50 protein-coding genes and 3 pseudogenes (1 of these 53 running past the window's edge) are annotated in these 57,671 nt (G+C 41.0%); 12 read left to right on the top strand and 41 right to left on the bottom strand.

The window, feature by feature from the left end:
• The 3 genes in view from PL9214_RS32035 to PL9214_RS26950 are tightly spaced (at most 16 nt apart) and all read right to left on the bottom strand, a layout consistent with a single transcriptional unit that may run on beyond the window.
• Positions 1 to 119, bottom strand: the 5' end (the start) of a protein-coding gene (locus tag PL9214_RS32035) for an AAA family ATPase (protein WP_222425302.1). Its footprint begins 322 nt before the window's first position; only the first 119 of its 441 coding nucleotides appear in the window; its start codon is at positions 117 to 119; the stop codon falls past the left edge of the window.
• A 4-nt stretch (positions 120 to 123) separates the two neighbouring features.
• The gene (locus tag PL9214_RS26955) at positions 124 to 1,758 is read right to left on the bottom strand and encodes a DDE-type integrase/transposase/recombinase (RefSeq protein WP_139295188.1); all 1,635 of its coding nucleotides are present in this window, start codon (positions 1,756 to 1,758) and stop codon (positions 124 to 126) included.
• 16 nt (positions 1,759 to 1,774) lie between these two features.
• A complete protein-coding gene (locus PL9214_RS26950) occupies positions 1,775 to 2,410 on the bottom strand; it encodes a recombinase family protein (protein ID WP_072722398.1) in 636 nt (211 codons plus the stop codon).
• 1,745 nt (positions 2,411 to 4,155) lie between these two features.
• On the opposite strand from PL9214_RS26950, the pseudogene PL9214_RS33135 reads away from it, so the two are divergent.
• The 3 genes and pseudogenes from PL9214_RS33135 to PL9214_RS32845 all read left to right on the top strand — a co-directional run bounded on the left by PL9214_RS33135 (position 4,156) and on the right by PL9214_RS32845 (position 7,161).
• Positions 4,156 to 5,340: pseudogene (locus PL9214_RS33135) on the top strand (hydroxymethylglutaryl-CoA lyase-like TIM-barrel protein).
• Complete coding sequence (locus PL9214_RS26940; RefSeq protein ID WP_072722397.1) at positions 5,333 to 6,391, top strand: isocitrate/isopropylmalate dehydrogenase family protein; 1,059 nt, start codon at positions 5,333 to 5,335, stop codon at positions 6,389 to 6,391. The pseudogene PL9214_RS33135 and the gene PL9214_RS26940 overlap by 8 nt, the downstream one beginning before the upstream one ends.
• A gap of 8 nt (positions 6,392 to 6,399) precedes the next feature.
• Positions 6,400 to 7,161: a hypothetical protein gene (locus PL9214_RS32845; RefSeq protein WP_281250375.1), complete on the top strand. Its 762-nt coding sequence runs from the start codon at positions 6,400 to 6,402 to the stop codon at positions 7,159 to 7,161.
• On the opposite strand, the gene PL9214_RS26930 is transcribed toward PL9214_RS32845, so the two are convergent.
• From PL9214_RS26930 to PL9214_RS26910, 5 genes are all read right to left on the bottom strand, one after another.
• Entirely contained in the window at positions 7,123 to 8,214 is a 1,092-nt protein-coding gene (locus PL9214_RS26930) for a TrpB-like pyridoxal phosphate-dependent enzyme (protein ID WP_439331545.1), read from the bottom strand. The two genes, PL9214_RS32845 and PL9214_RS26930, sit on opposite strands and share 39 nt — an antisense overlap.
• Before the next feature lie 305 nt (positions 8,215 to 8,519).
• Complete coding sequence (locus PL9214_RS26925) at positions 8,520 to 9,122, bottom strand: hypothetical protein (protein ID WP_072722396.1); 603 nt, start codon at positions 9,120 to 9,122, stop codon at positions 8,520 to 8,522.
• A gap of 149 nt (positions 9,123 to 9,271) precedes the next feature.
• The gene (locus PL9214_RS26920) at positions 9,272 to 9,607 is read right to left on the bottom strand and encodes a XisI protein (RefSeq protein WP_072722395.1); all 336 of its coding nucleotides are present in this window, start codon (positions 9,605 to 9,607) and stop codon (positions 9,272 to 9,274) included.
• A gap of 34 nt (positions 9,608 to 9,641) precedes the next feature.
• Positions 9,642 to 10,058 (bottom strand): HNH endonuclease, encoded by a 417-nt coding sequence (locus PL9214_RS26915; protein ID WP_072722394.1) that lies wholly within the window; start codon positions 10,056 to 10,058, stop codon positions 9,642 to 9,644.
• Positions 10,055 to 10,408 (bottom strand): hypothetical protein, encoded by a 354-nt coding sequence (locus PL9214_RS26910; protein ID WP_072722393.1) that lies wholly within the window; start codon positions 10,406 to 10,408, stop codon positions 10,055 to 10,057. The genes PL9214_RS26915 and PL9214_RS26910 overlap by 4 nt, the downstream gene beginning before the upstream one ends.
• A gap of 129 nt (positions 10,409 to 10,537) precedes the next feature.
• On the opposite strand from PL9214_RS26910, the gene PL9214_RS26905 reads away from it, so the two are divergent.
• Positions 10,538 to 10,915, top strand: a complete 378-nt coding sequence (locus tag PL9214_RS26905) for a hypothetical protein (protein WP_072722392.1) — start codon at positions 10,538 to 10,540, stop codon at positions 10,913 to 10,915.
• Between the two features lie 101 nt (positions 10,916 to 11,016).
• Here PL9214_RS26905 and PL9214_RS26900 read toward each other — a convergent pair whose 3' ends face one another.
• The 10 genes from PL9214_RS26900 to PL9214_RS31640 all read right to left on the bottom strand — a co-directional run bounded on the left by PL9214_RS26900 (position 11,017) and on the right by PL9214_RS31640 (position 16,482).
• Entirely contained in the window at positions 11,017 to 11,334 is a 318-nt protein-coding gene (locus PL9214_RS26900; protein WP_072722391.1) for a hypothetical protein, read from the bottom strand.
• A gap of 184 nt (positions 11,335 to 11,518) precedes the next feature.
• A complete protein-coding gene (locus PL9214_RS26895) occupies positions 11,519 to 11,866 on the bottom strand; it encodes a XisI protein (protein WP_072722390.1) in 348 nt (115 codons plus the stop codon).
• A complete protein-coding gene (locus PL9214_RS26890; protein WP_083580218.1) occupies positions 11,854 to 12,270 on the bottom strand; it encodes an element excision factor XisH family protein in 417 nt (138 codons plus the stop codon). Before PL9214_RS26890 ends, PL9214_RS26895 begins: the two co-directional genes overlap by 13 nt.
• A 56-nt stretch (positions 12,271 to 12,326) precedes the next feature.
• Entirely contained in the window at positions 12,327 to 12,590 is a 264-nt protein-coding gene (locus PL9214_RS26885; RefSeq protein WP_367400255.1) for a hypothetical protein, read from the bottom strand.
• Positions 12,591 to 12,861: 271 nt separating this feature from the next.
• Positions 12,862 to 12,975: a BsuBI/PstI family type II restriction endonuclease gene (locus PL9214_RS32840; protein WP_222425301.1), complete on the bottom strand. Its 114-nt coding sequence runs from the start codon at positions 12,973 to 12,975 to the stop codon at positions 12,862 to 12,864.
• A 4-nt stretch (positions 12,976 to 12,979) separates the two neighbouring features.
• The gene (locus tag PL9214_RS32025; RefSeq protein ID WP_222425300.1) at positions 12,980 to 13,354 is read right to left on the bottom strand and encodes a BsuBI/PstI family type II restriction endonuclease; all 375 of its coding nucleotides are present in this window, start codon (positions 13,352 to 13,354) and stop codon (positions 12,980 to 12,982) included.
• On the bottom strand, positions 13,333 to 14,994 hold the full coding sequence (locus PL9214_RS26880) for an Eco57I restriction-modification methylase domain-containing protein (protein ID WP_083580217.1): 1,662 nt from the start codon (positions 14,992 to 14,994) through the stop codon (positions 13,333 to 13,335). Before PL9214_RS26880 ends, PL9214_RS32025 begins: the two co-directional genes overlap by 22 nt.
• A gap of 125 nt (positions 14,995 to 15,119) precedes the next feature.
• A complete protein-coding gene (locus tag PL9214_RS26875; RefSeq protein WP_072722388.1) occupies positions 15,120 to 16,124 on the bottom strand; it encodes a ParA family protein in 1,005 nt (334 codons plus the stop codon).
• Positions 16,121 to 16,345 (bottom strand): hypothetical protein, encoded by a 225-nt coding sequence (locus PL9214_RS26870; RefSeq protein ID WP_072722387.1) that lies wholly within the window; start codon positions 16,343 to 16,345, stop codon positions 16,121 to 16,123. The genes PL9214_RS26875 and PL9214_RS26870 overlap by 4 nt, the downstream gene beginning before the upstream one ends.
• Positions 16,327 to 16,482 (bottom strand): hypothetical protein, encoded by a 156-nt coding sequence (locus PL9214_RS31640; RefSeq protein WP_186440476.1) that lies wholly within the window; start codon positions 16,480 to 16,482, stop codon positions 16,327 to 16,329. The genes PL9214_RS26870 and PL9214_RS31640 overlap by 19 nt, the downstream gene beginning before the upstream one ends.
• A 176-nt stretch (positions 16,483 to 16,658) precedes the next feature.
• Here PL9214_RS31640 and PL9214_RS26865 point away from each other — a divergent pair, with 176 nt between their 5' ends.
• Entirely contained in the window at positions 16,659 to 16,901 is a 243-nt protein-coding gene (locus PL9214_RS26865) for a hypothetical protein (protein ID WP_245824380.1), read from the top strand.
• A gap of 107 nt (positions 16,902 to 17,008) precedes the next feature.
• Here PL9214_RS26865 and PL9214_RS26860 read toward each other — a convergent pair whose 3' ends face one another.
• Positions 17,009 to 17,476, bottom strand: a complete 468-nt coding sequence (locus tag PL9214_RS26860; protein ID WP_072722385.1) for a helix-turn-helix domain-containing protein — start codon at positions 17,474 to 17,476, stop codon at positions 17,009 to 17,011.
• Positions 17,477 to 17,536: 60 nt separating this feature from the next.
• On the opposite strand from PL9214_RS26860, the gene PL9214_RS26855 reads away from it, so the two are divergent.
• The 3 genes from PL9214_RS26855 (at position 17,537) to PL9214_RS26845 (ending at position 24,984) form a co-directional block, all read left to right on the top strand.
• The gene (locus PL9214_RS26855) at positions 17,537 to 18,430 is read left to right on the top strand and encodes a tyrosine-type recombinase/integrase (RefSeq protein WP_072722384.1); all 894 of its coding nucleotides are present in this window, start codon (positions 17,537 to 17,539) and stop codon (positions 18,428 to 18,430) included.
• Between the two features lie 294 nt (positions 18,431 to 18,724).
• A complete protein-coding gene (locus tag PL9214_RS26850; protein WP_072722383.1) occupies positions 18,725 to 22,510 on the top strand; it encodes a CHAT domain-containing protein in 3,786 nt (1,261 codons plus the stop codon).
• 80 nt (positions 22,511 to 22,590) lie between these two features.
• Complete coding sequence (locus PL9214_RS26845) at positions 22,591 to 24,984, top strand: CHAT domain-containing protein (protein ID WP_072722382.1); 2,394 nt, start codon at positions 22,591 to 22,593, stop codon at positions 24,982 to 24,984.
• 62 nt (positions 24,985 to 25,046) lie between these two features.
• Here the strand turns inward: PL9214_RS26845 and PL9214_RS26840 are convergent, their stop codons facing one another.
• From PL9214_RS26840 to PL9214_RS26765, 14 genes are all read right to left on the bottom strand, one after another.
• Complete coding sequence (locus tag PL9214_RS26840) at positions 25,047 to 28,910, bottom strand: tetratricopeptide repeat protein (RefSeq protein ID WP_072722381.1); 3,864 nt, start codon at positions 28,908 to 28,910, stop codon at positions 25,047 to 25,049.
• A gap of 100 nt (positions 28,911 to 29,010) precedes the next feature.
• Entirely contained in the window at positions 29,011 to 30,285 is a 1,275-nt protein-coding gene (locus tag PL9214_RS26835) for a hypothetical protein (RefSeq protein ID WP_072722380.1), read from the bottom strand.
• On the bottom strand, positions 30,278 to 31,249 hold the full coding sequence (locus tag PL9214_RS26830) for a hypothetical protein (RefSeq protein ID WP_072722379.1): 972 nt from the start codon (positions 31,247 to 31,249) through the stop codon (positions 30,278 to 30,280). The genes PL9214_RS26835 and PL9214_RS26830 overlap by 8 nt, the downstream gene beginning before the upstream one ends.
• 19 nt (positions 31,250 to 31,268) lie before the next feature.
• Complete coding sequence (locus tag PL9214_RS26825) at positions 31,269 to 32,285, bottom strand: TRAFAC clade GTPase domain-containing protein (protein ID WP_072722378.1); 1,017 nt, start codon at positions 32,283 to 32,285, stop codon at positions 31,269 to 31,271.
• 77 nt (positions 32,286 to 32,362) lie between these two features.
• On the bottom strand, positions 32,363 to 33,535 hold the full coding sequence (locus PL9214_RS26820) for a hypothetical protein (protein ID WP_072722377.1): 1,173 nt from the start codon (positions 33,533 to 33,535) through the stop codon (positions 32,363 to 32,365).
• Between the two features lie 53 nt (positions 33,536 to 33,588).
• On the bottom strand, positions 33,589 to 34,476 hold the full coding sequence (locus PL9214_RS26815; RefSeq protein WP_072722376.1) for a TRAFAC clade GTPase domain-containing protein: 888 nt from the start codon (positions 34,474 to 34,476) through the stop codon (positions 33,589 to 33,591).
• A 12-nt stretch (positions 34,477 to 34,488) separates the two neighbouring features.
• Positions 34,489 to 35,556, bottom strand: a complete 1,068-nt coding sequence (locus tag PL9214_RS26810) for a serine/threonine-protein kinase (RefSeq protein WP_083580233.1) — start codon at positions 35,554 to 35,556, stop codon at positions 34,489 to 34,491.
• Positions 35,557 to 35,595: 39 nt separating this feature from the next.
• A complete protein-coding gene (locus PL9214_RS30275; protein WP_139295174.1) occupies positions 35,596 to 37,788 on the bottom strand; it encodes a CHAT domain-containing protein in 2,193 nt (730 codons plus the stop codon).
• 78 nt (positions 37,789 to 37,866) lie between these two features.
• On the bottom strand, positions 37,867 to 40,065 hold the full coding sequence (locus tag PL9214_RS31635) for a serine/threonine-protein kinase (protein ID WP_072722375.1): 2,199 nt from the start codon (positions 40,063 to 40,065) through the stop codon (positions 37,867 to 37,869).
• Between the two features lie 172 nt (positions 40,066 to 40,237).
• Positions 40,238 to 41,641, bottom strand: a complete 1,404-nt coding sequence (locus PL9214_RS26785; RefSeq protein WP_072722374.1) for a vWA domain-containing protein — start codon at positions 41,639 to 41,641, stop codon at positions 40,238 to 40,240.
• Positions 41,642 to 41,644: 3 nt separating this feature from the next.
• Positions 41,645 to 43,372, bottom strand: coding sequence for a protein phosphatase 2C domain-containing protein (locus PL9214_RS26780; RefSeq protein WP_072722373.1), 1,728 nt, complete (start codon positions 43,370 to 43,372; stop codon positions 41,645 to 41,647).
• A 35-nt stretch (positions 43,373 to 43,407) separates the two neighbouring features.
• Positions 43,408 to 43,971, bottom strand: a complete 564-nt coding sequence (locus tag PL9214_RS26775; RefSeq protein ID WP_072722372.1) for an FHA domain-containing protein — start codon at positions 43,969 to 43,971, stop codon at positions 43,408 to 43,410.
• Positions 43,972 to 44,452: 481 nt separating this feature from the next.
• A complete protein-coding gene (locus PL9214_RS26770) occupies positions 44,453 to 46,363 on the bottom strand; it encodes a ThiF family adenylyltransferase (protein WP_072722371.1) in 1,911 nt (636 codons plus the stop codon).
• A gap of 99 nt (positions 46,364 to 46,462) precedes the next feature.
• A complete protein-coding gene (locus tag PL9214_RS26765) occupies positions 46,463 to 47,002 on the bottom strand; it encodes a hypothetical protein (RefSeq protein WP_072722370.1) in 540 nt (179 codons plus the stop codon).
• Positions 47,003 to 47,226: 224 nt separating this feature from the next.
• Between PL9214_RS26765 and PL9214_RS33130 the strand changes: the two genes are divergently transcribed.
• Entirely contained in the window at positions 47,227 to 47,391 is a 165-nt protein-coding gene (locus PL9214_RS33130) for an element excision factor XisH family protein (RefSeq protein ID WP_367400254.1), read from the top strand.
• Positions 47,392 to 47,393: 2 nt separating this feature from the next.
• On the opposite strand, the pseudogene PL9214_RS26755 reads toward PL9214_RS33130, so the two are convergent.
• A pseudogene (locus PL9214_RS26755) lies at positions 47,394 to 48,327 on the bottom strand (transposase).
• Positions 48,328 to 48,409: 82 nt separating this feature from the next.
• Between PL9214_RS26755 and PL9214_RS32835 the strand changes: the two are divergent.
• The gene (locus PL9214_RS32835) at positions 48,410 to 48,556 is read left to right on the top strand and encodes a helix-turn-helix domain-containing protein (protein WP_186440475.1); all 147 of its coding nucleotides are present in this window, start codon (positions 48,410 to 48,412) and stop codon (positions 48,554 to 48,556) included.
• 118 nt (positions 48,557 to 48,674) lie between these two features.
• Positions 48,675 to 49,090, top strand: a pseudogene (locus tag PL9214_RS33125) (transposase family protein).
• Between the two features lie 261 nt (positions 49,091 to 49,351).
• On the opposite strand, the gene PL9214_RS32820 reads toward PL9214_RS33125, so the two are convergent.
• Positions 49,352 to 49,480 carry a hypothetical protein gene (locus PL9214_RS32820; protein WP_281250374.1) on the bottom strand — a complete coding sequence of 43 codons (129 nt, stop codon included), beginning with the start codon at positions 49,478 to 49,480 and terminating at the stop codon, positions 49,352 to 49,354.
• Between the two features lie 53 nt (positions 49,481 to 49,533).
• The gene (locus tag PL9214_RS26730; protein ID WP_083580212.1) at positions 49,534 to 50,139 is read right to left on the bottom strand and encodes a GNAT family N-acetyltransferase; all 606 of its coding nucleotides are present in this window, start codon (positions 50,137 to 50,139) and stop codon (positions 49,534 to 49,536) included.
• 312 nt (positions 50,140 to 50,451) lie between these two features.
• On the opposite strand from PL9214_RS26730, the gene PL9214_RS26725 reads away from it, so the two are divergent.
• Complete coding sequence (locus PL9214_RS26725) at positions 50,452 to 51,393, top strand: S8 family peptidase (RefSeq protein ID WP_072722367.1); 942 nt, start codon at positions 50,452 to 50,454, stop codon at positions 51,391 to 51,393.
• Here the strand turns inward: PL9214_RS26725 and PL9214_RS26720 are convergent.
• The 5 genes from PL9214_RS26720 to PL9214_RS26700 all read right to left on the bottom strand — a co-directional run bounded on the left by PL9214_RS26720 (position 51,383) and on the right by PL9214_RS26700 (position 57,214).
• The gene (locus PL9214_RS26720; protein WP_186440474.1) at positions 51,383 to 52,510 is read right to left on the bottom strand and encodes a CHAT domain-containing protein; all 1,128 of its coding nucleotides are present in this window, start codon (positions 52,508 to 52,510) and stop codon (positions 51,383 to 51,385) included. The two genes, PL9214_RS26725 and PL9214_RS26720, sit on opposite strands and share 11 nt — an antisense overlap.
• A 291-nt stretch (positions 52,511 to 52,801) precedes the next feature.
• Entirely contained in the window at positions 52,802 to 54,130 is a 1,329-nt protein-coding gene (locus PL9214_RS26715) for a DUF1822 family protein (RefSeq protein WP_072722365.1), read from the bottom strand.
• 25 nt (positions 54,131 to 54,155) lie between these two features.
• On the bottom strand, positions 54,156 to 54,860 hold the full coding sequence (locus tag PL9214_RS26710; protein ID WP_072722364.1) for an RNA polymerase sigma factor: 705 nt from the start codon (positions 54,858 to 54,860) through the stop codon (positions 54,156 to 54,158).
• Between the two features lie 180 nt (positions 54,861 to 55,040).
• On the bottom strand, positions 55,041 to 56,339 hold the full coding sequence (locus tag PL9214_RS26705) for a hypothetical protein (protein WP_072722363.1): 1,299 nt from the start codon (positions 56,337 to 56,339) through the stop codon (positions 55,041 to 55,043).
• Between the two features lie 158 nt (positions 56,340 to 56,497).
• Positions 56,498 to 57,214 carry a hypothetical protein gene (locus tag PL9214_RS26700; RefSeq protein ID WP_072722362.1) on the bottom strand — a complete coding sequence of 239 codons (717 nt, stop codon included), beginning with the start codon at positions 57,212 to 57,214 and terminating at the stop codon, positions 56,498 to 56,500.
• Positions 57,215 to 57,671 lie beyond the last annotated feature (457 nt).

The raw sequence follows: 57,671 nt of genomic DNA, 5'->3' as shown, positions 1-57,671 counted from the left end.
ATCGCAATCAAACGACCTTGCCTAATTTGGGGTTTCAGTTCTTTGAATAGATTGGTCTGCTCAGTTGTCTCAAAATATCCCACATGATCTAAGGTACGTTTGAGACCAAAATAAGTCATGACATCACTCAACATGGCTTGTACCTGTAATGGGGTTAAAAAAATCTCGAATTTGTTTCATGACCTCCTGCTTATTGAGAGTAGCGAGGAGAACCGCATCAATATAAGCCATCTGTTCAGGAGTGAGTTTGGCTAATGGACGGGCCAAATAATCAGCGATGGCTAATTTGGCTGCAATTACCGTGCTGAATGTCAGTTCTTGAAATGGGTTAGGGTCAACAAAAGGCTGCACTTTCAATTCGGTTGTACTACCCACCAAATCAGACGGGTTGTCTTTACCAATGACAGAGTTTGGTAAAGATAACTGTTTAGCTAAAGATTCAATCCGCTCCGCCCGTTTCTGTGTTCGTGTTTTCTTGAAACTACGGTAGCGATGTAGGGGAATTGGGCCATCTACGGGGAGAAACGGCCCATAGCGACGTTCACCATGTTCTACGTACAGTTCGTTATCGAACAAGCCCCACCACAGAACAACAGTTTCTCCAGCCAAATCAGGCTCTACCTCATAAGCCACCCCCTCAACCGTAACGCGAGCATCGATGCCGACTTTGCGACGTTCGGGTGAACGTGCGAATGTACAAAAACGCTCCCAATTACACATTTGACGGATGCCGAACTCAGGTAAATGGCTCACCCAGTCTTCCATCCGGGAATGAGGTTCGCTGCGATGAGGTCGGCTATTGTAATGGAGCAAAAACTTCATCAACCAAGCATTGGCTTCAGCTTCGGTCTCCGGTTCATGTAGGTGGTAGAGAGTTTCGTGCATTTCTTTCACAGTGCGAAACGGTCGTTCCACCTTCCCTTTAGAACGAGCCGTTACCCGTCGTCCATCCTTGCCATTCGGTAAATGGGTACGGACTTCAATCCCCAAATAACCCATAACTTTTTGAAACACCAAGCTCTTAGCAATGGGGCCATTGTCCATGTACAGCATTTGGGGAATGCCTTGAAAGGGAAAGTCTGTCTCTTTTTTAGGTGACATGGCAGCAAACATAAACCGCAGTGCTGCTTCCACATCCTCACCGTAAACAGCGTGATATTCTTGGTATGCCACACCACTTCGGTCATCCACGACACTATAAAGCATTAACAAGGGATGCCCCCGCCCCGGTTCTATAAAGGCTGGTGCTTTTACGTGCTTGAGGTCGGATGGACTCAGGTCAAAATGCCAACATTGATTGCTCTGTTCTGCCTGAAAGCGAACAGCAGGTGGTTGTCGCAGCAGGGTATTGCGGTCGTAGCCCCATTTGTTGAGATAACGATTGACGGTGGTGGGTTTGAGCAAACCGACTGGGACGGTGACATGACCATCTGGTGTGTTGATGCCATCTTCTTCCAATAAGCGAATGGCTTGCACGGTCGATAAATGGCGACCTTTACGGTTAGATGTGCGTATTTTAAGGGCAGCAATGATTTCGCAATATCGCTCCAGAGTGGCTTTGGGAATTACACGCGGGACATCACAATCAGCGCGACGTACTGGGCGAATTCCATTGCCTTCTCGCAGTGTTCGATACACTGTATCTTCGGAAATGCCATACAGTTGCGCTATTTCTTGGACTAATACCCGACGGGATGGACTGCGCGGTGGGAGTTGGTCTAAGCGACGACGCAGGTCTACGATGGCATCAATTGGTATTTGTTTCTTGGGCATCCTATGATTTCTCCACTAATTTATCGGGGCGTGGGTGGAGATGTTTACGTGACAACCAATCGTAGAGAGTCGAAGGTGAACAATCGACCAGTTTGGCAATTGAGCGTTTGCTAATCCCTTTGGCTAGATAACTGCGAATTTCTGCTTCCCTTGTGTCCAGTTTTAAATGTGCAGATTGTCGTCCTTTAGGTCGTCCCAACGTTTTTCCTTCAGCTTTCCGTTTGGCTAGAGCTTCGGTTGTTCTCAGTACAATCAATTCCCGTTCGATTTCTGCTGCCAAGCCTAAAACCGTTGCTGTAATTCGACTTTGCATTGAGTCATCCAGTACCATCCCTTGTTTGGCGATATGGACGTTGATTCCTCGACGCGCGCAACACTCCAGCATTTCTAATACTTGTAGGGTAGAGCGTGCCATCCGACTCACTTCTGAAAAAATGACGACATCGGATTCTTGTGCTGTTTGATTGAGTAGTTGTCCTACACCTCGCTCTAACCATTTCTCCCGTCCAGAAATTGTGTCCTCTATAAACTGGATGGGACTCAAGGCATGGGTGTTGGCATATTCTAGAATGCCATGTCGTTGGTTGTGTACATCTTGTTTGTCACTGGAGACTCTCAGATAAGCATAAATAGCCATATCTCTACTTGCTGTCGGTAAAAACCGCTTTATAGATTTAATTGAACGGTATTAGTCCAAATTAAACCACGAAAAGCGTACATATATGTCCAGTCTAAAAGTTCGTATAAATTGGACACTCTTGAGGTAATAAATGCTGTATCCCAACCATTGCAAGGGTTACGGCTTATTTGCAGATAATGTGGTTTCATTTGCAATTATTGTGGTTTGTTTGCAGTTAATGTGGTTTCATTTGCAAATAATGTGGTTTCGAGACCCCTCTTATTTGCAGTTAATGTGGTTTGAAAATTGCCTTGTTTGCGGTTTGAAACGTTTATGTTTGCAGTTCGCTACAGGTAAAGGTTTCTCAGTTCTTGTTCTTCACTGCTTGATATGAAGTCCCCTACGCCGTTAATGAAGTCACCAGTAATTTCTTCGGCTTCCGAAACAATTTGGCCAATAACCTGAACAATTTGAAATTGGTTCATGTATTCAAAGGAAACATATTTACTTCTTTACGGGATTAAATTCCGCTACATCCAATAGTGAAGGAAGACGGATCGGGCATTTCATAGAGTGTCTTGTCCCCATCAGCCGCGACCCGTCGTTCGTAAATTGTCCTAGTTTTTTAGAGGCATTTTATTAGTAGAAATGACCTCGCCGTTTCCTCCGAAGGAGCAATAGTTATGTTTGAAAAGAAATGGATTATTTTTAGAAACTATATCCAGCCAACGAATTGCCGATTTTTTTCCGACGGTCAAGCCTAATGATCGAGCTGAATCAAACCCCATTTGACTTGACCTCCCGCTGGTGGGCAGGCAATGTTAGATTGCTCATCCAACTTTATGCAGCAACGATTTTTTTTTCAAGTTCGATATTTATTCCTCCTTTAGTGACTCTGGGGTTTCTAGATGATAGACGCTAAATCCTGAACTGGTAGTGAACCTAATTGATGCAAGATAAAACTCAAAGAAAACCGCCCACTCCTCGTACCCAATCGCATCATGATGCCAGCAGAAACCTTGCAAGCGTGTAGAAAATATCGCCTGAGCAAGATCGACTTGACAAACACTATTGCCTGTCCTACAAGAGGAATAAATTGGAAATGAGATAATCCCTTACTCCAGCTTCAATTTGTCTGCGCTCCCACGCTTCCACCCACCAGGGATAAAGAAGGTGAATCAAAAGCTTGTAGGATGCACATGAATTCAGCTTACAAGGGAAAAGATTATAAACAAGACAAAGCCTTGTTTATAGACTTTTGCTCTCCTCAGTAACTGTCACTCCCTCAAGAGAAAGTGTGTTTGAGTATGGGATGTAATATGAAAGTCGAACTATCACTAGGTAACTTTTGCAATCAGTCTAGCCTCTACCCTACGGGGGATGTCAAGAGTAATGCGCTAGAAATTGGGAACTTTTCAGTTTGGGCTTCGTCTGACAACCCTCCAGCTAAGACACTGCCTAGACTCTAGAGAGCACGAGAGGGACAGAAACTGTTGGTAAAGATTTATGAAGGAGTCAATTTAAACTTGGGGAGTTGTGGGCTGTATCCACCAAGTGACGTTTCAAGCGATCGCTTCATCATAAGTGCTATTGTGGAGAGTGGATAAACTCCAAATGTGACAGTCCAAGGGCGGACTGTGGGAACTAAATATTATTACTCAGTTTTCTCGGAAACTGAAGTATTTGTGATCGCTCAAGCTTTAACAAGTTTTTATAAGACAAAGTTACAGTCATAAAAAAAAGAAAATACTTGGACAAACAAGATGTCAACACTTCCCTTAATCATTTCTGACGAAACACTCCGAGATGGCGAACAGCAAGCAGGGCTTTTCTTCCCCTACGAAACTAAAAAAACTTTAGCTAAACTCATCAGCCAAACCGGAGTCCACCAAATAGACATAATGCCAGCCGTTCATGAAACAGAAGAACATTTACTAAAAACCTTAGTGGCAGAAGGTAATAGGAGCATTATGATGGCTGCCACAATGGTCGGCAAACAATTTATCGACCAGGCTATTGCCTGCGGAGTAGAACGAATAATTCTCTTCTATGCTGTTTCAGACCGTCTTTTACTTTTAAGAGATACAGAAGTTCGCAATTTAATAGCACCCCCAGAAAAAATAAAAGATAAAAATCTCCCTAATGAACTTGTCCGCCGCGTCCGCGAAAATATGATTAACAAAGTTTTGGAAAATCTGCGCTAAGCAACAAGTCCAGAAATTGGTTTAAAAGTAGAGTTTGCCGCCGAAGATGCCAGCCGCGCCGACTTTAACTTTTTAGTAGAGTGCATTCGCTCATTCCAACCCTACATCGAACACTTCGTCCTCTGCGACACAATGGGTATCCTCACTCCAGAAAAAACTTATATATGGGTGAGCGACCTCTTAGAATTAAGCGATAATACAGCGTTGGGAGTGCATTTCCATAATGACTTAGGCATGGCTCTCGAAAATACCCTGCAAGCTGTCATCGCGGGAGCTTCAATGATTTCAGGTACATTTCTAGGTATCGGCGAACGCGCCGGAAATATCCCATTAGAACAAGTTTTAAATGGACTCAGATGGCGCTTTGGAATAGAAGTAGAAGGGATTAATTATCAAGCACTCTCCCAAGTAACAAACTATCTCGATTCTCTAGGAGTTCGTCCCGCTCCTCCTTACTCTCAAGCAGCCCTTCGTCACGAAAGCGGCATTCATGTAAATGGCTTTTTACGGGACCCCGACAGCTACCACATTTTTCCTCACGCTTTACCTGAAATTTGGTTTGGCAAATGCAGTGGAGCCAGCAATTTTCAATACTTGTTTGAAAAACAATTAAACCAACCTCTCTCCCCTCAAGAATATAACCAAATGCGAGATAAAATTAAATTCTTTTCCATTCAAGAGCAACGGTGTTTCTCACCTGAAGAGATAGTCTCGCTATTCAAACAAGGATTTTTCAATGACTGAGCCGTATCGCGTGGTAGCACTACCCGGCGAAGGAATCGGGCCAGAAGTAGTAGAAGCTTCCTTAAAAGTTCTCCAACATTTAGCCCAAATAGAAGGTTTTTCTTTAGTTATAAATTATGGCTTAATCGGACAACCCGCCTTCGAGAAATTTGGCAACTTTTTCCCCCCACAAACAGCACAAATATGCGAAGGTTCTGATGGAATTCTATTCGGAGCAGTGACAAAAGGTGGTATTCTCGAACTCCGCCAACACTTCGACTTCTTTATCAACCTTCGCCCCGTGCGTCCCTTTGAAACTTTATTGAATAAATCTAGCCTCCAGCCCCAAAAGATTCAAGGACTCGATATCTTATTCGTGCGGGAACTGGTAAGCGGAATATATTTTGGCCCATCAGGACGAGAGCGAGACGAAAATGGGTCTTATGGCTATCACACCATGAAATACTACGATTGGCAAATCAGCCGCATTGCTAGAGTCGCTCTCCAAAAGGCTAAAGAACGCCGAGGTTTACTCACCCTCGCTCACAAGGAAAACGCTCTCCCACAAATACCTTGGAGCCGTTTAGTGCAGGAGGAAGCCAAGCATTTCCCAGATATTGTAGTGGAACCGATGTTAGTCGATAACTTAGCCATGCAACTGGTACGGGAGCCAAAGCGATTTGATGTGATTCTAGCCGGAAATCTATTTGGAGATATCCTGAGCGATATCGGAGGGGCATTGGTAGGTTCCATTGGGCTATTACCCTCTGCTAGTATTAACGAGCGAGGATTCGGTCTTTATGAGGCTATACACGGTACAGCACCAGATATTGCTGGGAAAGGTATTGCCAATCCTTTAGGAACGATGGGAGCAGTTGTATTGATGCTCCAACAGTGGGGAGAAACCAATGCTGCTACTCGTCTAATTCAAGCTATAGAAAGAGTTCTAGCTTTGGGCTACCGCACGGCTGACTTAACTCCCCAAGGTGAAGAAATCTTAGTGAATACAGCAACTTTAACTGAACTGATAATTCAACAACTATCTGAATTAGCTTTGACAAATAAAGAGTAAGAAAATTTATGAAAAACGAACCGAAAGTGTTAATTCTTGCAGATGATATTAATACCGATGATATTATACCAGCAAAACGGTGTACGACTGCCGAGCCAGAGTATTTAAAACAGTATGCTTTTGAACATTTGATTGGTGAAGGTAATCTTCTGGGCTATGACGAAATTGTAGCAGGACGCAATTTCGGCTGCGGTTCTAGTCGAGAAAATGCGCCCATTGCTATTAAAGCTGCGGGTATTAAAAAAGTCCGCGCTCACTCTTTTGCAGAAATATTCTACCGCAATAGTATCAATATTGGTCTAACACTAGAAATTGACTCCCAAAATCAAGATAATCCAGTCGTTGAAGCGATTGTGAATGCAGGTGGTTTAATTCCTTTTAACCAAAAGCGCCAAAAAGGTGGAATTTCTCTTCCTAAAAGTGCCACTTCTGCTAGAGCAATGACTATGGCAGAAAAACTTTTAGCACGCGCTTCTGGAAACAATTACGTACAGCCGGGAGAAACGGTTTTTGTTAAGGTCGATTTAGCGATGTCTCATGATGCTGTAGCTGCGCCTGTTGCTAAGGTTTTTTACGAACAATTTGGGGAAGATGCTAAACTTTGGAATGCGAATCGGGTTGTTTTAGTAGCGGATCACTTTATTCAAGTTAACGATCTGCGGGTAGACCCGAAAGCTACTTTACAATATTCGGAAATGGTGCAGTTTGCGCGAACGCAAGGTTGTCATTTATTAGATATTGTTTCGCNATCCCGCCGCGAAACAACCTAACTGATATTCTGCACGCGGTTTCGCTAATCCCAAATTCACGATATGACTAACCAAGGGAGCCATCCCATGATAACGCAAGCCACCTGCATGAATGCCTTCCGGTACAAACGTGCTACCCAAAGTGTGCATTTTTACTAATGGCGTTAAGTGAGCCGTATCGCCAAAATCATAAGCGTATTTGCCACGAGTCAGAGTAGGGCAAGCCGCAGGTTCTACAGCAATAATCTCCACATCTCTTTCACCTCGTAGCTTTGCACCCAGAAACGGAAAAGCAATCCCAGCGAAATTACTCCCCCCACCCGTACAGCCGACTACAATATCTGGATAGTCACCTGCCATTTCCAGTTGTGCTAAAGCTTCCAAGCCAATTACGGTTTGGTGCAGTAAAACGTGGTTAAGAACACTACCCAAAGCATACTTAGCCCCGTCATCTTGGGCGGCAATTTCCACCGCTTCACTAATCGCAATTCCCAAACTCCCCGTGCTATTTGGGTGTGATGCTAAGATTGAGCGCCCAGCCTGCGTTTCTTCGCTGGGACTAGCCACAACTCTTGCTCCGTAAGTTTCCATCAACGCACGACGATAGGGCTTTTGCTGATAGCTGACTTTCACCATATAAACTAACACTTCCAGCCCAAACAATGCCCCCGCAAATGCCAGGGAAGAACCCCACTGTCCGGCTCCGGTTTCCGTTGTTAATCGTTGTACCCCTGCTTGTTTGTTATAGTAAGCTTGTGCAACAGCAGTATTCGGTTTATGACTTCCGGCTGGGCTAACACCTTCGTATTTATAGTAAATTTTGGCGGGAGTATCGAGGGCTTTTTCCAATCTGCGAGCGCGATACAGTGGAGTAGGCCGCCATTGACGATAAATGGATTGTACTTCGTCTGGTATTTCAATCCACCGTTCCTGAGTAACTTCCTGTTCAATTAAACTGGGTGGAAATAGGGGAGCCAAGTCATCGGGAGTAATAGGTTGACCTGTACCGGGATGAAGGACAGGGGGTAGAGGTGTGGATAAATCTGCCTGAATGTTATACCAAGCAGTAGGCATTCGATCTTCTGACAGCAGGTATTTGATAGTGTCCATTCTAGTTTGGAAAATTTTTTGAGTTCAGCTTTTTATTGTCGCTGATCGTTTCCCCAATACCAATCCTTGTTCAATTTTAGAAATGCTGTCTGATTAACCGCTCATAATCGCTCATAACCGCTCATAACCGCTCATATATAGCACTACGCGCAAGGGAACAGGGAACACTTCGACAAGCGAGCGTGCTTCGCAGTAAGAAGTGAAAGGGTTTGAGAATTCAGAAATGTCAAACACCGTAATGGGTAGTGCTATATACCAAATCGCAATCCTCAGCCATTTTGCACCATCCAAACCAGAAAACCCAAAATTTGCTCAACTGGTGGTAGTGGATAATCAGTCAAATCAATCGTCACAGTTTGCTCTTCTAGTTTGAGAAACCGCCAAACTGTACCGCTCGTCACTGTTCCGTAAATCGTTGAAATCGGCTGCTGTTTCTGTTGATTAAACCGTTGGGAAGCCACCATTTCTGCTAAACATTGTCCCAGTCCGGGTTTCAAATCTTCCTTCTTCGCTTCCACCAAAACCACCGCAGGCGCTTTAATAAACAACTGTTCTGGAGAGCGACTAATTAGAAAATCCACATAACCCGTCAAATCAACCTCGGGCTGCACGTTGAATTCTTCACCCGAAAAAACACTAACTTGTCCCTTAAGCTGACGTTTGACTTCTAACAAAACGGGATTGATAATCGCTTCAGAACGAGCTTTTTCACTCCCCACTGCGATCGCCCAAGGTAACGATTCTTTCAACGTATCTTTGAGCAAAGCAGTTGGATTGACTGGGGAAATCTCAGGCAGAAAGCGATCGCCTTCAACAATCGTGAGTTGAAAATCATCTACCGCTTTACTCAGTGTAAATTTACTATAAGGCATAAAAGTTTTCCCAATCTGTTTATAAATTTAAAAGACCTCGAATTTGACACTCTCCTAACAGATTTTTGATGCCCTAAATTATACAATTCCTTGACAAGCTAATCGAGTATTATTTTTAGGCTTATTCCTTTCCAACTCATATTGAAATTTTAAGCAATAGCGTATCCAGTGTGTTGTCGCACATCAGGTGAATGAAACGCCAGAACAATTTTATCTTTGGGAACTCCAGCAGCAACCAGTTCGCCAGTAATACCGTCTTCTATGCCGTCTCTTTGAATCCAGATTTTGCCATCAATTATTTCGACGTGAACAACACAACCGTGAATTCTGCGCTTGCCATCCCAACCTGAATTCATCAGTAAGAAGTTGTTGCGCTCTCGATCAATAATCAACTTACTTTCGATCTGTCCATGACTGTAAGGAATGCGATGGTGCGTTTCGAGAATACGTTCAATAATATCTCGATATTCATCTACTCTATCCATTTTACAACCTCCACTTTTAAATTTAGAATTTGTACTAGATAAAATTTGAACCGGAATTTGCTTGATGAATGCGACGACGTTCGATGATACGTTCTTCACTATTTAATTGTAATAAAGCAACCGTTGTGCGACCGAATGGGGTTAATCCAATCAAGCGATGATCTTCAAGCCGAAAATGCTCAGTCCAAGATTGGGTACGGGGGTGAAATAGAAAGCTGAATTGTCCGGTTTGCGGATCAAATGACCCCAAATCACTACCTTTATAACGGTTACATCGCCAACAGGAATAGGCTAAATTTTCAGCCTCCGTTGCTCCACCATGTTTTTCAGCGATGACGTGATCTACTTCATGGGGGAAGAAACTTAAATCGGCTGGGAGCTGACAGTATTCACAACAAAAACTAGCCCGTTCTTCTACAAGGCGACGCAGTTGGGCTGGAATATAAGTCATGGATGAGATTGACCCGTTAGAAAAGGTAAATTGCCTGCTTTTAACAAAATCATCAAATGTTCAATGCGTTCATATTCATCGAGTTCCTGTTGTTCGGCGGGAGTTAAATCACCCCCTTGACGACGACTTAACAGGGTCAGTAACCGAGACTGCATTTCCGGTGTAGGACGAAATTCAGCAACTTGGGTGGGGGTAGGTTGACTACTAAGGAAATTGAGAATATAGCGATAAACTTGAGCCGGAAGAGGCGGTTGCACCAAACATTGACGCAACAGTTCAGGAAGTTGGTCTCCCAGTTGCATCAGTTGGGTGGAGAGATCGTCGGGAACTTCAATGGTAATTTGAGCCATTATTTTAGTCAAACAGTTTTGATAGAGAGACTTGAGTTAGTCGTTATTAATTATAGTGGACTTGAATTACAATAAAATAGGTTTCACACTCAACCAAACCTAACTTAGCCTTAACTTTTGCGTAGCTTTATGGTTCAGCGGATAGAGGAAATATTGGGTACGACAATTACTGAGTATACTCCCAATGCTATTAAATTTCAAGGCTTGTCCTTAGAGACATTACAACAGATTCTTGAAGAGAGATACACCACACCCTCGGCAAATTTTAATGCGGCTCCATCTGTGAGTTCATGTATTAAATTTGGACAGCGATGTCAAAAACAAGGAGTCATACCAACTTTTGATGGCATAGCATTTCCTGACGAAGCAGCGCTAGATTTAGTGATTGATGCAATAACAGTTGTTGGTGTAAAAGACTTAGATTTCGCAGGTGAATTTGTGCGATTTGTTTGGGGTTGCGATGAAATTGAAATCAATTCTCAAAAATTGTATGCTTGGTGGGATTAACTTCAAACTTAGTCAAGCCATATGAAATTCAAAAAAAATACGATATATTCTTTGGGATGGAGGAGGTTTTTAGGCGATCGCATTCTGTCAAAGCAATACAATTAGGGTTGGCTTTTATCTCGTTGAATAAACTCATCCAAAAGTTGAAAGAAATAATCAAATCCTGCTTTTTCATCAATACAGGTGAGCAAAATAATTTTGTCCCAAGCATTTACTGTACGAATTGATAAGCGATTTTGTAGCCAGGGTTGGAAGTTTTTGTAAAAGTCACTTTCGGCTTCTGTATTGACGATACCTACTTCTGAGCGTGCAAAGCGATAGCCTTGAATAAACATCTGCAAATTTGTAATAGAGGATGATCCCAGGTATAATCCGGGTTTGCTTTTAATTTTTTCTAGTAGCTCAAATAATGTACTCATTCTGAATTAGCTCCATTGAATTGCACTTCTAAAACTCTTCAATCACTTCCGCTTCAAATTCATTAGATAGAGACGTAAAATCGTTTACCCAGTTTTCCGGTGAAAGTCCAAATCTAGAAAGGTTGTCAAAAATTTTTCCATAGACTTCAACACCATAGCGATCGCCTTTTTAATCCTTCTGCTTTTAGCCCACAGCATAGTCGCTCATTTCCCGCATGAAAGGAGGATAAAAACCTAACACAATATCTTGTTTTGGTACACCCAAATCAACTAAATCTGCCCCAATATCATGTTCCGTTGAATTGTAAAAAATCCAGATTTTCTCGTTCCGAATATCCAGATGTATTATACAATCATGTACCCACCGCTTATGCTGCCAACCTAGATGCACAATTTGATAATGATTTCGCTGGGTATCAAAAATAGTCTCCACCTCAAAATCGCCATAAGCCGGTTTAACTTCTGCATAACCTATCAACAATTGCTGCACAATTTGCTGATAGTTCGTTAATTTATCTGTTATTTCTTCCATCGTGAAATTTGCTCCAATTCAATATTATAAACCATTATTTTTACGGAATTTTCTTGCAGCATTGAGGCGGGAAAATCAAGTTGAAAGAAGCTGTTATAGACTAGCTCAGGTACGGCTAGATAGAGAATGCGCTCCGGCTCTTCGCGACGCAATGCAGCCCGATAGTTAATATACTGCCCCAGCGCTGTATGAAACTCGGAAATTGCCGATGTATTAGCTAAAAAACTTTTAACTTCCACTGCAATTTTCTCCTCTCCTCGCTCCGCAGCTAGTAATCTTTCAGCCCCTAAATCAATTTCCATATCTACACCACCTACTTTAATCTGAAACGGATCGCGAGTCACATTCCACCCCTCCTTAGCCAGAGCCTTCTTAACAACTTGATGAAAACGATCCTTAGCCACAATAGATAATCTGATTTAGAGGTGTAGTTCCAAGCTATTATACCAAATCGCCATCCTCAGCCATTTTGCACCATCCAAACCAGAAAACCCAAAATTTGCTCAACCGGAGGGAGTGGATAATCATTCAAGTCAATGGTTACAGTTTGCTCTTCTAGTTTGAGAAACCGCCAAACTGTACCGCTCGTCACTGTTCCATAAATCGTTGAAATCGGTTGCTGCTTCTGTTGATTAAACCGTTGTGCGGCTACCATCTCTGCTAAACATTGTCCCAGTCCGGGTTTCAAATCTTCCTTCTTCGCTGTAAATTTACTATAAAGCATAAAGGTTTACGCAATTTATTTATCAATTTAAAAGACGTAGAATTTAACATTCTCCTAACAGATTGTTGATGCCCTAAATTATACAACTCCTTGACAAGCTAATCGAGTATTTTTTTTAGGCTTATTCCTTTCCACATTGGAACTTCAATGGTAATTTGAGCCATTGTTTAGTCAAACAGTTTTGATAGAGAGACTTGAGTTAGTCCTTATTAATTATACCTGAGTGATATTTAAATTTAGCCGAATGTTCCAAGAATTAACCCTAATTTTTTTACTTTGTATAAAGTTGTAAAAGGTGCTGACCGTTAAAATGAATTAAATGTGTAGCATCTTCCGCAACCCAAACATCTGTTTCCCAAGCAATTTCTGTCAGAAATCCCACCATCGCTTTATTTCAAAAATGCTGTTACCATAACGAGAGGAATTGTTGAATTTTTGAATAAATTTTCAAGCTCATTCTTCCGTTTTGCATTAATAGGGCCATGAGAAGTCACAGCTTCTATCAAAATCAGCCAATTTGTCTCTATGAAATGAATGATTACATCTGGCATTTTACCATGAGAATCTATTTGGATACCTAACTCAGCGATTGCATCTTCATTGAAGTAGGCAAATTTCTCATCTGTATCTCCGACATAAAGTAATTTGCCTTCCGGTGTAAATCTAGGCGCAAATTCATGAATAATTTTTTCAATTAAAACATTTTGTCCTCCCGGTGAAAGAGTTTTTACTTCTCCTTCAATTACAATTGGAATTCGAGCCATTTGTCGTTCATTAGCATAGCAATGTGGGATTTAATGCCAATAGAATTACTTTCTCTGGAATTCGTCATTTTTAAAATATCTTGCTGAATGAGTTCATCAATACTTTGTTGAGATGGAAATGAATTGCCGATTTTTTCTCCCCATTCTAAGAGTTGTTCTAAGGTAGGATATTTGAGATTTCGCAAGTCAGTTGCATTAACTTGAGTATTCCCATTAAATAAGCGAAAGAATGAATCGACTAAAGTTGAATTTAAGTAAGCCGTTAGTCCTCTTGCTAAAGAAAGGGGTAATCCTTTACCCTGGTGATGAAAATAGTTTAGATGGTTTTCAAAACCCACCCATTGACTATTGAGAGAATTAGCATCATAAACAACAGCAACAACTCGCTTCTTTTCCTCTTTAGCAGAAAACCTCCTCGTCAAAACATAATGTTCATTCGGAACCAACAAATTAGCCGTCTGTTCAGTCTGAACTAAAGCTTGATGTTTTTGGGTTGATGTTGGATATTCAAGATACCCCTTAGAACAATGAACTGGATAAATCAAAGGAACAGTTCCAGCTTCGGGTAAAAGTCGCAAGTATTCTTTAGCTCGAAAATCTACAACTCGTCCTGTTGAAACACACAGCCCTAAATCTAATAAGGTACACTGAAAAGAAGCCATAAGTTCTAGGATTTCTTGACTGTAGGCATCTGGTACAATACGAATAAACTGTTCAGGATCATCAGGATGAACAACTGTTGTATAAGGTACAGTATGAGTTCTAATCAAATCATCATCTGCACTACAACTGCTATTAATCAACACTGTAGATTCTTTTTCTACCTGTTTAATCGCATAAAAAATCATCGTCTCTTGAAGAACAGCTTGGTCATTAAAAGGCAAGAGTCGAGAATCAAAGAGATGAACTTGGCGTAATGCCATATCCCTTAAAAACCGCTTCCGAAACTCCCGAAAATATAAACCATTACAAAAACTTCTAGGGGTAATTGCAACAAGTTCTCCCCCATCACTCAAAAGTTGGGTTGCAACTTGAATAAAACCGGGATAAATATTACTGGTTTCTAAATTAATTGAACGGAGTAAAGAGCGATATTTTGAATGAGCATTAATTTTAAAATAAGGAGGGTTAATAATAGCGTGCGTAAAGCAGAGTTTTTCTGAAACACTAAATAAATTAGGTTGTAATTGATTAACACCTTCTTCGATAAAATCGAGCGTCTGAATTTCCCAATGCAATGAAATCTTGTAAGATTCACATTGCTGGGTGCATAACTCCAAGGTTTGCTTTAAATAGTCCTTGAGAGAGGGGTCAATTTCATAAGCAATAATTCGCAGAGAATCAGGAGGTTTAGGTTGTTGGCAAACCGTTGAAACAAAAGCAGCAGATAAAGAACCAATTCCCGCACCCGCATCCAATAAAGAAATCTCAGGTGAATTTAAGTTTTGAAACATTCGAGCCATCAGGTCGGCTACTGGAAAAGGTGTAAAAAACTGACCCCATTTCTGTTGCTTGACCTTATCGATTTTTTGAGTAATTTTCAAACGCAATAAATCAACTTCATTAAGGAAGGCGGTATTAGAAGAATATTGAATCGGTTTGGAGGTTTGAATTTGACTTAACGTTAAGTTTAAACTCATTTTAAATTAGATTATATCAGAATTGAGTAGCCAGGTTGAGAATTTCTTCTCGTTTTTGTTGTAATAAGTTTCTTAAATTCATCATTTAAACTGTTGATAATTTTTTTCAATTTTAGCATATTTTCTTAGGTTAAATAGTTTATTGGAGTTTGTACTAATACAGCAATTTTTCGAGCGAGTTGATTAAAGTCTCGGTAAGCACTTTGTACAACTTGAAGATGAGCACCCATCGCTCCATCTGCGGGTTTAAGATGAAACATTGGTTTGCGAGCTTCTTGAGCCAGAGGCATGAGACTTTGATAGTGTTTTAGTAAGGCTAAACAGTAGGGATCTTCTGATAGCAATAGGTTACTATTTCCTTCCTCCATTAATACGGCTTCCCGATAAACATGAGGAATTCCAGCCATCCATCGTTGATAAGCTTTAACTGGACGGTCTAGCCTTACAGAATGTTGCAGAACAATATACCCAAGCGGTTGCATTTGACCCGTTGGAAGTCCTAAATCAGAGACAGGATTCTTTGCTAATTGTTCGTTCCATTCTTCTCGCCAGCGTCTAAGAGTTGGGCCGAGATTTTTCCATCCTTGCAGTGAGAATAAATCAGGGGATAGAGGAACAATTACATAATCAGATGCAATTAAAGCAGCCCGGTTAATCGCTCCTAAATTGGGGCCAAGGTCTGCCAAAATAATATCAGCTTGATGGGTTTCACCAGCAGCCTGTAACAGTCGCCAAAAAGCAGAAATGACCCGAAAAGAACGTTCTTTTCTATCCATACATCCTGACCATTCTGCGGAAAAATCATCTTCAAATCCAGAAAGTAATAAATCTCCCACCAGTAAAGCTAAATTTTCTTCAATTAGCTCTAATTGTGGAGTGGCAATATCGCCAATTCCTCTAATTAAAGGTTGCACACAACGAAATATAGTGTTGGGTTGTTGGCTTTCTTCCCAAATTTCTTCTAATCGGTTTTCATCTACAAATGCGGCAGTAAGATTAGCTTGGGGGTCTAAATCTGCTGCTACAACCCGCAGTCCTAAATCAGAATACATCCAGGCTAAATGGTAAACTAACGAAGTTGTTCCAACCCCGCCTTTATTATTAAAAAAAGTAATGATGGGAACCGTCATGGATGCCTCCTGATAATCACTAATTGAATATAAGCACCAGGAACGAATTGTCTGGGCTCTTTACCGATTACTAAAGCACCTAAGTTAGTTGGAAAAATAGGAGTCTGGATACGGGTTGTAAACCGAACTGATGCTAATTGTTGTTCAACAGTTCTTTGATTTTGTTCTAAGATATCAGATTCTAAATCTTGTAATAAACTCTCTAATTGCGAATTATCCATAAATCGATATCAAGCCAATAGCGATCGCGCAAGTTACAAGCACTCACCCACTCGTTTACTGTAGCACCGTTAGCTTGTTCGTAGGCGATTAGTAGCCGCCGTCTGGGACGGCATCGCAACTCTATAGAGCTACGCATTACAGTTAGAACAATTCTAAATCCTGAAACCCTTTCATTACTTACTGTTCCCTGTTCCCTAGAGGTTTTATCTTGGTATAATCAACAAGGCGTTCGCTATTTAACGCCAGAAGAACAGTTAGCGTTGTATCGAGAACGGTTTGGAGAATTATAAATTTGTTCAATTTTAGGAGTAAATGATGACTTCTACAATAGCTCTACAAAATATCGCAGTTTCTTTACCTGTTTTTACTGAATTGGAACAGAAAGAACGATTTTTATTTGTTTTGGGTGCGTTAACCGTTAGAGTGATAAGTTTGAGGAAAGCTGCGGAAGTGATGAATTTAGATGAAGCGGGATTATTGCAAATTTTAGATTTATTAGGAATCGAATTTTCCTATTTAGAGGATGAAGATATTCAACGGGAAAAGGACTGGTAAACGCTGTGAAAATTGTGATTAACTCATCCCCGTTAATTTTTCTCGGTAAATTAGAGTTTTTTGAATTAACTCCCTAACCTCAACAACCGCGAATCACCAACCCTTACTCAAGCTTTGTGCTTTCCATCCCGATAAGACTGACCACACATCGGACAAAAGCGATATTGCTCAGACGTGATGGGATGAGAACACTTAGGACAGCGATCGCACAGACCCTCCCCACACAAAAAACAAAACTTAGCCCTAGGGTCAGTCCACCCCAACTCCGGTACCGTCCCCGGTGTCCAACAGTGCAGACACAGTTTCAGGGAATGAGACACCTCCACCCCCGTCCCTCGCACCGCCGCCTCCAAATACGCCACCGGAACCCCCAAAACCTGAGCCAGACCCTGTTTTGCCTTCTGACTCAGACGAGTCGTTAACCCTCGCTCAATCTTGCCAATACTTTGCAAATGCAACCCACACCCTTGCGCCAACTGTTCTTGACTCAGACGCTTCAGTCCTCGCAGCCGTCGCACGTATTCACCCAGCGTTTCCTCGGGTTGGGGCAGAAATTCCGATGTTAAAGTGTGCATTAAAATATGCTAAAAACAGTAAGTATTAACCTCTCCTTATTTCAGCATAATTTCCTTTTTATGACAACCACAATTGCTACAATTGCCAGTCAATTTTTACAGCGTCCTGAACTCTCCCCCGCGACTAAAAAGTCTTATGAACTCACCCTAATTTCCTTTCTGCAACAGTATGGATATCGGGAGATTAAAACGCTAGATCGTCAACAAGTGCGCGACTACCTCGACTCCTTAACCCACCTGAGTTACACCACCCACCGTCGCCATCAACGTATCCTCATCGCCCTCATGAACTTTGCCGTCGATGAAGGCTATATCCCCCTCAACCCCATCGCCCGCCTCAAACCGAGAAAACCTGATGCTGAACAAGGAGAACACCACGAAGACAGCACGATCCGTTACCTCAAACCCGAACAACTCAACGCCCTGTATCAAGCCATCCGCCACCTCTGCAACTGGCGACTGATGGCCTTAGTGCGTTTGCTGCACCGCAGTGGGGCAAGAGTCAGTGAAGTTCTCGCCTTAGATCTCGATCAAATCAACTTCTCCGACCGCAAATTTCAAGTCATCGGTAAAGGCAATAAACGACGCTGGTGCTTCTACAGCCTTGATGCCGCCGCAGCCTTAGACCGTTACCTTCAAGGCCCTCGTTGCCCTCATCCCCAAGCATTATTTGTCGCCCAGCACCCCAAAACCCTCCACCTCACCCGCCTCAGCTACAGCCAAGCTTATCAAGACTGGAAAGAGGCGATCGCCCTTGTCCCTACACTTCAAGAGGCCAGATTGCATGATTTAAGACATACTTTTGCCACCGAGCGAGTTGGGCTAATGGGTTTAGAAGAATTACGGGCGTTGATGGGACATAGTAGTATCCAGACGACGTTACAGTATCAACAAGTGACTTCAGAGAAAGCGGAATTAATTGCTCAAACGGCTTTAGAAAAGTTGCTCGACTAATTGAACTAAAAAGCTGTAACTTTATCTTAAACCCAAGAGTATTAATACTACTCTTGGGGAAGGGGGTGATGAGAGATGTTGATAGAAAAGTCATAACAGTGCTGCAAAGGGATAGGCAGCACTGTTATAGTCGATGTCTTTCACTTAGAGCTAATTTTCTTGCTCACTTTGCATAAAACGAAGGGGTAGTCACGATAAACTTCTAGTTAAGTCGCACCAATAGTAAGAAGAGCAGAAACTCTTGTTATTCTACTAAGAGTAGTTAAAAGCCTTACAATTAAATTCAGTGAAACTATGAATAATTTTATTTCTCCCAACTCTTTTGAAACTAATAATTTTCTGCATAAGCTATTTGAGGTTGTCTCCGACAGCAATGCTAATCCTGAAGTTGTTTATCCATTCCTCGAAGCAAATCTTAATAAGTTGGATGATACCTTACCTCAAGTTCTATTAAACTGGGCTACTGCTACTTTACCTCAATTAGATTTAATAGGCAGAGAGAAGATTGCTAATACTATAAATGCTCTAAGTAATTTGATGCGACTATTTCCTCAAGGAGACAGAAGTAGAAGGTTGGAAATTGCTCTGGCTGGGTATAAAATTGTGCTCGGTGTCTACACCTTCGTTAATAATCCTGAGATTTGGGCTGCAACAGAACACAATAGGGGTCAAATTTATCTTTATCGAGTGCAGGGAAAGCGAATTGATAACTTGGAAGAAGCCATCCGTTGTTTCCAGTATGCTTTATCTGTTTATACCAAAGAAAATTTTTCCGAGCAATGGGCAAGGATTAAAACTGATTTAGGGCTTGCTTATCGTGATCGCATCCAAGGAATTCCATCCGAAAATTTGCAAGAAGCTATTCAGTATTTTAAGAGTACTTTACAAATCTATACCTATGAGAACCATCCTATACAATGGGCTGTGGTACAAAATCATCTCGGATTGACTTATCTTAATTACACTTCAGGAAATCAGACTGAGAATTTGCAGCAAGCAATTGAATGTTTTCGCTCGGCTTTACAAGTTTATACCTTAGAACGGTTCCCACAGCAATCAACTAAGATTCAAGCCAATCTGAATCAAGCATCTCATCAAATGCAAGAGTTAGCTAATGCTAGTCAACAGCAGCCCAACACAGATACTTCAGCACTGTCAATTTCAGAATCAGAAGCAGGACGACTAGAAATCTACCAACAGTTTATCCAAGAAAGAGAGGAACGACAAAAAGCTTATGAAAAGTTGATTAAATCGCTGGTTGATTTCTCCAGTGACGTGGAAAAAGCTTTTGATGCAGTAGTTGATGTATTTTTTAATATTATTATAGTCAGACCTGATCTGTTTGACAAGGGATTAGCAAATCAGATGGAACGGGTAGCTGATAATCTGGCAAAAACAGGTAATCAAAACGCTGCTAAATTTCTAGGATCTTTCGCTTCCATCCTTCCTGCTGGTATTGATGCTGCTTGGTTCCAAGCAAGGGAACAGATAATAAATTGGATAGAATTTTTAGCAGAGCTAGGGATAAAAGATTATTCTAGAGTCTCGAGCAAAATGATTAAATCCCTTTTTTTTGCAGCAATGCGAAATCAGTCACTTGCTGCGAATTTTCAAGAGTATTTTGCTTTTGTAAATGAGGTTTTAGATACAACTAAACAAAGCCAGGGAGAAACGCGAATATTGTACCCACTGCTAGAAAATAATTTAGACAAACTGGATGAAAATTTTTCTGAGGTTTTACGGAGCTTTGCCACAGCAATTTTACCAACAAGCCCAGAGGTAATGGCAGATGGAGTTAAACCAGAACTAGCTCAAGAATTAGCAGAGGTTATTGGAACTTTCAGTAGCTTGATTCTTAGTTTTGATAAGGGCGATCGCGCCAGCAATATAGAAATTGCAATTACTGGTTGCGAAGTTGCTGCCAATGTTTTTACCCGTGAAGCTAACTTTCTAGAACAACGAGGAGCAACTCTATTTATTTTGGGCTGTGCTTATTATGAACGATTCAGAGGAAATAAAGAAGATAATTTGTCTATGGCTATTCGTTACTTCTCAGCTGCTTCAGAAGCGTACAATCCTGAAAATTTTCCTCAACAATGGGTTTCTACTAAAAATAATTTGGGGGTTGTTTACCGCGAGCTTAGTATCTATGAGCCGACTTCAAAAAATTTATTACAAGCAATTGATTGCTTATTACAGGCTTTGGATATACACAATCGTCAAGCCAATCCTTCTGAATGGGCAAAAATGAAAATTAATTTAGGGATTGTTTATGGAATGCGAAATCAAGAAGGAGATTTAGCCGCAGCAATTAATTGCTTTTTAGATTCTTTAAATATATATAAACGCTCAACTTTTCCACAAGAACACGCAATAACTCAAGCTTTACTCGGTTTGGCATATCAAGCAGATGGACAACTATACAATGCTAAAGTTGCTTATGGAAGTGCTATTGAAACAGTAGAATCTTTGCGAGATGAAATAGTCAAAGGTTCGGGAACGGATGCAGACAAGCAAAAATTGGCTGAACAATGGAACCAGTTTTATCAACGTATGGTGGCTGTTTGTATACAGCAGCATGACTACACTCAAGCTATTGAATACGTTGAGCGCAGTAAGGCTCGTAACCTGGTTGAGTTAATGGCTACTCGCAATCTTTTGCCTAAAGGCGATATTCCCGAATATGTACTGCATGAGCTGAAGCAACTCCGCCAGAAAATTGCTACTGTACAGCGACGAATTAATATTGCCAGTCCAGACGATCTGACCGGAGGCATAAGTTTTGATGGAAACAATCAAGGTTTTGTGGCTACACCATCAAGTCGCATTACAGAGCGCACCCAATTAGAGAATTTACAACAAAAACTTGATGAATTGATTAATTCTCAAATCAAACCCAGAGATCCTTCTTTTAGTCTGTCTCAGCGCGTAGAAACGATTAGCTGGAAGCAGATGCGGAAACTGCTACCCAATGACCATACTGCTATCATTGAATTCTATGTTACTGATGAGACTATCTATACATTCATTATTACATCCGAAAGTTCAGATCTCCTCGTACCAGAACCTTTGGGAAATGTCAAAGAGTTATTTGACTTCTGTTTTAACAAATACTTCAATGCTTACTCTCAGCAAAGAGATCAGTGGCGGACTAACTTGCCTATGTACTTACGCCAGCTAGCTGGAATTCTACATATCGATGATATCATTTCTCAGATACCCAATACTTGCAATCAGCTAATTCTAATTCCCCACCGATTTTTGCACATCTTACCGCTCCATGCCCTTCCGCTAAAAAATGGTTATTCTCTTCTGGATCGTTTTACATTGGGTGTGCGCTATGCTCCTAGCTGTCAGATCTTGCAACTTACCCAAAATCAAGAACGCGATCGCTTCAATCAATTATTTGCGATCCAAAACCCTACCTCTGATTTGGATTATGCAGATATGGAAGTTAAAATTATCAAACAATGTTTTCAAAATTCCACTACTTTAGTGAAGCAAAAAGCAACTAAAACAGCATTTTATCAGGCAGCAGAAGGAAAAGACTTGCGTTTAGCAAATTGCTTTCATTTTTCAGGCCACGCTACTTTTGATTTTGATGACCCTCTAAAATCATCTCTTATTTTAGCGGATACAAAACTTGCATTAGGAGAAGTTTTTGCTATGGATTTAAGTCAATGTCGTCTTGTCATCCTCAGTGGGTGTGAAACTGGCGTAACGGACTTCAAAAACGTCAGTGATGAATATATCAGTTTACCCAGTGGATTTTTATATGCAGGTAGTCCCAGTGTAGTTAGTAGTCTGTGGAAAGTAGATGACAAGCCTACTGCTTTCTTAATGATTAAATTTTACCAAAATTATCTGCAACATCAGCTAGATGTGGCAAAATCTCTCAGAGATGCACAAATATGGCTACGAAATATTACGAGTCAAGAACTGAAAGAGTGGTCTCGAAGCTTAGATTTAACTGCCACTCAAAAAGTTGAGTTAGAGGAATGGTTTGAGATAATTAACCCCTTAGATTTCCCTTTCGCTTCTCCCTATTATTGGGCTTCTTTTTGTGCCATAGGGCAGTAGCTTATCAGAAAGGGAAGAGTACACAAAATTAGGTTTATTGATAAACTTAATCCAAGCGTTTACAAGGAGATCAGTAGAAAATGATTAATTGTTTAGTCTGTGGCGAATCTATTGCAGAACAAGATGAGGTGTGTCCTGTCTGCGGCACAGAAATCGCATCTTTAGAAAGTCCGTCCGCCTCTGAGCGAATCACTAATTTGAGTCATACACCAACACCAGTTGTTAACTTAGTCTCTCAACCAGAAGAAATGGGTAATCAAAAAAATCTGATGCCAACTGCTGAAGAAAATATTCATGCTTTTCTCCATAAGTTAGAAATTCAGTCAAGTTCAGGAGAAGGTGAAGAAAATATTTATGCTTTAGTCAAGTCTTTAATTACTCATCCCTCATTAGATCTACAAGCTGAGAATTTATGGTTATCACCTGCCCAAAGAACTATTTATGCTTTTTTCAAGCTGTTAGTTGATCAGGCTACTTGGTTGCCTCAGAGTGAATTATTAAACCTTTGGCAACAAATTCATCCAAATTTAGGTACTCCCGATCTAATATCTGACACGATTTTAAATTGGTGCGAAAAACACTCCCTCACAAAATATCTGATTGATATTCGTAAAACTCTCCCAGGTGGGGAATTGAACAGAACTAAAGGTGAACATCAGGAACACAGTTTCAGAAGGATTCCTGATTCTGAGGTACTCTACAATGAAATGTTTGAAAGTGTTCTAATAGGGGCAAGTCTTGCTACTTCATCACCACTAGAAGAAATCTCAAGACCTAGTGAAAATATTCTCGACACACCTCGGAACAATTTGGTGAGCCAAAAAGTTGAGGTATCAGATACAAGAGGTGGAAGAAATTTTCCTCCATCTACTCCTGTAACAAAAGTATCAGATACAGGTGGTAACGTAGTCCGATATACAAAAATTTCTTGCCCGCGTCGCGTTTGGGTAGATACACCAGAGATTTCTGTAGTAGTCTGGCTGACAGTGCAACCGCCAAAATATAGCAGTGCTTCCATAGGAAATTTTTCGGTATATGAAGGACAGCCTGTGCTTGTGCGTGTTGAGGCTCTCGACTTTATCTCCCTCAATGATCCCGCTCAGGAGAGGTTGGTTAAGCCTAATGCTGATAGCGAACCTATTGTTTTTCTGTTAAAGCCTGATAAAGTAGTGGAGCGCACTAAAATTGAGTTTGATTTTTTCCAAAATTCCCGTTGGTTAGCCTGTAGCCAGATAGAAGTTGAAATTACAGATTACAAAGTTGAAGCTCAAGAAGTTCAAGAATCAGTACCGATAAGCTTACTGGAAATAAATAGTCCGCAACCAGACTATACTCTTGTCGTTAAATACGATGAAAATCAAAATCCTTTACAGCTTTCTTTTGAACTTTTTCAAGGACAAAATAAAAGAGAAAAATTTTACTCTTCATTAAATAAAGAATTAAAAAAATACGCTCAATACTGGCATCATTTTTTAGAAAAACTTAATAAAATAACAGCCCCGAGTCGTAAGTTGGAAACTCCAGAAATATTGATAAAAAGTCCCTCTGATATAAATAGGGAAATTAAAAATTTTGGCCACAACCTTTGGCGAGAACTGATTCCCTCGAAACTCCAAAAAATTTATGCCAATCAACGGTTAAGTTGGCATGGAAAAAAACTGTTGATTGTTTCTGATGATCCATACATTCCTTGGGAGTTAGTATGGCCTACTGATGATGAACGAGGGGATTGGGAGGACAGCGATCCTTGGTGTATGACCATGTGTTTAACACGCTGGTTGCGCCGTGATGAACAAGATAGAGTTAATCAACGTGCACCAATACAATTGTCTTTGAACTCATTAACCTGTATAGTGCCAACAGACTTGGATTTACCTGCTGCTGAGGAAGAACGAAATTTTCTTAAAGAATTATTATCAAACAATAACATCTTGGATCTAAGCCCAACACTCCCTACATTGCCAGCAGTACGAAAGATCCTGGAGTCAAGCCAATATAACTGGTTTCATGTAGTTACTCACGGTACGTTCTGCTTTGATAATCCTGATGCTAACTCAAGCATTTTACTTCAATATGGAGATTTACTAACACCAGATGAAATCATTGGCCAAAACATAGTAAGACATATCAACCGTAACCGTCCGGGATTTGTATTTAATGCTTGCTCTAGCGGGCGACAGGGTTGGGGATTAACTCATTTGGGAGGTTGGGTTAATCGACTAATTCATAGTGGAGCCGGCTTATTTTTAGCGCCTTGTTGGGCTGTAGATGACAAATCAGCATTATTCTTTGCTCAAAGATTTTATAGCTACCTATTACAAGGAAAAACCGTCTCCGAAGCTGTACATCAAAGTCGTATTGATACCCGTCAAAATGCTAACCGTTGCGATGATTTAACATGGCTAGCTTACAGCGTTTATGCTGACCCCAATGCCAAGGTAATTCTCAATGGTAAGTTAGAAGAAACGATGTAACGATTAAACTATACTGTGAATAAGTTAGGGAGCATTTGGACAAAAAATTTTAGGAAATACAATTAAGCCATTGCTCCCTGCCCAATGGTAGAGAAGGCAGCCCAATAATAAGGCGATCGCCATTTTTCTAACCCTTCCTCTAAGTCAGCTTTCTGAGTAGGAGTCAAATGAGTTACATCTAAACAAAAGTGAGTAATCATAGATTTTAGTAACTCATCAGTTGTAGCATTTAGCAACCAGCGTTGAGCTTGGCTGAGAGCAATGGCTACAGACGTTCCCTTTTGTAAGAAGATTTCATAGAACTTTATCATTAACAAAGCACTAGATCGGTCATTGATCGACCAAAGAGAGACAATTAAATTAGGAACACCAGCAGTCATGAAAGAACGGGATAATCCAATAACACCATCGCCTGTAATTTTACCCTGACCTGTGTGACAGCAACTTAGGACAATAAGAAAAGCATTTAGCTTCAATTCTAAGATTTCTCCAGTAGTAAGGAAACCATTATCCCCTTCGGAAGGAGCTAAAGCGATCGCACCCGGTACACCCAACTGTTTAATATCATCTAATAAACCATGAGTAGCCAGATGAATCAGTTTTGATTTGGACATCTTCTGCACAATATCTACCTTAGTTGCCGCTGCGCCAGTAATAGGTTGAGTCTTGAGAAGAGATGCGATCGCTTTAGCTTCTCCTTCTGCTCCTGCTAACGGCTTCAACGGGCTACTGCTAAAGGGAACTGTCGGCATTATGGGGTTTCCTACTACTAGGATATCCTCAGCTTTTAAGGGCAATTTCTGAATTAAATTTATAGGCTGATGAGTTAAACTTAGTACCTGAATTGAGGGAGATGTTACGATGGTATGCTGTTCTACCAAGAATTGATTAGTATGAGGATTTTGGAGAGCAGGAAATGGAACCAGGAATAGAGAGCCTTGAGGTATAAAAATGACGTGAGCGTTAGGGTCAGTTGGTAAAGATTCAGCAATAGGTTTAATGAGGATTTCATGTAGCTGCTGTAACTCTGGGTAAACCGATTTGTTTGTTACAGGAGCCTCAACTTTAGAAATTGCTCCCAGGTCGCGACCCCCTTCGTCAACACCTATAGATTTGCGTGCTTTGAACACTAGGTTCTCAAGAGCTAGTGTAGAAGTGCCTTGTGCTTGCTTTTGTTGCTGCGATAGGGGCTTTATCTCAATTTGGCGAAATGCAATTTCACCAGTGGGTTTGATGACCCAAATAAAGAGTTTGTCAACATCAACTATCGAATATTCAACAAGTGTGGCATTCTGAACTTTGGCAATTTCTTGAATTTGTTCAATTGTAGGTGGACTGATTGAAATTTGAGTAGCTGGGTGAGGAGACAACCGTCTCGCCAATAGCTCAACAAATGCACGAGCGCGACTACGCTCGGCAATTTCTAAAGCTGCGTTAGGTTGATTCTGGGCGATGAGAACTTGCTGTAGAGTACCATAAGTGTTAGACTGTCTTTCAAAAAGTGAAACTTTATAAGTATCATTGCTGCCTAATCCTGCTCTTAGAAACTCCCAAACCTGAATTCCCTCGCGAAGTTTTCTTGCTGCTGCTTCTAGATTCCCATAGAAAAATTGAATAGTTCCTAAATTATGTAGTGCCTCTCCTAGCCGGGGACTGTGTTGAATTTCTTGCGTAATTTTTAGAGCTTGTTGACAATAATCAATTGCTTTAGCATAATCCCCCAATGCGCTGTAAGTAACTCCCAGACTTGCTAAAGATGCTGCTACTCCTTCATGGTCTTGGATTTCTTGTGCAATAGCCAAACTCTGTTGTTGGTAGTCAATAGCTGCGGTATAGTTACTTAATGTAAAATAAGCAGAGCCAATATTTCCCAGAGCCCCTTGCTCTGCTCGGCGGTCTGGGAGTTTTTGGGCGATAATCAAAGCTTGGTGAAAGAACTCAATTGCTTTGACTGCACCTCCCTGTTCATAGAAAGCGATTCCTCCCAGATTATTTAAAGCTGTGGCGACTCCCCGGTAGTCTTGAATCTGCAACGCAACGGCCATAGCCTGCTGTGCATACTCATTTGCTTTAGTGTAGTTTCCCAAGACGAAGTGAGTTTTTCCCAAATTTCCTAAAGCTTCCTCAGCTGCTCGGTAGTCTTGAGTACTCCTTGCAATTGCTAGCTGCTGCTCATAGAAATCAATCGCTCTAGTATAGTCGCCAAGCTCGCTGTAAACAGATGCCAAATTTCCTAAACTGTTACCCTCAACTTGGTGATCGTCAATTTCTTTTGCAATTTTTAAGCTTTGCTCTTGATACTCAATGGCTTTGGTATAGTCGCTAATGCAGTGGTAAGAAATTCCCAAATTTCCTAATGCAGACCCTTCACCTAAGCGATCGCGCCTTTCCCGCGCCAGCACCAATGCTTGGTAATGGTATTCAATACCCTTTGCATAATCACCAATGGAATTGTAAGTAATTCCTAGGCCAGACAAAACAGCTGCCTCCCACTGGCATTCTTTAAGGTTTCTTGCAAGTATCAAAAGTTGCAAATAGTGTTCAATTGCTTGAGTATAGTCTCCTTGGAAATAGTAAATTATTCCCAAATTTCCCAGAGATTGGGCTTCTAATTGGTGGTAATTAATTTTCCTAGCAATCACCCAGCCTTGCTGAGAGTGATTAATTGCTTTGGCATAATCTCTTATGTCGCGATAAACAACGCTTAAATTGTAAAGAGCCATCGCTGCTTCACGCAAGTTGTTAGTTTCCCGTGCAATTGCTAAACTCTCCTGCATATACTGAATTGCCTTACTATGGTTTCCCAAAGCGTGGTAAGCGATTCCTACAGCATTTATAGTTACCGCTTCCTTCTCGCGCTGTTGGATACTTCGATAGATAGTTAATGCTTGTTCCCAAGACTGTAAGGCAGCTTCAAATTGACTGCTTTGAAACTTTTTTTCACCTTGTTTTAGAAGTTGGTATGCTTTATCCTTTTCACTTTTGGCGTTCTGGTTGCTCGGTTCTGTCTTTACAATGATAGTTGGCGTAGATGAATCTGGCTTCACCTCCTTAAGTGCATTGAGAAAATCGCGCACGGACTTGAAGTGCCCCTCAACCAATATCCCCATCCCCTGCATCACTGCATCACTCACCCCACGATTGACATCCGGATTAAGGCGGTGTGGTGGAATGAGCTCCACACCTTTAGCGCGTTCTATTGCAGATATTGGTACTTTCCCAGTTAATAAATAATAGAGCGTTGCGGATAATGCGTAGATATCCGTGTAGTATCCCCGCTTCGCATACGGTGCATACTGTTCCAGTGCGGCATATTCAGAAGTTAACAACATTACTGAGTACGTCCTCATCAACTGCGTCGCGTACTCCTTCGCCGCTCCAAATTCTATCAATACCACGCGCCCATCGTCAGTTAAAATAATGTTTTCGGGGCTAATATCTAGGTGCAATAAATTAGCTTGATGGGCGACCGCTAATGCTTTTCCTACTTGCTGGATGTAGCCTAATGCCTCTTTTTCTAGCAAAAAACCACGTTCTGCTACTAACTTCAGGAGTGTTTTTCCCCGAAGGAACTCCGTGACGATGTAGCCCGTGTTATTCTCCTCAAAATAGGTATAGATTTTCACGATCCCGGAATGCTGAATTTGAGAAATAACACAGGCTTCGTCGAGAAACTTAGACTTAGCGCTTTGGTAGTTAGCAGATGTGATTGAATTAGAAGGTTGAACGGTTAGAATATGGCGATCACACCCTTGAGGGAAAAATTCTTTAATCACCACAGGGCGACGTAAAAGATTATCGCTACCCATGTAAGTAATAGTAAAGTTGCCTTGACCCAGCACCTTACCAACCGAGAAATTAGCTTGTTGTAGTTGGGTACCTAAAGGTAAAAACAGATTAGTAGCCTTTAACGGTTTTGGTTTCACAGGGACTCCACAAGCACAGCAAAAGGTTGCACTATTTCGATTAGTTGCTAAACAGAATCGGCAGACCCAACTACTCATTTCTACTCGTTTCTCCTTTTAATTAAAACCAATCTTGAGAGTCACTGTTTTGAACACTATCTGACTGCTGAGTTTCGTTTTGCTGACTCTTTTGAGATTCTGTTTCTGGCTGCTTAGGTTTAAAGCCAAAATCTTCGGTTTGATGCTGCTGGCTAGTAAAATTTTTAGGATACCGATCAGGATTATGTGTTTTTCGTGTCTGCTGAGGTTGTGAAATTTGATCTCGGTATCGTGGCTGTTTTTGTTGAGCTAAATCATCTCTTGTTTGGTCAGCAGATACTGGCTCACTTATACTCTGTAATAAATCTTGCCCTTTGGCTACAACCTTCTGCGCGTCTTCAACTGTCCGCTTAAGGTCCTCTTTACCTTTCTCTACAATCCATCCCAATGGGGATTGACTATCTATTTCATTTGTTTGTCTCTGATGATACTGGTGTTGCTGTCTTACAGTTTCTTGGCGACTATCTACACTTCGGATCGGCTGTTGTTGCATTGGTACTTGCCTTGACGTTTCAGAAGATAGCGCCTCATCAACACCATCCCACTCATCAGGTTGTTTGGAATGTTTATTTATCTTTATTTGCTGAACAACATCCTCAGCAGTACCATTCAAGAATGGACTATCTATCACATCTTTTTGACCTGCTAATCCCAAACATAGGGAAATAGGTCTTTTACATCTAGGTACAGTCATCCAAAGTTTCTGCCTGTATTCCTCTGAATCTGGCCAGAGGAAAACTTTGTATCGATTTTGATAATTTAGACTTTGAGAAAAATCTGAATCATAATCCGTAAGGGATGAAAACTCGCCTTCAGGTAAATCCTGATACTCAGTAAAAGAGGGGACTTTACTAGCTTCTTCGTAGTTCTTCACGAACCAAACATCCCGCACATATTGGTAGAGAGGCTCAAAAAATTTAAGGTTATTTCCTAAGTAGGGAGGAAGTGGAGGAAAGGCGTGTTCTTTATCGACTCTTGCTACATAGCCAACAAAAACATAAAGCGGTCTTCCCTTGGAGTCTTTAGTTAAGTCTTCAGAAGTTTCTTCTGTTGCTCGACCAATGAGTTCCCTGACCATACAAGTCACACCAACGACACAGTGACACTCATTCTTGAACAGCGACCAACGGGGATTTCCAGAGAGTTTGCTCGCTGAACGTGTGGTTGTTAGAATATGGTTCAACGCCCAATTTTTTTCAAACTTATCATTTTTAAAATCTTTCGGAGTTGCAATGAAGCGGAAATCTACTTCATGCGTCCGGCCATAAACAATAGCAGCCCACTTAGCATTAGACATCAACTGTTACCTCTTTGCCATTACGGAAAATGGATACACGTTGCAATTCCTGAGCAAGCAAAGCCATATTGGACTCAATTTCTTGAATTTGGCTGTCTAACTCTTGGAGCTTGCTCTCTTTATTTTGAATTTCATCACTGTTCAACCATTTCATAAAAAAGTTACTTTGATTTAACTTCTTTAATTCTCCACTCGTGTCACTCTTTTGGGCTTTGATTCCCAAGCCATATTCACTGAACTTTGAGTAAATAGCAAATACCACAGGCAGATGAACATTGACGGGTACAATACTGCCATAATCAACATCATTTGCCAGTTCTTTTCCTAAACTGACTGGGCAAATCATTACTAGCCAACCAGAGTTTTGGGCGAATAATGGTTGAAATAGCTGCTTGACATCCTCAATAATTTCTTGCCTTGGCCGCTGGCTACATAAGTCATATTTTGTTATTACAACTGCTACAGGAAACGGATGAGAAGGCGTTGGTTTGATTTGCTGCCCAATATTCTGGAGAAATTGGTTCATGCGGTTACTCCTGATCTGTCTCACTGTAGATTGGTCCACCTTTTTAGTTAAATATTCTCCAGATACACACAGAAACAAACAAGAGGAGTTTGAAAAGTGTTCAAGCAATTGTTTAACATCTTGTTCGGTAGAGCGATCACTCATAGCGCCACCCCTATAGTCTAGCCACTCAAAACCCATTATGGGTTGAAGTCCGTAGTTGAAGTCAAAAGCATAGTTCTTGACCTCTGCGGCATTAGGTGGTGGCCAACGGTCTTTACCCTCAAAATCAATTAATTTCTCCCACAGATCCGTCAATTCCAGATCAATGTCCATATCTTTGGCGCTAAGACTAAAGCCCCGTACACCCGTTTGCATAGCTGCATACATACCCAGCATATAACAAGTTTTGCCAGCAGCCTGGGTTCCTAGCATTGTGATTTTGATGTCATTAACCATAAGTTTCTCCTTTAGTTAGTTAATTGAAAGCATCAAATGGATCTGAATAAGTTTCATAGAGCGAACCTGTCCTTCTTGAATTAAATTTAACGCCATTGTAAGCTTGATTGATTTTTTTAACATATTCTTTTAAGATTATATCCTTTTGGATTAAGGGTAATTTTTGGACAATTTCTATTAAAGCCTCTGTAGGTTCTTTAATCAATTCAAAATCCTTATATTTGTCAAGTGCTTTTTCCATTTCTTTCTGAGCTAGTTGCTTATCTGTAGTCGCTCCATTCCATTTATCATTGACCCATCTGACAAAACCTGAAAATCCTTGACTTTTTTCTTCCCAATCCAAAGCTTTAGAATAATGGTTTTCAACCAAATGGGCTAGAGTTGCTGCTTTAAAAAAAACCGCTGCATGAAGTGCAAATAAAAGGGGCATTGGTACATTAATAAATTGAGTTCCACAAGCCACTGGAATTAAAGCACCTAACACCCATTCGCTAACTTCAATTGTCTTGATTAAACCGCTGAATGGAAAAAGTAGATCTTCATTAAACTCAGGAACAAGGTCAACTTTCGTGAGAATAATTGCCAAAGATATAGGACGTTTTAGATCCCGTACTGCATTACTCGCTAAAGTAACCATTCTACCTAACTGATTGCTGCGCCTGTTCCCACGCAACAGGGCATCGCAGTCACAGAACATCATAATCCCATCAGCTTGCCGAAGGTCTTCCAGTAAGAGCCTAGCTTGTTCACTGTCTTGGGTTTCACGAATTGCCCCACCTCGATAATCCCCCCAAGTGAAAGAAAGAATGTCTTTACTTTGATACCTTAATTTAAACTCATATTCACTCCTTTGATCGGTTGCTAATGGGTATTGTCCTTGATGTATTTTCTCAGCTAAATTAAGCAATCTATTATGGTCTTCTGAGTTAGCTGCTTTCAGTCGAAAACCTTCTACACTCTGCTGTAAGACACCGTACAAAGATGCCATGTATGTTGTCTTGCCAACTTCAGTATGTCCTAGCATTACAATTCTCATAGAGATTTTTGTCCTTTGATAAATTTGTCAAAGTTCAGATTTGTTTGCGAATCCAATTCACTGAAAATAGATAATATTTAAAACCATTCAGAATCTTCACCTTGAGAATTTTCTGAAAGATTTGGGCGATTTTTTTTGTTAGTTGATCTGAATCCATAGCCTAAATCCTCTTGCTCGTCAAACTGAGAATAACGGCGAGATCTTTCTGACTGTCTTTTTTCTGAATACGGGTTTGTTCCTTCACCGCTACCCAATAGCTGACGAGTTTTTTGCACCATTTTTCCCCCTATTCCTTTACCCGTTAAAGAACCTGCTGCTATCCACCCTATTCCACCACCTATCAGTAAACCTGGTATTCCAGCGATTCTCGACACCAGCCATGCACCAATTCCTACACCCATTAATTCAACAGGCTCAACTGCAATTTTTCTAGGTTTTTTCTGTGCTGCTTCTCTGACTACATTGGCTTGCCCTCTTGTACTTGGAGGTTGCGAGATTTCTCGGTGTTCCATCGGTGATTCTATGAATTTTGAAGTTCTTTGTTTCTGTTTGATGCTAGTGGCTGTAACGTTTAAAAACGGCCCTGATGACGCATCTTTTTGGTTAGCTAGTCCCAAACATAAAGACATAGATTCGTCTGGAAAATTAACGATATATTCGGAAGCTGCTATCCAAAGATTTTGGCGAGCGTCTGCTAAATCCGGCCACAAATCCACGCTTTGCACATCCTTTGTATTCAAAGTAAAGTATTGTCGATCAAAATCTGTAACCGCTTTAGGGGAGTAACTGAGTTCCCTGTATTCAGACAGAAAGGGAGTTTTACTAGCTGCTTCGTAAGACTTGACCAACCAGTGATCTCGTACATAATCATACAAGGGTTTAAAAATATCCAAATTACCATAAGGCATGATTGGTGGTAAGCCATGCAGTTCATTAACTTTAGCTACATAGCCAATGAAAATATACAGAGGTCTTCCTTTAGAATCTTTAGTTAAGTTTTCAGAACTTTTATCTGTTGATTGACCAATCAATTCTCTCACCATACAAGTCACACCAACAACACAGTGACATTCATTTTTGAATAGCACCCAACGGGGATTATTCGCCAGATTTTCTGCTGTGCGAGTGGTAACGCGAATGTAATCCCAAGCCCAATCTTTGTTTTCAACAGTGAAGTCATCAGGAATTGTTATGAAGCGAAAGTCTACTTCATAAGTCCGACCATATACTAGAGATGCCCAATTCGACATAAAACACTACTCCTTAGTTTTGTATTCTGATTTTAAGTTAAAGCTTTAATTTTCTAACCTTCACCGTATATGTATTTGCTGAGGGCTTGAGTCGGTTCGATAATTATCTCATATTGTTTATATTTTTCTATAGCTTTCTCCATGCGACTTCGAGCTAAATCTCTGTAAGTTATATTTCCTTGAAATTCATCCCATAACTCTTTAAGAAACCCACCAATGCCTTTAGTTTGTTCCTCGTAATATTCAGCCATTTTTTGATGATCCTCGATCTCTTTAGCTAAATAGACAGCTTTTAAATAAACTCCTACATGGAGTGCAAATAGCACCGGAACTTCCACATTCGTTGGCTCGATACCACAGGCAACGGGCAGAATTGCACCTTGTACCAATTCGCTAACTTTAATAGACTCGATTAAACCTTTAAGGGGACTCAGTATACTTTCGTCTATATCTTCTACAAGGTCAGCTTTGGTCAGAACTATTGCTAGGGAGATTGGATGATCCAGACCTTGATTAATCGCATTATTGATAAAACTCGCTATCCGCCCAATTTGATTAGTGCGACTATCACCACGCGCTAACGCTTGACAGTCACAGAACATCATAATCCCATCAGCTTCGCGGAGGTCGCGGATTAAGAGTTGAGTTTGTTCGCTGTCCTGTTTCTCACGGAGTGCTCCACCTCGATAGTCTGCCCAGTTGAAATGAAAAACGTCTTTACCTTGATATTGTAGATAAAAGTTGTACTCGCTTCTCTGGTCTGTAGGAGAAGGATATTTACCCCGTTGAATTGATTTAGCAAGTTCTAACAATCTGGTGTGATCGCTTTTATCGCTCGCCCTCAAAGTAAACCCCTCTATTCCCTTTTGCAAAGCTCCGTACATGGATGCCATATACGTTGTTTTGCCGACTCCTGTATGTCCTAATTCAACAATCTTCATAATTTTTTCTCCTTAAAACCAGTTGCTAGATTTTTCCGATGAGTCTGTGGAAGTTTCGTCAGGTTCACCAAATGCTCCCCAAGGGTCTTTTGCTGGCTTGTAAAACTCCATTCTTGCCTCTGGGTTGGAGGGACTCGATTTCCGACCATGCAGCAGGTTGAGGAATTCTCCCACTGACTGAGGTCGTCGCTTAACTTCCATTGCCATCCCTTGCATCACTGCCTCTGCCACAAATGGCCTAACTTTAGGGTTTAGCTGTCGCACATCGGGCAATTCTACCCCCACGGCTCGGTCTACTGCTGAGACAGGCATTTGCCCAGTTAGCAGGTGATACAGAGTTGCTGCCAAAGCGTAAATATCCATATAAGGTTCCTGTTTAGCTCGCTCTGCATACTGCTCCAAAGGAGCATATCCTGGTGTGACGGTTCTCGAAAGCAACTGCGTTTTACCAGCTAGATACTCTTTGGCAGCACCAAAGTCCACCAGCACCACTCGTCTATCGGTTGTTACCATTACGTTGTCTGGCTTGATATCTAGGTGTAAAAAGTTGGCTTGATGAATAACTTCTAGTGCCTTGCTGACCTTCTCGACGTAACTCACAGCTTCCCACTCTTTCAGGGGTTCGCCACGCTCCTCTAGTAGATCAGCTAAATTTTTGCCCTGCAAATATTCCATGACTATGTAAGCTGTATTATTGTCCTCAAAATATTTGAACACTCGCACAATTCCTGGGTGATTAAATTGCGCTAAAGTTTGCCCTTCCTGCAAAAATCGTTGTTTCGCTTGGTTGTAACTTGCTACTGTCCAGTTACCTGCTGAAATTACGGTGCTACCCTGTCGATGGCAGCCTGCGGGAAAGAATTCTTTGATGGCAATAGGACGTTTTAGCAACACTTCATTGCCAAAGTAAGTAATGCCAAAGCCTCCCTGTCCTAGCACTTTATAGACGATGTATTCACCACCTAACAGTTGAGTATCAAAAGGTAGGACTTCAAGTTTTACATCGGTTAATGATGCACCACAGACGATGCAGAACTTTGCAGTTGGTTGATTTTGATAGCCACAAATAGGACAAAGCATTTTTTTTAGTTTGTGTTGTTTTTTAATAGCTCTACCGATTCAAATATCAATTTCCACCTCCTTACCAGCCAGAAAGATAGATACTTTTTCCAACTCTTGAGCCAGTAGCTTTATTTTTGACTGAATTTCGTTAATTTCGCTTTCTAAATTTTGAAATCTTTTGGGCTGGTTCTGGATGGCTGTGCTATTAAAGCATTTAATAAAGGAATCACTCTCCTTGAATTGATTTAATTGCCAGCCGTGGTTGCGTAATACAGAATAAATTGCAAAGATAATAGGTAAATGAACATTGACGGGTTCAATAGTACTATACTCAGTATCTTTTACTAGAGTTTTTCCCAGACTTACTGGACAAATCATTGTTAGCCAACTAGAATCAGGAGTAAAAAATGGTTGAAATATTTGCTTCACATCCTCAATTATTCCTCTTTTGAAACGATGATTACAAAGGTCATATTTTGTAATAATTATAGCTACAGGAAAAGGTTGTTTTATCGTAGGTTTTAACTGATCACCAATTTTTTGGATAAATAGACTCATCCGATTACTCTGAATTTGCCTAACTGTAGTCCAGTCAGCTTTTTTACTTAGATGTTCTCCTGATATACATAAAAACAAACACGAGGATTTTAAGGTGTGTTCAACCAATTTTTGAACATCTTGTTCGGTAGAGCGATCGCTCATAGCATCACCCCCATAATCCAGCCACTCAAAACCCATAATTGGATGAAAGCCGTAGTTAAGCTCAAAAGCATAATTTTTGACTCCTGTATAAGTTGATTGAGGCCATCGATCTGCTCCTTTAACATCAACTAATTTCTCCCACAGAGCGGTTAATTTCAGGTCAACGTCCATATCTTTAGCAGTCAGGGTAAAGCCGTTTACTCCTGTCTGCATTGCCGAATACATACTAACCATGTAGCTTGTTTTGCCAGACCCACTGGCTCCTAGCATTGTGATTTTGATGTTATTAAATAGCTGTTCTGGCGAAGCTTCATCAACAGATCCTGTTTGTTGTTGCTGTTCGATTGACCCTTCGTTAGTGTTGGGGGAATTAGAAGTGGGTAGCGTTATTTCTGTTGTAGCTGTCCCGTAAAGGGGGTGAGAATTAATTTCTGAATTAATACCACGAAGACTCTGCCACGTTGGTGGTTCTTCTGCTAAATTCTGGCAAATTACTGGTAACCAACTGGCACAAGGAAAAAAATCTTCTTTGAGAAAAGGGTACTCTAAGTTCTCGTGTAGCCGTTCTCTAGATTCACGCACCGCAAGATATAACGATTTACCTTGGGAAAATGCCTGAAGAAAATACTTGAGGAACTCCTGTGCTACTCTATCTGGAACAACTTCCCGCATAACAATTACTTGGGGAATGTGTAACTTTGCTAAATCCTCTGCTAAACCTAATCCATTACAACAATTAAAAATTGCTATTTTTAAGCCATTATCAATTGCTTTTTTTAAAGAAAAATTTAAACCTTTGACTGTCAAAAACTCTGTTTCATTAATATAAATACAGCCTTTATAACCTGACGTTTGGCTTCCACCATGTCCTGCAAAAAATAAGATATTCCAGCCTTTTTCATCTCTTAATTTATCATTAATCTCAATGCGTTTTGGTTCTTCCATAAACTCTATTTCAACATCGGGTAAACTCTCCAACAACCGCCTATCTACATCACTGTCAATAGGAATACCAGTTTGCATGTGAGGGCGAGTACCGAAAATTGCCAATATTCTTACCTTGTCTTTTGGTTGTAACGATTTAGAAACTCTCTCAAAATTAGTAAAACTAAAAGCAATTTCTGCTTTTGGGTAATTTTCAAGTAAAGTCCACAAATGCCAAGGCATTCGTCTTACTAACTCATAGTCTGTCTGAATAATTATTTGTATTTCGTCATCATTTCCTAATTTTTCTAGTATTTTATCTTGAATCGGGCGAAACTTATTAGAGCTTATCCATTTCTTAAAAGATCTACCTAAATTTTCGGATTTAGAAACAAAGTCATCTATTGAAACATTTTTTATTTGATTTTGGTTATAGTCACGGCATATTTGACAATAGACTGATTGCCAACCACTATACTCTTTGAGTATTTTAAAAGCAGGCGGTAATTTACCAGATATTTCAGCTAAGGGCAAAGGACTCTCATCAAAAATCTGCAAATTGACAGTAAATCCCCGTTTTAAATTGCCGTTTTTTAGGTTCAAAATAACTCGTTTTTTATTCATAAATCTTAAATTAAACTTAATATTATTTTGCAATTAAATTATGCAGAATTACTCAAGATTTTATCGATAAGTTTAACCTCATTCCCAATTATTCCAAAGTTGATTAACCCCTCCTAATAGTGCAGCACCTATAACAAACATCCGTAAAGACCGGATTGTACCCATAGTTGTGTCATCAATGATATTCCCTTCTTTGTTGATCTGTATATATTGCACATCACCTGTCCCCCGATAGCTAACGGTGAATCCCTCTTCAGATTTTTTAAACCCAAGATATTCGGCAAATGGATGATACTGGCTAACTAGATTACGGAATAAGTTATCCAACTGTTCTAAGCTATTAGAAACATCATCAATCTCAGAAGAAAATAGGCTAAGAAACTCACCGACAGATTGAGGGCGATCACTGATTTTCATTGCCATCGCTTGCATGACTGCTTGTGCAACTTGTTGACTAACATTAGGATTTAGTTGCTCCGGCGATCGCAACTCTACTCCTACTGCTCTATCTGTCGCTGATACTGGCATTTCACCAGTAAGCAAATGATATAAAGTCGCTCCCAAAGCATAAATATCAGTGTAAGTTCCGCGTTTCGCCTGCTGTGCGTATTGCTCTAAAGGTGCATACCCAGGTGTCATAACTGTTGAATGCTTCTGCGTTTTTCCTGATATGTACTGTTTGGCTGCACCAAAATCGATTAAAACGATCCGCCTGTCTTCCGTTACGATTATGTTTTCTGGTTTAATATCTCGATGCAGAAAGTTAGCTTGATGAACAACTTCTAGAGCTTTGCAGATTTTCTGAATGCAACCAACGGCTTCAAGTTCACTCATTCTTTCGTTACCTTCCTCTAGTAAAGCTGCTAGATTCTTCCCACGTAGATACTCCATTACTAAATAGACAGTATTGTTTTCTTCAAAAGCATGAAATACCCGCACAATTCCAGGATGGCTAAATTGCCTTAAAGTTCTTCCTTCCTCTAAAAACCTCTGTTTAGCATCAAGGAAAGTAACTTGCGTCCAGGTACCTGCAAAAGTTAGTGTACTACCTTGCCGACGACAGTTTTGAGGGAAAAACTCTTTAATCGCAACTAGACTTTTTAACTGTGTATCGCTACCTAAGTAGGTGATACCAAAACCTCCCTGTCCTAACACCTTACCAACTGTATAGGCTCCTGCCAAAAGTTTTGAGCCAGGGGGCAGAGCATCAAGTGTTGTACTGTTCCTGGTTAAAGGACTACCGCAAGAGGCACAGGAAGTTGCGCTCGCTGAATTTTGAAAATGACAAACAGGACATGGAACATCTACTTTTTTATAGGATTCAGATGTTAAAGCTACAGAGGAGATACTGCTATCAGAAGCTTGAAATGTTTTACCTAATGTGCCAATAATTTGAGTGCGTAATTTTGAGAGATTTAACCCCAAGTTTTCTAACACCCTAGCCCCTACACCCTCACCTTCTTGAAGCAGTCCTAATAAGAGATGTTCCGTATCAATAGAGAAGCATTGTAGTTGTTGCGCTTCTTCTAACGATAACTTTAACACTCGTTTAGCTCGTGGGGTAAAAGGAATTTCTATTGCTACAAAGCCTGAACCTCGACCAATAATTTTTTCAACTTCAATGCGGACATTTTTTAACTTAATCCCCTTGTCTCTAAGAACTTTAGCTGCAATACCAGTCGCCTCAGCAATTAAACCCAATAGAATTTGTTCTGTGCCAACAAAGTTATGCCCCATACGGCGGGATTCTTCTTGGGCTAGCATAAAGGCTTTGATAGATTTTTCGGTAAAATGTTCAAATACTCTTCCTTCAGTGGGCTTATTAAAAGTATCAGGAGTTTCAGATCTATTTAAGATGAGGAGAACTTGCTTGCGAATCCTTGAAAAATTAACTTTCAAATTTTCCAGTACCCTAACCGCTACGCCTTCCTCTTCCCGAATTAATCCTAATAAAAGATGCTCTGTCCCAATATAATTGTGTCCTAATTGGCGAGACTCTTCCAAGGAAAATTCCAGAATTCTCTTAGCTCTAGGAGTAAAAGGAATCTCTGAAGTTACAAACCCTGACCCCCTACCAATAATTTTTTCTACTTCTAAGCGGGTATTTTTAAGATTTACACCCATAGATTTTAATGCTTTGGCAGCTATATCAGTTCCTTCTGCTACTAACCCCAATAGAATTTGTTCCGTACCAACAAAATTATGTCCCAAGCGACGAGCCTCTTCTTGGGCTAAGATGATAGCTTTAATAGCTTTTTCATTGAACCTCTCAAACATGATATACCCCAGAGCCGAGAGAGTTTTAATTTTTGCCTATGGTGTATTGAAGTATAGGGAGAATATAACCCTTTTGTGTGTTTATTAAAGAATCAAAGGCTGAGAGTTAGAGGGTATAGTAATTAAACTTCTACCCAGTACAAACTCTCATATTCCTGCCTCCTTATTATGCTTATGCGCCTGTCAATCGCCGAATTTCATCTTGCGAAGGCACACTCTCCATTTGTTTCGCCCCCTGAGTTTTAATAGTCTTTGTTCTACCCCCTGCACGAATTGTTTTAGCCGTATTAGGAGAAATTGTTCCGGTTTTATTCAATTCGTCCAAAGTGTTTTCCAGCATCTTAGTCACAGCAGAATTACCCAATCGTTTAGTCATGTTCACTGCTACTTGCAACGTCTGTCGCGCTCGATTAGGATCTTCTTTGGCACTTCGCACAGCATCCTGAACCATGCGATCTACGTTTTTTTGCTGTAGGTAGCCCTGCACTTCGGGATCTACTTCGGCGATGGCTCTCTCATCTGTGGTAAATTCCACAAATAAGTCTTGTGGTGGAAACTCTTCACGTCGTCCTAAGCCAGGTGCATCGCCTACTAATCCTAATTGGGCAATTCGGACTCGGCTTGGTGGTCGTCCTACTCCCGATACCGTGAATTCTAAAATAAAGACCGTGTAATCTCCCGCAATAATGTTGCCGAGCCGATGCTGCGAATCCGTTAGATTTACATCACTGAGACTGGGGTAAACCCGCGTGATGGTATCCAAAGTCACTCCTTTAACGGTAGAGACTGTAGCTTGCAGATTCGTCACCACTTCTCGTACTGAAGTCCCCACTTCTTCATTGAGAATCTGCCCCAGTTCCTCTATCTTTTGTAGGTGATAAGGTCGTCCTTGAGTAACTTGCGCTAACTCCAGCAATAGTTCTTCGTTATACTCATCACCCAGTCCGATCGCAATGATAGGTGTGTTAGCCTCAGTAAATTGGGGTGCGACTGCTCGACACTCTGACTCATCAAACGTTTGCCCATCAGTCAGCAACAACACTCGCTTGGCAACCTGTCCTGGAAGATCGCATAACTGCTGTTTAGCACAGTCCAATCCCTTACCCATGTGAGTTGCGCCTGAGTATTGCCGTAGAGAATCAATAGCTGTATGCGCTGCTTGCTTACTTGATAAGCGTGTCAGAGGTAAGATCGCCTTGGCATCATCGTCAAAATGAATGACTGTCACCTTGTCTTCGGGTAGGAGCCGGGAGTCGTCAATCAGAGCGTGTGCAGATGCGATCGCCTGTTCAAGTTTGCTAGGCAGAGATAAGTCAACAACTTCATACTTTCCGTCGCTAGTCGTTTGCTGTTGCCGTTGTAGCCCTCTCCTACTGATTTCATTCTCGGCTTTCTGCTGGTCAGCAAACAACTGCATTGAGCTACTGGTGTCCATCACTAAAGCTAAAACTAATGGGGGCCGTGCTTTAGCTACCTCGGTTTTTGGGATTAGCTTGAGCATCACGAAGAGTTTTTGCACCTCAGTCGCATTAGCTTTGAGGCTGGTACGGTGGGATTTAACAAGGACATTCAGCATGGTTCATCCTTCCTTTGGTACAGTAATTTCGTCAAGACGCAACAAAATAACGGTGGCGTTATCTGGCGCACCCCGCTGCAAAGCAATTTTCAGTAACTCATTAGCGGTAGATTTTAAGTCTGGTGTAAGATTGCATACTGCTTGGAGCATATCTGCTTCCAACACGGGTTCCCACAAGCCATCGCTGCACAGCAGCAATACATCTCCTGAGCGCAACTCCATGACCGTTTGATCCGTGGTTTGTTCGAGAGTATCGATATAGTAATCGGGTAGGGGCTGGCGATCGCCCAAGGAACGGGTGAGTTGGTTGCGATCTGGATGGCGACGCACTTCCTCCATCTGAATTTGATTTTGTAAGACTTGCGCTTGCGCTAGGGAATGATCACGGGTAAGCAGCCTAACTTCGTTTTGCCGGAGCAAGTAGAGACGACAGTCCCCCACATGAGCAATCGTTAAGCATCGATTTACTAAACAAGCACAAAGTAGCGTGCAACCTCCGCGTGCTTGGTGTTTTTCCATCGCTGCACAGACTCGTTGATTGGCCGTACTAACCCACTGTTTGACCTGTTCCGTTTGTTCGTCAGCAGTCATCTGACGAGCGGAAGCAAATGTTGTAGCAGCTTCTGCTAACACCGCTTTAACGGCTACCGCACTTGCAACCTCTCCTGCTGCCATACCTCCCATGCCATCAGCAATAGTTATGATCGCCCAAGCTTGATCCTCTATCTCAGATACCAGTTGCCCACTCAGATACCCATAGGTATCTTGATTAGTGGTGCGACTTGGTTCTAACCCAATAGAAGTTGTAGTGGCTAAGGAATAACTAACTTTTGGCTCGAGCTGGTTCTTCAAACGCAGTAAATCTTTATGCAAATGTTCCATCTGTGCGTAACGCGATTCTCGGCTACCGAGACAACGGGAAATAATCTGTCGTGCGCCAGCAATAGGTGGTAGGAAGCTGAACTCTAAGCCTGTTTCAGGAATTTTTTGCCCAGTCACTGCTTGGTAGAGCATTGCTCCCACTGCATAAATATCATCTCGTGCATCGACTGGCACTTCCATACTGAGTTCGGGTGGAGAGTAACCAGCGTGGGAGAAATTACGAGTTGGCATCTCGCCGATGCGAGTAGCGTAAGAGCAATCAAGGATTTTTATGGGTTGGATGAGTATGTGGCTGGGTCGCAGACCTAAGTTTACCCAACCGTTTGCGTGCAGGTGACTGAGGGCAAAAGTGACTTGAGCCAGTATGGAAAGAATTTCAGGCAGCTGTGGTTCTACACTTGCTAGAACGTCAGCGAGGGTAGAATCTAGGGGTAAAGATTCAGTAACAACAAAGGTTCTGTGATCACTTTCAAAGCAACCCATAAGCTGAGGAAACATGGCACAGTCCAAACCCCTTAAAACTTCTGCTTCGTGGTGCGATCGCGCTGCTGCTTCTGTTTCACTCAACGTTTCCCGTAGCAAAACAGTTTGCTCGTCTTGATTAACAGCTTCGTAAAGGTTCACTTGGGACTCGGTACGCTGTAACATAACAATACGAAATGACTGCTCACAAGGTGCTGTTACCACAGCATCAGCGACTAAAGGTTTTGGCAGAGGCGACATTGAGAGAGGTTCAATCAGTTCTTCTAACTCTGTTGGTATGCCTTGTGCCGAGTCAGAAGTCCGTTCAGCTTGATCATCTAGCACTAAGGGCAATTCTTGTTCGTTCGAGAAAACTAAATTACACACAGGACATCTCCAGTCAGCAAAACAGTTTTAATTAGCTATCCAACACGAAACTCAAATTGGACATTCCCTAGTGCAATCTCGTCTCCATCATGAATTACCTGTTCATCAATGACGCGCTGAAACTTGGATTGCCCACTTGCACGGAAAAACGTGCCGTTTTTAGCACTCAAATCTTTAATAAAGTATTCTCCTGACCCGTCCTGTCGAATTTCGGCATGGTGGCGCGAAATATATTCAGCTTCAGATTCCGGTAGGCAGCCTAAATCTATATCAACAGGGCCACTATCAGGGTCGAAACGGCCAATAATTACTCTTTCTCCTTCAATTGAAAACATTTGTGTAGTTTTAGTCCCACCACGTTTTAGAATGATGTTCGCACTTGTTATAGGAATCTTGTCGTTAGGAGAGAATTCAAGTGGCTCAGGTATAATAGAAGTTGTTTCCACGGTTGATAATTCAACGAGGGCAGGGATAGGAACCGGAGAAACTGGAGGTGGTGCATCGATTATAAGTGGCTGGGGTTTTAGCTCATAACCACAATTGAGACACATTTCTTCTTCTGTTGTAATATCTGAACTGCATACAGGACACTTAAGCATATTGGGATTGCCTCCTGATCAAGCTAAGGTAAGTTATTGAGAGGGAGCGTTTGAACCTTGTTTCAATCTTATTGCACTATCGAAAAATCCTTTCGGATTTATGCAATGCAACATAAATTTCAGATTTCAGCAGTATAGAATGAGCATCGTTTATGTTTCTATTTGAAGCGTACCCATGATTTTTACGTTGACCTCCCACTTTTGTAATAAAATTTAATCTTTTAAGAGGAATCGAGAAAATTCTAGAGAACTATAGAGGTATAAGTAGTCGGTCAAAAGTTAAGTTAACTGTGGCGATTAGACACTCTTAGAATGGGCAATGGGCAATCGTAGGAGATTAAGTCATTTTTACAGTTCTTTACTGATCTCGGTTTATTGATGTCCGACTACTTACACTCACATGAAGTGATGCTTGTAATGTCAAACCTCAGAGGAAGGAAAATTTCCTCTGAGTTCGAGCAATTGACCGTTTCAACTATTATTAAGAGAGAGAGCGACTTAAAGCAGCGCGAATATCACCTGCCTGTAACTCCTGCAATGGTATTGTGCGCGGATCAACCCGATGATGAACACCACCGCACACCGGACACTCTTCCCGATGCTGCGCGGTCAACCACACACTTTGATAAGCATACTGTCCCGCCGTATCCCCAAAAATCGCAGGATAAAACCAGTAATTTGGAACCATTGAAAGCGTCAGATAATTAAACCCCGCCTCAATTGCTGGATTCAAAAATCCCTTCAGCTTCACCTGTGCATCCTCTGGCAGCAACAACGACAGCGCCATCTTCACCGCAACGCTGGTAACGTGGTGGATATCCGCTACTAGCGCCACTTCACCCATCACTCGACCATTGCTTCCATAATCTCCATCCGCACTTACCCGTCCTAAATCTAATTCAGCTTGATGGCGGTTAGCAGTAGCACACAGGTAGCAGGGAGTCCGCTTGGGAATTGTAAAAATGACTTCTCCACCTTCTGCACCCTTATATAATCCTACAAACAACGCAGGTTTACCGTGAAAATAAGCAAAACGGTTGAGAATGCGCTGGGCTGCTTGGTCATCGGTTGTCGCCACAATTAAATCTGCTTCCCGTACCAAAGCATCAAACTCTGCTACCTCATACGCTGATAAGCTCTTTTCCTCTAAGGTCAACTCCACCAACGGGTTAATATTGAGCAACCGTCGCCCCAACGCCTTCACCTTCGGCTGTCCAATATCCGAGATCTCATAATTCGTGCGACACAAATTTGCTGTTTCCACCTTTTCAGGGTCAATTAGTATTGACTTTCCCACCCCACTGCGAACCAACTGTTCAGCCAAGTATGAACCCACCGAACCTGTTCCCGCAATCAATACCCGCTTCTCACTAATATGTTGGCTGAGGAGTCCTGTACTCCGCGCAAACAAACCTTGTTGCAGTTCTATCGCAGCTTGTTTTGGATCAATCTCTGAATAGTAACCACTCCAGCCAGCTAAAGCGGCGATTTTGGCGTCGGTGGTCAGACCTGACTTTCCCAAGGGTCGGAAGACTTTTTGGTAGGGGCCATGACCTGTGATCAGGCTAGTTATAGCCTTGACCAACCGTTCTTCTGGAGGTGTAACTAATGACCAAGGCAGTTCTACCTGTTCAGTGTCTCCCCCCATCGGTGTTACCCACAAGATAGGCGGTGTCACAGGGTAAGACTGACTAAGGAGGAAAAGCAATTCTAAGCCACCATTGAGGATGACACGACCAACGGGGATGGAGATTCCCTCAATTTCAGTGATAAAGATTTCAGGTGGTACATTGCTGCCGAAGTGCTGACAAATCCGCTCTAGGTGAGGTTGTAATAATATCTTTTTGGATGATGATGGCAGTGCTACTGGTGCTAGGTTTTGCTCAATTTGGGCTAACTCGATAGCGCTGATTTCTTGAACAGCTATCGGTTCGACTCGAATGCTACCGCCTTGTTGTCGGTAAGCACTGAAGAAGGAGATTTTTGCATCTCGTCCTACCCTTAATTCATGTTCTCGTAGATGTTGATGAGATTGTAGGGTAGTAACTATCGGTGCTAAGTAAAAAGCCATGTGGGGATTGAGTTCAAGACCTACCTTTAACTCGTACTCATCTTGTCCTGATGGCCGATCCATCCCATTGGGATGAGAGTGAATAATTCCTTTCAATTCCAGATTTTCTGAGAGTTCGACCTGCTTAACCTGTTGATTTAGAGTTCGAGAAGGGCGGTAACTTGTATAGCTAGTAATGGCTTCCCCGTCAAAAAGAAAGCGCGTTACAATCGGTTTTCCAATTGGCCCTAGTAATGCTCCCCCACGTTCAGGAGGATAGATAGCAATATCCTGTTCAATTTCACGAATGACTTGTTGGGAAATATACAGTAAGTTTGACATGGTTTGATGAGTTACTTTCAGTTAAAGAGGTAAGTCCAGAACTGGATTTCTGCTTGTTCAAGAAATCCAGCTTTTTAGAACATGAGGTGCTACAAATTCTTAAAGGTTGTTGGTAGAAAAAGGGAACTGACCCGTGCGGGCGAAAACGCTGAAGCCTGTCGCCCAAACTACAGATTTGGCGTAGGCTTGTTCTAATGTAGGAAGTCCGCCAGTATCACCAAAGCAAATGCGACCATCATTGAACAGATGTACATCGTGAGGGTTACAAAGACCAACGAGATCAGGTGCAACAACTAAGACTTGGTATAAGCTGCCATCGTTGTAAGCGAATAGCATATAAGGATCGCCTAACTCACTAACGATACGGTAGCCCCAACCTGTTACTCCACCGATGGAGAGTTCTTGAGTATTAGAGGGCAACTTATGAGCAACAATTTGGCGATCACGTTCTAGCAGCGTTGCAGCCCAAATTCCTTGCTGCACTTCAGAAGTTATACGTCCCTCTGTATCCCCAAGGATAATTTTTCCGTCACGATCAACAGAAATTTTTCTGGCTGTGCTAGTGGGGAGAATTTCTCCGCGTCTTTGGTTATCTAGCATCGTGCGTCGGAGTTCGTTAAGATCGACTTGGCGTGTCATTTAGTAACCTCTTGATTGCTTTCTAATGTTTAGTCGTGGGGTTGTTTGAGTTTTATGCAGAGGTAGCGTGGGAATTTTTCTTTTTTTGTGGCTACCTGGTGTTTTTGCCCCTTATTTCTGTATCGTTGGGGAGGAGGATGTTTATGCAAGTGGGGAGAAGTTTTGGCAGTGCGATCGCAGTTCGCTAGAAGGGTAAGGTTACTATAATATGTCAGCTTAGGATTTTGTATTTGGCAATAAACCAAGATGTATATAATGACTTTTTTACCAATCGATTTATTCAAGAATTAATTGCTGAACATCAACTTAAGTTACTTATTTTTGATGCTGTTCAAGAGGAGATATCCCTCTTCTGTCAGTCTCCGAAATCAACAAGTCATAAAAAGTAGAGTTATCCATTCGGAAAATAAGATTGAAATTGATTAATATTCTGAATTAATTTATGAAAACCACGCAATAAATAACGGTCAGGAAAAATATCTAGCCACGGGACAATCAACCACAATATAATAGTAGGCTGAATTATTAAACGCAGATTATTTAAAACATTTTTCCATCCCTCTTTATGATTCCATTGTCGGTGATTCGAGCAATCTGCGGTGTTTTTTTGCTCTCAGATTCTCGGGGAATACCTTGACTTAAAGACCGGAAAACTTCGGAGTTGAAACTAATCATTAAATACACACAGAAAATGATTTCCCACCATTTTTCTATATCTGGAAAATCCGTCAACCGATAATCAGTCCAACCCAGTTCTTGTTTACATTGTCGAAATCCATATTCCACCCATGTTCTTAACCCGTATAAATTACCTAATGTCTTTTTAAGCTGGCTTCTGTTCTCTGTTAAATTTGTCATCACAAACGAAGTTGAGGCTTCTGGCATCGTTTCTGGATCTGTGGTAATTTCCCAATAGGTTCTCGGACTTCTTTTCCCAAATATGATTTCTCTAATATATCTAGTTTCTGATTCTTCATTGCTAAAAATTCTCTCAAATTTACACCATTTGTTTGTCCTAACTGTCTGATGGCTTGACATCCAGACTCCATGATTACTTCTTATTGACAGCACCCAAGGTAATCCAAATTTATCTAATGTACTGATAGGAGTGATTGTGGCGATCTAATTCCTACTATTTTAGCAATTTCAGGTAAAGATTTTCTCGGAATTGGTGAGATGATTCCTAGATGTAAGTATTTAAAACATTCGTAACTTATAACTTCTGGGAATAGGTCTTTATAACCTTGGCAATATTCATCAATCACGGAAACTGTTGGTTGTGCATCTCGGGCTAAATGTTTGAGCATCTGTAATTCTACATCCATTACCCTATCTCCCTTCTAGCTACCCATCTGGTTTATTTTCTAATTTTACTCCTCGGAGACTGACAGAAGAGGGATAGTAGCCTTGGAAAAGGAGCGAGAATACAGAACGTATTTTCATATTGGGACAAATTGGGGAGTGTCAGAATCAACGATTTGTCGAATTGTCGCTGACATTGAATCAACTTTAATGAAAACAGGAAAGTTTAGGATTTCGGGAAAAAAGCATTAATTCGAGATTCTAGTTACCCCGAAATCGTAGTAATGGATGTCACAGAAACGGCTATTGAAAGACCGAAAAAAAACAGAAAAAATGTTACTCAGGGAAGAAAAAACATCACACCCTCAAAATTCAGTTAGTAATTGATCAAAAAACTAAACAGATTATTTGTACAAATTTTGGACAAGGACATTGCCACGACTTCAGTTTATTCAAAAAAAGCAAAATTCATTTTCATCCCCAAACTGATAGCTTACAAGATAGTGGCTATCAAGGAATTAAGGATTATCACGCTCAACAGCTATGTCCCCAAAAAGAAACCCAAAAATGGCAATATGCACGGATTTAGAAAAAGACTATAATCTAGCTTTATCTCATGAACGAATTGTGATTGAACACGTTAATCGGAGCCTCAAAATTTTCAGAATCTTATCGAGTCGTTATCGGAATCGTCGTCGCCGTTATGGTCTTCGTTGTAATTTGTTGTCAGCTATTTATAATTATGAGTTGACATTAGGGTCTAAAAGTGAAAATTTGTCATCATAGCATAGATTTTTTTTGCAAGAGGTCTAATCTTCAGCTTTTTCATTGACATCAGCAACAGAATACGATGTCCTTTGTTGTGTAGGTGGCTTTTTTCCCAGCGATGGCCGTTCTACTTTAGGAGGGTTGAGAAAGTTGCGATACTCCGACTGCCAAATCGTATACAGGCAGTCGATTTCGGGATTTGGGGGTAAGTTGCCATCAAGGGAAGTGTGGAAATTGGCGCCGTCTTCCCCAATATACAACGTTACCGGAAACCCTTGCTCAAAGCTGCCTGACCCGATTTTGATAACGACTAGCTTCCCCATAGCCATAGCCTTGTAAAGTTAATGTGTGAGCGGGGCGATCGCAATTCTTTGACTCACTTAAATAAGCAAAATTTTGCGCTTTCACTTGTAATTATTATGTTAGCATCAGAGCGCAACAGGCAATAGGATTGCTGTAAACTAATGTAACATTTGCTGGGTTAAATATTGCGATCGCTCAATAACATAATAAGCTAAAGTCCCCTGTAAATAGTGAAATTGCTTTGTTAGTAACCGCATCTTCAATTTCTCTGATAGAATTTTCCGAGAAGCCGAATTTTCCACCATCGCAAAGGCAGCAATTGTTTCAAAATTTAGGATATTAAAGCCATAGTCTAAGTTAGCTAAAGCTAACTCTGTTCCCAAACCTTGACCCCAGTAGGGTTTGTCTAAAATATAACCGAATTGGGGATAGGGAGAGCGTTCATTAAAATAGAGTCCACTACGACCAATCAACACATCCAATTCTTTGTGAATAATCGCAAAATGACCAAAATTATATTGTTGCCAGTGGTCAAGATAACTTTTTAGTTCTGCCTCTGTTTCTGCTAAATTTATTTTCGTTTTATTGACAACAAAACGCATGACTTCGGGATTCCTATACACTCGATGAAGATCTATCAAATCTTCGTCAATAAAAGGTCGGAGAAATAGCCGTTCTGTTTCCCAAGTGTTAGGCTGGTATTGATGTAAAGGTAAAGTGGCGATCGCTCCAGTGAATTCCTGATTTATAGGGTTAGTTTCCATAGCTTTTGTACCTGGTTAACTAACTTTTAATCGCGAAGATTAGCAATGGTTATGCAGTTAAACAAGATTAGGTCAAATCATTATAGTATGGTATACTTTGATGCTATTTGTTATCTTATTGATGCTAATTGTCTGTGCTGTTTGACTTATAGTTGACTCTTCCACCAAAGGTAATTTATCCCAATTTATCTTTTAACTTATCTTTGCACTACTTAATGCGGAGGAACCAAACACATTGTAGAATTTTTAAAAGATTTACGCTCGTCTCAGCTTAACGACGAGCGGTTGAGCATTGATAGGGAGGAAGTAGATTTGGGCAACAGACAAATCAATTGGCCCGAAGAGAGTGGAGTTGAGTTAGCGCACTCATCAGGAATTCGTGGTTCTGGTGTCCTTGTGGGAGTATTAGACACGGGTATAGATGCTGACCACCAAGAGTTTTGCGATCAAACAGTAAATTACCGTTATGTTCCCTTAAGTTCTTTCGGAGGACGCGATGTGCGCGGTTTCGATACGGAAGGTCACGGGACTCATGTATGCGGTATTATCGCGGGAAAAGATATCGGGATAGCGCCTGAAGCGAAATTGTATGTTGCTTCTATAATTGAAAGCGAAACTTATGAGACGACTTTACGCAGGATAATTTCAGGTTTGGACTGGTTTCTGGAGAAATTGAGCGAGTTGGAAAATTCAGAACAGACAGCGGTATTAAATATGTCTTTGGGTTTTCCCTCAACCTTAATACACTCTTCAAGATATAGACCATACCTTGACAGAATGCGAAACGTCTTACTAAACTGTGTAGAAAAGCGTGATGTACTACCTATAGTTGCAATTGGTAATGATGGTAAAGGTGAGTATTGTTATCCTGGAGCTTTTAAAGAATGCTTTAGTGTAGGTGCAGTAGATTTACAAGGAAAGATTGCCAACTTCTCTGGCAGTGGTATCTCTGAAGGCACTATTAAACCCGATATAGTTGGTTATGGAGTAGATATCCACTCAAGTTTAGAAAGAAAATGTGAAGGTCAATCAATCTATGAAAAAATGAGTGGTACAAGTATGGCGACTCCCTATGTAACAGGAATTGCAGCGCTTTACTTATGTGACAAACCTCAATTGAAAGCAAAAGAATTGAAAGCAAAACTGATAGAAACTGCTTTCCCATTATCAACCCAACCTCCTGAGCGTGTTGGTGTGGGATTGGCTCGATTTGTTCCTCAGTTAACAGATCGAGCCAATTGTCCTAAAGAATAAGCTCTGTGTTTTCCCCATCAGGTAAAACAAAATCTACTCCTGGGTAAGATTCAATCAGACGAGCAACCTTGTGAGTACATTTAAGCATGATGACAGGAAAAGTTGTTGGAGGTGCGATCGCTTTTACTTCAGACATCGCTCCTTTTTTTCGCAACCAATTCTCCAACCCTCTTTGAAATTCAGTAGTTCTTTCTTTTCCAGCTTGATACAATGCACGTCTTCCCATAGTTTCCGGTAAATCTTCCTGGGTATCTGTTAGCATCACTACCCAATTAAACATTTTTGATTCCACCCCAATTCCCGGTAAATCTTGCCAAGTGAAAGGCGATAATGATGGATTTTGAAACAAGACCGGCAACCCACTAGCGCCAGGGAAATCTGCTTCTATACTTTGCAATTTCTTTCTAGCTTCTCGCACCGCTAAATGCAAAGGATGCCCCTGCGAAAAAGCTGACAAGAAATATTTTAAGAAAACTTGAGCGACAATATCTGGTACTGGTTCACGCATGGCGATTACATAAGGAATGTGTAATTCAGCCAACTCCTTAGCTATTTTCAATCCATCACAAGAATTAAAAATTGCTAATTTTAACCCTGATGATACAGCTTTTTGGAGACTATGCTTTAACTGAGATATTGTCCTACTTTCTTCCGGGTTAATAAAAATTTTCCCCTGCTGATTGGAGGTTTCTGTCACGCTATGACCTGCGAAAAAGAGAATATCCCAGCCACGATAATCCCAAAGTTGCTTAGAAAATTCTTCAGAAGTTGGTTCTACTAACATTACTATTTCTATATCGGGTAATTTTTCCAGTGCTATGCGATCTTCTTCCAAATCAATTCCTTTACTATCACCCAAAATCGCCAGAAGCCGTCCTTGAGTTCTGGAACTAAACAGGTTTGTACTTGGGCGATCAAACTGAGGAGCGCTAAAAGCTATTTCTACTTTTGGGTATCTCTCAAAAAATTCCCATAAATGCCAAGGTAAGCGTTGTAGTTTTTCCTCTTCAGTTTCTATTATAAATAATGCTTCTTCTGAAGGATTTATTTTAAATAACTTATTTCTAATAGAAAGAAAAGTTTCTGCTCTTAACCATTGATTAAACCGAGCCGCCAAAGTGTTTACCACATCTTCTAGGTCAGATTCTGATAAATGTTGAGTAACGTTCGTTTTAGGCATCAAACGAAACCGTGTTTCAATCATGTTACATTCTGATTGCCATTGGGTATAAAGTCGCGGGATTTCAGGTGCAGCAGGTAAACTTCCTCTCAATTGTGTTGTTAAGACACCCCCCTCATCCAAAATTTGGAAAGTAACACTTTGAAATCCTTGCTCGAAATCACCGTTACCAATGCCTAAAACGATTAATTTGCTCATAGCAAACCTTTCTAGTAAACCCGTTGTAAACTAAATAACAAAACTATAAGTTGCACTGTCATTTCCAAGTGCTATTTTGATACTGAATCTCTCTCCTGCTTCACCCCGGAATTCTAATTGAATCCAATTATCAGCACTGCGAGCAGTAGCTTCTAGAAAAATATCTCCTGTTTCATCCAATACAGTCAATTGCACGCCTGCTGGTAAATAGGTATTATCTTCGCCTAATGGATATAGCCTTAGAAGAATATCTCTCGTTTGGCTGCTCTCTAATTGACAGCTAAAAAGCAAAGCCATACGCTGTTCTAGCAATGCTATCTCTTCAACTCTAGACGCACTGATTGAGGGTTCTTCCGTTACACTGCTCCGAGAACGAGGAGCGCTAGCATATCTGAATATTTGATTGCCCTCTAGAGTATTGATAAAATCTTCTAGCTTTCGCCAACCATCCTCAAAAATAGCATCAATATTTTCTAACCATCGGCTTAAATTTATAATTCCTGGCTGTGTTGCAATCGTGGTTGTTTTAGCTTTAATGCCAATAGTTGCTTCTGTTTGAAACGATTCTTCTGCTTCTTCATTCCCCCAAATTTCATCTAATTTTTCAAACAACCGTTCAGCTAAATCTTGAAACTCTTCTAACTCTCCTAAATTAAATCCTTCTCTATCTACAAATGCAGCAACTCCCTGAGAAACCTGTTGTGGAGTTGTAAAACTTGCTAAAAAGTCACCCCCAGCATATCGCCGTTCATATTTATCGCAAGTGCGATAGATTCGCTCTAGTTGAGCAGCAATTTCAGAAATCGATCGCTCTGCTAATTTTTCTCTAACTTTTCTTGCTACCTCTTCATTACTCTCCAATAAATCTTTTGCTGATTCCAGGCGATCAAGGTAATCAATTAAAGTTTCTATCGGCTGAAGATTAGCAATTTTTATTTCTTCCAGTGGTGCCTGCGGATCTATTGTGGGGTAAAATCCCAACAATTCTACCTCGTTTAATTGTTCCTGAAATTGAACTCCAACATAAGCAATTCTATCCTCAGATACTTCTGGAGGTAAAGAAATAACTGTTTCTCCAGGTAAAACCGGACGACATTCGAGTTTACCTAAATTCGGAATTACTAAATCTGCTACGTTGTGGAAAGAGCGGATCAGTGAATTCCAACTGTCTCCTGCATTCAAATCAGTTTGAATTTTCAGCCATTCTAAAAAATCATAAACAGCATAGACAGCTAAGGTGTTCAGATAGACTTGTTTCACTTTCTGACTATTTGCTTGTTTAGATGCAAACTTTTGGGCATCTTCATGTGCTTTTTTTGTTAGCTGAATGGTTACATAAAAGTTGTCTATATTTTTCATTTTTTCTCCTTAAGTTTTATAGGTTTTATTCTATATTGGGTAACATTGGCTTACATTTTCTATGCCAGTGAGAAGTTACTGTTCCCAAACTAATTTGCAACTCTTCAGCAATATCCCTCCATTGTTGAGGCGGTTTTTTTAATACCCTTCTTTTGAATAATTCATAACAATTTGCTTTGGAATATCCATCTGGATAGCAGTTTGATAAATTTTTATCTAGCAAACGAACCATTAATGCTAACTGTTCTTGATTTTTTAGGAAATCCTCTTCAGCAATCATTTTATCTAAACCACTAAGACGTGGAGTATCGTTGGGATTCAGAGTTTCACTGCTATCTATCGTTTTCTCAAGTGTTGAACCATCTTCTCCTATAGGAGTGTTTATGCTAATAATAATTTGTCGATTTGCACGCCTGCTTACATCATGGCAATCCCGTTTGAGAATCATCACTACCCAGTTTATAAAGTGTTTCCGAACATTAGCAGCCTCAGAAGCATTTTGACAGTTGACAGTTTCTAAATTTAAACGATACATTTTAGGAAATCGTTTAATGTTGCGCTCAACGTCCCTTTCTGTCATTGGCACAGCTTCATCATAATAAGGTAGCCAACCTTTACCGAGATATGCCTTGATAACTGGTAATTGGTCGATCATTAATGCTAATGCCTTTGCCTTGTTAGGATCGTGCAAGGCTTCTCGAATTAATTGGCATAACGACGCATCATCCATAAGGGCGTGAATTAAAGCAGCAACAGGGATGCTCTCGATTATACCCAGAAAGCACCCCCCACCTCATCCAATGCCGATTTTCTTAACTAAGAAGTTTTACCAGGGCTAGAAACGGGGTTTTTGGTGCTCAACTTCCCCACAAAACCAGAATTTTGCTCGAAAAGCCCGGTTTCTTGAACTTCAGACAGCATTGCCTAAATCGTCCGCAAAATCCTGATTTTCTTGCCTCCAGTTACTATCTGCCTCGTTAAACCGCTTTTGGGCAGCAACAATATCCTCTTCAGATTGCTGAATCAAAGTAGTATAACGGTGAGCGATCATTTTCACATCTTGTGAGACAATTTCCTCTAATTCAGCTTTTTTCTGTTGTACCCACTGTACCCGCAGTCGTTCTACTCTTTGCTGACGTTCTTTAATTTCTTCTGGTGCGCCAGTCATATCAATTTCTGGTAGTGGAAATTGATTGGGAAGATCCGCTAATTCAGCACGGTGTTGAAACCAACGTTGTTCGACAGCATGATCACGTTCTTGTTCCAACTGTTGCTTGCGTTTTTGTGCTGCTTGAATATCAAAATCAGCCTCCGCCATTGTTATATTCTTTAACCGTCGGCTAGTATCACCTTGTGCCACATATTTAACTAACCAATCTAGCCGCGTTTCTTGCGTTTCCTTTTCTGCCAATAATTCTATTTTTTCTGCTTCTGATAGGGTTTCTGGCGGAAACACATAAGGCAGATACTTGTTGATTAAATCAGCATAATGTTCTGGGAGTTCAAAATGATCGCTTTGAAAGGCGGCTGCTATCCAAATTAAGGTCACAGGAAGACTTGCTGCGATCGTTTCAATCAAAATTCCCCCAGGTAATCCCAACTGCAATACAATCCAAAGCGCAGTAGCAAATTCCCCAGCACTCAATAATCCCGCCAAAATACCGTCAACAGCTAACTGTTTTTGGAGGTTTTTTCCCTCAACTTGTTGTACCAAACCCATTTGGGTTGAGTAAAATAACGTACCCAACTCATTAACGGGTGGATGAGATTCTTGCTGACGCTTTATCGCTAGTAATTCTTGCTGAGTGCTATGGGCAATCCGCATTTTAGTAATTACTTTGGTAGTGCGATCGTCTACCAAATAACTAGCCATTGCCCCACCTACCATCGCCGCAGGTAAAGCCGCAGCACCCAAACGAGATGTCAGAACTTGTGTACCTGCACTAAACGTCATTGCACCAACTACAGCTACAAAAATTTTAGTTGCTTGTTTGGTAGAGGATTTGTGCTGGCGATTGGCAACAGAAGCCATATCTTCAATGCGAGATTCAGCTTGTCGAGATTCGGCAGACTTTCCCACTCGTCCGCTGATGTCGGCTTTTAATTGTTTGGGTAAACGGTTAATTACTTCTTGGGGAAGATGTCGCCAACTATCGGCAATTTGCCAGATATGAAGCTGATACTGGTGGTTGGATTGAGAGGTATTCATTGAGGTAACACTCCTTTGAGCGAGTTTGATTGCTTGTACTATTTAATCGATAATCCCTGAAAATTTATGCAAGCTTTTTGACTTTGAAGGTGGATTTAACCGCAGATCAACGCAGATGTAGATAGAGATAGTGAATGGAATAGATAGAATTATGAGGCTTACTTATTCCCTAAATTTCGTCCAGTTTCAAATCCCCAATTCACACAATCAGAGATATTCTTAAAAGAACAAACCTGAATATCTCCTTCAGAACTTAGCTGATTATCTAGCTGATTTTGTAATTCCTCATCTTCAACCATGAAAGCAACTGCACCTTTGTTAGCAGTAATGCTATATACGAGTTCTTTAACGCGGTTCAAATCTAGTTTAGGCTGATTTTGACCAGGTTCGGCATCCTGAATTGTGATAGTCACTACGACCGGATTAAGATTTTGGCGACTCCGTTGTTTTTGCACTACACCTTGGATGCGTTCTAATAATAAAACTAGAGAAGTTCCAAGCTGTTCACTCTTAATCGGTCGCTGCGTATCTTTGCACTGACCAACTAAAGATAAACTATTACCAATAGAGATATTTTTTGTTGTTACAGGACGATCAGCAAAGGGGATTGTAATTGCTACATCACCAGGTTTATAATGGTGAACACTGGCTTGACAATGTTGCTGTCTTTGCTCTCCATATTTTTCAGCCGAATCGGAACTATCATCAGCACGAATATGGATGACTCGTTGGGTCGTATATTCAATCCAGAGGGTTATGCCAATAATGCTAATTCCGGCTAAAATTGCACCTAAGATTAAGGGAGATTTCCACCAAAGGAGATTCGGGGTTAGGACAGAGGGTTGATAGTGACGACGGGAATAGGTACGACTCATAACAGTTTTTCTATTGGGTACATTGCTGTATCGTAGAAATCTGTTTGAGTTATGCAAACGTAATCCCTCTTTTCTGACTAAGGGGAATTTGAACGAAGTTACGCCCTTTCAGCCGACGAAAAATCAGGCTTTTCCCTCAAAGTGATCAAAGAGGGATAAGTTTGGTTTTGGGATTTTTGATTTGGTTAAGATCCATTGGGAATTTGACTTAATCTGTCTTCTTCTTAATGAAAGAAATTAACGGGGGCTGCTATCAGATATAAGTGTTTTTAGATATGGTTTTAAAAAGGGTATCATAATTTTAAATAGATTGAAAGGATGTAGATTGGCTTCCAGGGGTTTGAGACCGACTGGGGTTGAAAATTTGAATCGAAACCAAGAACAGAAAAGCGAATAAAATCATAATCAAAACTCCCAGAGAATCGAAAGATTCAGCATCTCGAAATCGCCGTTGACA

This window comes from Planktothrix tepida PCC 9214 (assembly GCF_900009145.1).
In the GTDB taxonomy this organism is placed as follows: Bacteria; Cyanobacteriota; Cyanobacteriia; order Cyanobacteriales; family Microcoleaceae; genus Planktothrix; species Planktothrix tepida.
This window is presented reverse-complemented; position numbering and strand designations above follow the sequence as displayed.

What these genes read in the sequence shown, in the direction of transcription:
- PL9214_RS26950 (WP_072722398.1), bottom strand. Translation starts at nt 2,410, where the DNA reads ATGGCTATTTATGCTTATCTGAGAGTCTCCAGTGACAAACAAGATGTA.
- PL9214_RS26940 (WP_072722397.1), top strand. Translation starts at nt 5,333, where the DNA reads ATGACTGAGCCGTATCGCGTGGTAGCACTACCCGGCGAAGGAATCGGG.
- PL9214_RS26925 (WP_072722396.1), bottom strand. Translation starts at nt 9,122, where the DNA reads ATGCCTTATAGTAAATTTACACTGAGTAAAGCGGTAGATGATTTTCAA.
- PL9214_RS26920 (WP_072722395.1), bottom strand. Translation starts at nt 9,607, where the DNA reads ATGGATAGAGTAGATGAATATCGAGATATTATTGAACGTATTCTCGAA.
- PL9214_RS26915 (WP_072722394.1), bottom strand. Translation starts at nt 10,058, where the DNA reads ATGACTTATATTCCAGCCCAACTGCGTCGCCTTGTAGAAGAACGGGCT.
- PL9214_RS26910 (WP_072722393.1), bottom strand. Translation starts at nt 10,408, where the DNA reads ATGGCTCAAATTACCATTGAAGTTCCCGACGATCTCTCCACCCAACTG.
- PL9214_RS26905 (WP_072722392.1), top strand. Translation starts at nt 10,538, where the DNA reads ATGGTTCAGCGGATAGAGGAAATATTGGGTACGACAATTACTGAGTAT.
- PL9214_RS26900 (WP_072722391.1), bottom strand. Translation starts at nt 11,334, where the DNA reads ATGAGTACATTATTTGAGCTACTAGAAAAAATTAAAAGCAAACCCGGA.
- PL9214_RS26895 (WP_072722390.1), bottom strand. Translation starts at nt 11,866, where the DNA reads ATGGAAGAAATAACAGATAAATTAACGAACTATCAGCAAATTGTGCAG.
- PL9214_RS26885 (WP_367400255.1), bottom strand. Translation starts at nt 12,590, where the DNA reads ATGCTTTATAGTAAATTTACAGCGAAGAAGGAAGATTTGAAACCCGGA.
- PL9214_RS32840 (WP_222425301.1), bottom strand. Translation starts at nt 12,975, where the DNA reads ATGGTGGGATTTCTGACAGAAATTGCTTGGGAAACAGATGTTTGGGTT.
- PL9214_RS32025 (WP_222425300.1), bottom strand. Translation starts at nt 13,354, where the DNA reads ATGGCTCGAATTCCAATTGTAATTGAAGGAGAAGTAAAAACTCTTTCA.
- PL9214_RS26880 (WP_083580217.1), bottom strand. Translation starts at nt 14,994, where the DNA reads ATGAGTTTAAACTTAACGTTAAGTCAAATTCAAACCTCCAAACCGATT.
- PL9214_RS26875 (WP_072722388.1), bottom strand. Translation starts at nt 16,124, where the DNA reads ATGACGGTTCCCATCATTACTTTTTTTAATAATAAAGGCGGGGTTGGA.
- PL9214_RS26870 (WP_072722387.1), bottom strand. Translation starts at nt 16,345, where the DNA reads ATGGATAATTCGCAATTAGAGAGTTTATTACAAGATTTAGAATCTGAT.
- PL9214_RS31640 (WP_186440476.1), bottom strand. Translation starts at nt 16,482, where the DNA reads ATGCGTAGCTCTATAGAGTTGCGATGCCGTCCCAGACGGCGGCTACTA.
- PL9214_RS26865 (WP_245824380.1), top strand. Translation starts at nt 16,659, where the DNA reads ATGATGACTTCTACAATAGCTCTACAAAATATCGCAGTTTCTTTACCT.
- PL9214_RS26860 (WP_072722385.1), bottom strand. Translation starts at nt 17,476, where the DNA reads ATGCACACTTTAACATCGGAATTTCTGCCCCAACCCGAGGAAACGCTG.
- PL9214_RS26855 (WP_072722384.1), top strand. Translation starts at nt 17,537, where the DNA reads ATGACAACCACAATTGCTACAATTGCCAGTCAATTTTTACAGCGTCCT.
- PL9214_RS26850 (WP_072722383.1), top strand. Translation starts at nt 18,725, where the DNA reads ATGAATAATTTTATTTCTCCCAACTCTTTTGAAACTAATAATTTTCTG.
- PL9214_RS26845 (WP_072722382.1), top strand. Translation starts at nt 22,591, where the DNA reads ATGATTAATTGTTTAGTCTGTGGCGAATCTATTGCAGAACAAGATGAG.
- PL9214_RS26835 (WP_072722380.1), bottom strand. Translation starts at nt 30,285, where the DNA reads ATGTCTAATGCTAAGTGGGCTGCTATTGTTTATGGCCGGACGCATGAA.
- PL9214_RS26830 (WP_072722379.1), bottom strand. Translation starts at nt 31,249, where the DNA reads ATGGTTAATGACATCAAAATCACAATGCTAGGAACCCAGGCTGCTGGC.
- PL9214_RS26825 (WP_072722378.1), bottom strand. Translation starts at nt 32,285, where the DNA reads ATGAGAATTGTAATGCTAGGACATACTGAAGTTGGCAAGACAACATAC.
- PL9214_RS26820 (WP_072722377.1), bottom strand. Translation starts at nt 33,535, where the DNA reads ATGTCGAATTGGGCATCTCTAGTATATGGTCGGACTTATGAAGTAGAC.
- PL9214_RS26815 (WP_072722376.1), bottom strand. Translation starts at nt 34,476, where the DNA reads ATGAAGATTGTTGAATTAGGACATACAGGAGTCGGCAAAACAACGTAT.
- PL9214_RS26810 (WP_083580233.1), bottom strand. Translation starts at nt 35,556, where the DNA reads ATGCTTTGTCCTATTTGTGGCTATCAAAATCAACCAACTGCAAAGTTC.
- PL9214_RS30275 (WP_139295174.1), bottom strand. Translation starts at nt 37,788, where the DNA reads ATGAATAAAAAACGAGTTATTTTGAACCTAAAAAACGGCAATTTAAAA.
- PL9214_RS31635 (WP_072722375.1), bottom strand. Translation starts at nt 40,065, where the DNA reads ATGTTTGAGAGGTTCAATGAAAAAGCTATTAAAGCTATCATCTTAGCC.
- PL9214_RS26785 (WP_072722374.1), bottom strand. Translation starts at nt 41,641, where the DNA reads ATGCTGAATGTCCTTGTTAAATCCCACCGTACCAGCCTCAAAGCTAAT.
- PL9214_RS26775 (WP_072722372.1), bottom strand. Translation starts at nt 43,971, where the DNA reads ATGCTTAAGTGTCCTGTATGCAGTTCAGATATTACAACAGAAGAAGAA.
- PL9214_RS26770 (WP_072722371.1), bottom strand. Translation starts at nt 46,363, where the DNA reads ATGTCAAACTTACTGTATATTTCCCAACAAGTCATTCGTGAAATTGAA.
- PL9214_RS26765 (WP_072722370.1), bottom strand. Translation starts at nt 47,002, where the DNA reads ATGACACGCCAAGTCGATCTTAACGAACTCCGACGCACGATGCTAGAT.
- PL9214_RS26730 (WP_083580212.1), bottom strand. Translation starts at nt 50,139, where the DNA reads ATGGAAACTAACCCTATAAATCAGGAATTCACTGGAGCGATCGCCACT.
- PL9214_RS26715 (WP_072722365.1), bottom strand. Translation starts at nt 54,130, where the DNA reads ATGAAAAATATAGACAACTTTTATGTAACCATTCAGCTAACAAAAAAA.
- PL9214_RS26710 (WP_072722364.1), bottom strand. Translation starts at nt 54,860, where the DNA reads ATGGATGATGCGTCGTTATGCCAATTAATTCGAGAAGCCTTGCACGAT.
- PL9214_RS26705 (WP_072722363.1), bottom strand. Translation starts at nt 56,339, where the DNA reads ATGAATACCTCTCAATCCAACCACCAGTATCAGCTTCATATCTGGCAA.
- PL9214_RS26700 (WP_072722362.1), bottom strand. Translation starts at nt 57,214, where the DNA reads ATGAGTCGTACCTATTCCCGTCGTCACTATCAACCCTCTGTCCTAACC.